The following is a 57,671-nucleotide window of genomic DNA, read 5'->3' on the forward strand; positions in this document are numbered from 1 at the left end:
ACCAAGCAATAAAACACAAGCCATAACAAACGCCGGACCGTCCTGGAAACGGCAGGCCCGGCACGATTCACTTACCCGTGGAGGCAACACCATGAATCGCCGTCAACTGCTGCAACTCAGCTTGGCCGCCGCACCCGCCATCCTGCTGTCCCGTGTCGTCCGGGCTGCCGACGCCGAACTGATCGTCGGCTCCAACGTCGGCGCGCCGCCGTTCGTGTTCAAGCAGGGCGACACCTATAGCGGCTTCGACGTCGAAGTCTGGAGCGAGATAGCAAAGGGCATGAACCGCAAATGGCGGCTGCAACCGATGGAGTTCGGCGCGCTGATCCCGGCACTTCAGACCCGCAATATCGACGTCATCGTGTCGCAACTCTTCATCAAGCCAGAGCGCCAGCAGGTGATCGATTTTTCCGATCCGTACTATAAAAGCGGTCTGATCGCACTGACCCGCGCCGACAACACCACCATCCACACACCGGCCGATCTTGCCGGCAAACACATCGGCACCGAAACAGGCACGCTCGCGGTCGGATATATCAAGGACCACGTCAAGGACGCCACCGTCGAGCAGTTGCCCAGCATCAACAACGCGCTGCTGGCGCTGGAAGCCGGCCGTACCGACGCGGTCGTCTACGACAAGCCCCAAATGCTTTACTACGCCAACAACGCCGGCAAGAACAAGGTCAGGGTCGTGCAGCCGGCGCTGGAGGGCCTTGACGTAGGCATCGGCTTCCAGAAGGGCAGCCCGCTGGTCGCCGCGGTCAACGTTCAACTCGCCGCCATGAAGGCCGATGGGCGGCTCCAGGCACTCGGTCGCAAATGGTTCGGCGAGGCATCGTCATGACTTTTGACTGGGCGGCAGTCATTGCCGCGCTGCCGGACCTGCTGCAAGGCCTTCAGCTTTCCCTCCTGATCGCACTGGCGGGTCTCGCCGGAGGCATCGTGCTCGGCATCCTCGCGGGCGTGGCGCTGACCTACGGCGGCCGGCTCACCGTCTTGCCGGCCCAGCTCTATGTTGCGTTGATCCGCGGCACGCCGATCGTGGTTCAGGTGATGTTCGTCTACTTCGCATTGCCGATCATGATGGATATCCGTATCAGCGGGATCAGCGCCGCCATCATCACCCTGGTGGTCAACTCAGGCGCCTATAACGCGGAGATCATCCGCGGCGCGCTCGACGGCGTGCCGTTCGGACTGCGCGAGGCGGGCCTGGCGATGGGGCTGCCTTTTCGCACCGTGCTGCTTCATGTCATCACACCTATCGCCTTTCGGCGCGCGCTGCCGGCAATGGGAAACCAGTTCGTCAACCTGGTGAAGGACACCTCGATCTTTCTGGTTATCGGCGTGGGCGAACTGACTCGGCGGGGCCAGGAAATCATGGCCGCGAACTTTCGGGCGGTGGAGATCTGGACTGCGGTGGCGATCATCTACCTGCTCGTGATCAGCCTGCTCGCGCTGGGTCTGCGAGTGCTTGAACGGAGAGTACGCCTGCCATGAGCATGATCGAATTTCAGCAAACCTCGAAGCATTTCGGCGCCAACGTCGTTCTGCATCCGCTCGACCTCGCGATCGAACGCGGAGAAGTCGCGGTGATCGTTGGTCCATCCGGGTCCGGCAAGTCGACGATGCTCCGTTGCATCAACGGGCTCGAAAAAATCAGCGGTGGCGACCTGCGCGTCGACAACATCAGCGTGCTGGGTTCCGCGCGCGACGTCAGGCGCATCAGGCTCGAAGCCGGCATGGTGTTCCAGCAGTTCAATCTTTTTCCGAACCTCACGGCAATGCAGAACGTCATGTTCGGGCCGATCCGGGCGCGCCGCCAAACGCGCGCGGAAGCGCGCGAGATCGCCACCGCGCTTCTGCATAAGGTGGGTCTGTCCGAGCGGATGCATCACTATCCGTCGCAGCTTTCCGGCGGTCAGCAGCAACGCGTCGCCATCGCGCGGGCGCTGGCGGTCCAGCCGAAGCTGATGCTGTTTGACGAGCCTACTTCGGCGCTCGATCCGGAACTGCGCCAGGAAGTCCTCAAGGTGATGCAGACGCTTGCGAGCGAGGGCATGACGATGGTCGTGGTCACTCACGAAATGGGCTTCGCGCAACGCGTGGGTTCGCGCCTCCTCTTCATGGAAGCCGGCCGCATGGTGCACGACGGCAAGCCCGTCGAGATGCTGTCGACACCGCCAGGAGAACGCTTTCGCGACTTCCTGCAGCACGTTAATTGATGCCCTCGCTTTTTCACGACCGCACGCAACAGGAGTCTGCAGGCAAGATGATCTCTTCACATTTCGAAAGCGACTACGGCTTTCGCCGGGACACTGTCCGGCATGACAACTGGCGTGAAGCGCCCTGGAATATCTGGGCCTTTCGCCATGTCCACGAGCTGATCCCAACAGCGCGAATCCCGGCCGCGTCCGGTCTCGCCGAAGAACCCAAGGTCGATGCCACCGCGCTGACCGAACACGAATTCGTGCTCGACGGCGAACGCCGCACGGTCGCGGCCATTCTGCGGCAGACTTCGACCGATGCAGTCACGGTGATGCGAGCCGGGCGTTTTATCGCTGATTTTCACGCACCGAACTTTACCCTGCAGACTCGCCACATCCTGTTTTCGGCCAGTAAGTCAGTCGCTGGCCTGCTCGCCGGCATACTCGTCGGCGATGGTCTTCTCGACCCTGAAGCGCCGGTCGCGCACTACGTGGCAGAGCTCGCGCAATCGGCCTTTGGCGACGCCCAGGTCAGGCACGTGCTGGATATGCGCACGAGCCTCGCGTTCAACGAAGACTATCTCGATCCGAACGGCGTCTATGCCCGCTACCGCCGGGCCGGCCTGTGGGACCCGCGGCTGGTCGGTGAGGAACCGGAAACGGTGATTGGCTTCCTTGCTTCGCTGCCCAAAGGCGCAGGGGAGCACGGCGGTCCTTTCCATTACTGCTCACCCAACTCCGACGTGCTTGGGCTCGTGATCGAGCGTGCTTCCGGCACGCGCTACGCGGACTTCGCGGCCACGCGTCTATGGCAACCGCTGGGGTTGCGACAGGACGGCTGCGTGACGGTGGACCTCGCCGGCACCGCGCGCTCAGGCGGCGGCCTCTGCATGACGGTGCGTGACCTGGCGAGGATCGGCGAGCTGGTGCGCCTCGGTGGCGTAGTGGATGGGCGCAGATTGATCAACGAGGAGTGGATGAAAGATACGCTCTCGGGCGGAAGCGCGCAGGCATGGCGACACGGGTCTTTCTCATCCTGGTTGCCGAACGGCAAGTACCGCAACAAGTGGTATCAGCTCGGCAATGCCAGCAGAGCCTGCTTCGCAATTGGCATCCATGGGCAGTGGCTATACGTCGACCCGTCACGCGAGACCGTAATCGCCAAGTTCTCGTCGCAACCTGAACCGACCAATAACAATCTCAAGCGCCTGAATCTCGCATTGCTCGAAGCGATCGCGTCGATGACGTGAGGATGGATGTCTTTCGGGATTGGCGAGCATGCATGCGTCGCCCGGCCCGAGGTGGCCCGAACGAGGCTTTGTCGGCATCGGGAAAATCGGCCCGATTGATGGATAGTAACAATAGGGATACCAAAGACAGGCCGGTCGAATCGACCGGCCTTCATTCAGCAAGCGGTCAAATCAGGAAACCCTGCGCCGTCCCAATCCATCGGTCACTACCGCGTCATCGCGCGCCGATCCGCCGCCTTCTTCAAATGGCGGTTGATGGCGAAAACCCGCGCTGCCGGACACCACTGCAATGATGGCGCCCACCACCAGCGCCGCAAACGAATACCACGTCGCGCGAGCGATGCCCCGCGCCGCCGTCTGCGCCGACTGCATCGCGTCCTGCTGCGCGTCGGCGCTGGTCACTGCCGACGCTCCCGCATCCAGCGCGGCTTGCGCCTGCTGCCTGGCGGAATCGGCGGACGACCCAGGTTGATTACTCGCCGACGCGCCAACGTTCGCCGTCGCCGCCGCGACATTGCCCGCCACGCTGACCGCCCCGCCGATAAACGATGTCATGCCATAGAGCAGCAGCAACGTCATCACAGCCCAGGCAAGCAAACCGTGCAGCCATCCAAGTACCGGCGCGCAACGCCCGGCGAAGTACGAACCGACAAATACGGCTAGAACAGTTGTAACAATCACCCACACGCCCGAGCCAAATCCAAAGACGCGTCCGGGATTTGGCTGAGACATGGGCGCGAGAAGCGACGCGCCAATCGCGGTCCCCAGCACGCTCATGATCAGGTAAACAATCAACGACAAAATCACGCCGGCTATGACTGCGCCCCACGAGATACGGGGTAAGCCATCTTGAGTAGTCAGGAGTCGCATAGGTGTCCCCTCGGAACGGGCAAGCGATTATTGAACGAATTGCCGGCGCTGCTGCGCCGTGCACCCGCTCAGTGCAATTGCCGTTCCCACACTGTGGGGGACGATCAAAGCTGGCATCTTCGTTGCGAGGTATTTAAAACGAACGCGCCGATCTCGTTCGGTTCATCTGCTTCCAAAGCAGCAACATCCGCTTAATACCGAGGGAATCGTGCACATCCTGTTTATCGATGACCATAAAGATTCAGCCGACGCGTTTGGCGAAATAGCGTCTGGCCTGGGGCACAAAGTGCAAGTTGCGTACGACGGCCGCTCGGCAATAGAGTTGACCCAGGCACAGAGTTTCGATGTCGTTTTCTTCGATATCGAGTTACCCGACGCCGATGGCCGGGAGCTTTGCCGTCAGGTACGCAACGAAGGTGCATCTCGCGACGCGTGCGTGATAGCAGTGACCGGAAGGACCGATCTCAAGGACAAGGACCTGGAACCGTTCGACGGTTTTCTTCACAAGCCGATCAGCCCGGCCACTTTGGAGCACGCACTGAAATTCTCGGAAGGCTGACCTACCGCATGGCGTTCTTGCGACCCTCGGCGTTCGTCGCAACGGCGATCGCATCGAGATTCTGCGGGTACGGGAAGTTCAAGCCAAGCAACTGCCGCATGGTCGGGCTGGCGTTCTTGACGAACGCTTCGCCGACCATTGCGCGCAAGTCTTCCATTGGCTTGACGAATTTCGGCAGGGATTGAATCAGCACCGCGCTGCGATCCTGCGTGCTGTGGTTTGGCATGGCGCAATGCCAGGTCGCGCCGACGAAAACGATCGCGTCGCCGGGCTCCGCTTCCATGCGCTCGCAACGCTCGAAGAACGCATCGCCCTCGCCGGGATAACGCAATTCATGCTGCGTGTGCGGCACAAAAGCCGTCGCACCGGTCTGCGCCGTGAACGGATCCAGCGGAATGGTCACTTGCGCGTTGAGCGGAAAACTCGTGTTGATACCGACGGGAAATGTCGTCGGTGAGTGAAAGTCCCAGTACGGGTAATCGATATGCGGCTCTTGTCCAGGACCGTCCGGCAAAATCCGGTTAGCCGCGATCGACCCCATGACGAAGTCGTCGCCGAGAAAGAGCCGCATGGCCGCGACAATCGCGGGCTGCTCAGCCATCTCCGAAAACACGTCGCCTTTGGCAAGCAGATTCCACACGCGTCGCTGCAAATGCAACCGCTGATCTTCGGCCGCCTGTCCCTGGAAATGCGTGACCGTCTGCGCGCGGTCCTGCGAATGCTCCATCACCACGCGACGCGCTTGTGCCACCTGCGCCGCGCTGAACACGCCGCGAATACGCACTGCGCCCGGCCCGCGCAGCAGCGCTTCAACCACTCCTTCAGGCGTCACCGCGCCAACTTCAATGCTGTTCACAGCAGTCTCCTGGGATGAGTCCACGCAACACTCCGGCTGCTAGTGCACACAAGCATAGAAGACCACTTGCACCAATGCAAAGAAAATTTCACACACCCATTCGATGGAATTTAATTTCTATTTTATAGAACCATAGCCGATGCGGCCTGCAGCCGCGCTTGATGGAAATCCATCATTTTTTCGAGTGAGCAGCGAGCCGCGGTCATCTATCGTTCTCTCAACAAGAAGGCCACCCGGCGGTTGAAGCTGACGGGAAGCGCTCAAACATCGCTTAGACATTGCTTGAAACACTATTAAGCAGGAGACAACCCATGTCCTCGACTCCCGACGCCAGCGGCGCCGATGCGGCCAAGCCTGGCCTCACCGACCCGACTCTCGACGAGCGTATCGGCCAGCAGTGGTATCAGCCGCGCATTCCGCGCGCCGTTCTGAAAGAACTGATGAAACGCAGCGACGCCGAAGGCCTCCGCAACTTCGTGCCATGGCTGTTGCTGCTGGTCGCGTCGGGCGGGGTAGCTGCGTTCTGCTGGGGAACGTGGTGGGCGGTGCCGGCCTTCCTGGTCTACGGCACGATCTATTCGTCCAGCGACGCCCGTTGGCACGAACTCGCCCATGGCGCGCCGTTCAAGACCCGCTGGCTCAATGACGCCTTCTACCACCTGTCTTCGTTCATGACGATCCGCGAAGGCTACTGGTGGCGCTGGAGCCACGCTCGCCATCACACACACACGTACTTCCAGGACCGTGATCCGGAGATCCAGGTCGCACGACCGACGCAGGTTTGGCCGATCATCATCGATTTCTTCGGACTGCTGGGCAGCTCGCTTGAGATCCGCAAGATTGTCCGGCACGCGTTCGGCCGCGTAGATGCCACCACCGACGCATTCCTCCCCGCCACAGAAAAACCGAAGATGATCTGGTCTTGCCGAATCTATCTGCTCGTGGTCATCGGCACGATTGGACTTGCTATCGCACTCCACAGCTTCCTGCCGCTGATGTTCGTGTGGACGCCCCGTTTTTACGGCGGCTGGCTGCATCAGTTGCTCGGCCTCACGCAGCATGCGGGCCTCGCGGTCAACGTGAAAGATCATCGGCTGAACACACGCACGGTGTACATCAATCCGGTCTTCCGCTTTCTGTACCTGAACATGAACTACCACCTCGAACACCATCTCCTTCCGATGGTGCCGTTCCACGCGCTGCCGCGTTTGCATGAAGTCATCAAGGATCAGCTTCCTCCCGCTTATCCGAGCCTTTACGCGGTATATCGCGAGATGGTGCCCGCGCTATGGAAACAGCGTTCCGAACCGGCTCATGTGATCGAACGCGAGGTGCCGGCTGAAAGCGCCCCGCGCGGAACATTTGCGACCCAGTCGGGCATCTGAACCACTCCAACACCCCGGAGGCTTTTGTGGCCGTTGAAACGAATGACATCGAATGGGTCGTCGCCTGCGCTGCGAGTGAGATTGCCGAAGAAGACGTAATCCGCTTCGATCATGCAGGCGCGAGTTACGCGGTGTATCGGATCGCCGAAGGTTTTTTTGCGTCGGATGGCTGGTGCACGCACGAACGCGCGCATCTCGCCGATGGCTTCGTGCTCAATCGGGAGATCGAATGCCCTCTGCATCAGGGACGTTTCGATATCCCGACAGGCAAGCCTAAGAGCCCGCCCGTCTGCGTACATTTGAAGACCTATCCGGTGCGCATTGAACGCGGCGAAGTGCTGCTCGGCGTGCCGCCGCAAGCTAAGGCAACGTCATGAAAAACCGACCCGCGATGGTGATCATCGGCGCCGGGCAAAGCGGAGCGCGCGCCGCCCATGCGTTGCGCGACAACGGCTGGGACGGCGAGATCACACTGCTCGGCAACGAAGGGGTTGCGCCCTATGACCGGCCGCCGCTCTCCAAGGCCGTGCTGCTCGGTCATAAAACCACCGCGCAATGCGCGCTTTATGACGAGACGTTTTACTCCGAGCAACGCATCGACCTGCGTGTCGATGCGGGCGTGCAACAGATCGACCGCGCGGCGCGCAGGGTGGTTTTGAAGGACGGGCATACCGTCGCCTATCAGCGTCTGCTGATCGCCACGGGCGCGGCGCCGCGGCGTCTGAGTGTGCCCGGCGCAACGCTTGAGGGCGTGCATGTCCTGCGCACGGCAGCAGACGCGTCAAGCGTAGTCGGCGAGTTGTTGCCAGGACGGAAGATCGCGATCGTGGGTGCGGGGTTTATCGGGCTGGAGATCGCGGCAACAGCCATTGCAAGAGGTTGCGAAGTCGTCGTGATCGAAGCGGCAGCGCGTGCGCTCATGCGCGCCGTGCCGGAGATCGTCGCGGCGTATCTGGTGGAACGGCACAAGCAGATGGGCGTGGACGTGCGCTTCGCCGTGCAGGTCGACCGGGTCATCGGATCGACTATGAAGCGCGTCACGGGCGTGAAGCTCTCCGACGGCACGACCGTCGCGTGCGATTGCGTGATCGCCGGCATTGGCGTGAAGCCGCGCACCGAGTTGGCGGAAGCGGCCGGTATCGACGTAGCGGACGGCATTGCCGTGGACGACACGCTGCGCACCAACGACCCGCATATCTTTGCAGCCGGCGATGTCTGCTCGTTCCCTCACCGGCTGTTCCGCCGGCGCATGCGCCTTGAATGCTGGAAGAACGCGGAGGACCATGCGCGCATTGTCGCGCGCAACATGCTGGAGCGTGGAGAGACCTATTCCGAAGTGCCGTGGTTCTGGTCCGATCAATACGACATGACCATCCAGATTGCCGGCATGCCTGCGTTCGGCGTGACGACCGTCGTGCGCGAGACGAGCGCCGCGTCGCGAGTTTTCTTCGCGCTGGATCGCGATGGCGTGCTGGTCGGCGCAAGTGGTGTTGGACAGGCAAGCGAGATCGCACGTGACGTGCGCGTGGCGCAAGAGTTGATTGCGCGGCGGGCGTGCGTTGAACCTTCCTTGCTCTCGGATCGCAGCGTCAAGCTCAAGCCGTTGCTTGCCGTGGAGGCGCTATGACGCAGCGGCTCGACATCTATCAGTCGCTATGGGCAATGGAGCGCCGTCATACCGACGGTAATGAGCGCTCGCTTGAAGACAACATAACGATGATCGCGCAAGCGGGTTTCAACGGCGTCAGCGCTGGCTATGCGTCGCGCGACGACGTGCGCCGGCTTAGCGGCTTGCTAAAACCGCTCGGCCTACAAGCAGAAGGACAATGTTTTCCGCGTACGGTAGATGACCTGCAACCGATCCTTGAAATAGCCACCGAATTCGGCGTGCATCACATCGACTTGCAGCCGGACGTACGGCCGCGTCGCCTCGATGATGCACTCAAGTTGATCGATGGATGGACACGACTCGCCGAGCAGGTGGACTTTCCGGTGTATATCGAAACGCATCGGGACCGCATGACGACCGACCTGCATTTCACGCTCGATCTGCTTGATGCAAGACCGGACCTGAAACTGCTTGGCGACATTTCACACTATCTGGTCGGACGTGAATTCGCGCTGCCCGTGTCCGATGAAAACCACGCTGCGATGCATCAGATCCTCGACCACTCGTGGGCGTTTCACGGCCGCGTCGCGAGCCGTGAACAGGTGCAGGTAGAGATCTCATTCGAGCCGCACCGGATCTGGGTGGACCTGTTTCTTGACTGGTGGCGTTATGGCTTTGCGTCGTGGCAACGGCGCGCCGATCCTGACGACACGCTGGTCTTCACTTGCGAGCTGGGACCCAAGCCTTACGCAATCATCGGCCGCGATGGCAACGACACAACCGACCGCTGGGCGGAATCGCAGCTGATGCGCGACTGGATTCGCGAACTCTGGAACGGCCTGAGCCGCCAGGAAAAACCCGCGCCGTTAGCGCTTAGTCGCTGAGCGGAAGGTTTTCGCGCAACAACACCGTGACCGGAATCTGCTGCGGCAACGCCACGCCGGGATCGCGATGATAGTGCCGCAAGATGATTTCGATGGAACGCATGGCTTCGGCGGCCGGGTTCTGGTCGAGTACGGCGTCGAGCGTTCCTTCAATAAGCAAGCGTCGCGAAATGTCGTTGAGTTCGTGGCCGACGAACACCGTCGAACGAACGCGGTCGAGCGCTTGGAGTGCCGCGCCGACACCTTCGTCACCGACGGAAATGTTGTAGATCCCGCGCAGGTCGGGATAACGCCGGAAGGCGTCGCGAGTGAGGCTTTCGGTGACCGCCGATTGCTCGCGGCTCTCGACGGTCTCCACGATGTCGCAGTTAGGGAAACGCCGCCGCAACACTGAGCGGAAACCGCTTTCGCGTTCTTCATGGCCGAGGAAATCATGCATGCCCGTCATCACGAGCACCTTGCCTCCCGCATCGCCGAGAAAGCGGCCCATCAGCTCGCCCGCGACCCGTCCTGCCCCGCGATTATCAATACCCACGTAAGCCAGGCGTCCCGTTCCCGGCAGGTCGCTGGCAAGCGTGACGACCGGCATCGCGCGGCTGACCTGACGCAGCGCCGCCGTGATGTCGGGATGCTCGTACGCGACGATGATCAGCGCGTCGGCCTTCTGCGTCGCGCGGCTGATGGTCTCGACCACGCGCGCCGGTTCGAGGTTGTCGAAGTAGGTCACCGCGCAGATCACGCGCTGCGCTTCGAAGGCCTTCTGAGCGATTTCGAAACCCTGCTTGAGATAGACGTAGTAAGGCGCTACGGGTTGCTGCAACAGGATCGCGATGCGCAACCAGCGCACGGACACCGCGTCGAGCGCCCGATCGATCTTGAGCTTGCGCGCCCATTCGAGCACGCGCCGCTCCTTCTCGCGCGAGACGCCGCCGCGGCCGTTGAGCACGCGATCGACGGTTGCTTCGCTGACGTCGGCGGCCTTGGCGATATCGGCCATGCTCGTTTTACGGCGGTTGGTCAGGTCGGGCATGAGCCTTACACGTTTTAGGGAATGGACCACGGGACTGGCCTGATGATCGCATCAACTCATCGGCCCATCAAGCCGGCCTATCAAGCAAGTGCATGGAGTGAAGCCCTAATAAGTCACCGGCCACGAACGGCGACAGCAATACCCCGCACGCCGGCCTGACATTCGCACCGCGAATGCAGCCGCGCACGGGACATAACAGGAGACAGGAGATGGCCCGGAGATTCAGTACATTTCAAACGCGTTCTAAGTTCGCGATAGCGGCATGCATCACATCCACGCTTTTCGCGGCAAGCGTTGCTCGCAGCGCGGAGCCGCTGAACATTGTCATGCTGACACACGGCGCGGCGACGAACGCGTTCTGGCAGGCCGTGAAGAAAGGTTTCGACGATGCCTGCACGCGCGTTCAGGCGCATTGCCAGATGGTCTTTACTCAAACCGATGGCTCGATTGAACAGCAGAGCGCGAACTTCCAGGCCGCCGAGGCGCGCAAGCCCGACGCAATCCTGACGACCATCGTGGACGACAACGCGCTTACGCCCATGATCAACGACGCCCGCGCCAAGCACATCATCGTGATCGCTTATAACGTCGATCAAAGCGGCGGCGCGGCGGGTGCGGCGAAACGGCAGGCGTTTATCGGCCAGAACTTTGTCCCGGCAGGGCGCAGTCTCGCCCATCAACTCACCAGCCAGTTTCCAAAAGACGGACCGGTCCGCGTGCTGATTGGTGTCAGCGCGCCGGGGCAGAACTGGGCCGAACAACGGGCGAAAGGCGTGATGGAAGGTCTCGATGAATGGAAGCGCGCCAATCCGACTCGCACGGTCGTGATCGACCGGATCGACTCGGGCACGGATCTCTCGGTAACGGGCGAACGCGTCGGCGCGTATCTCACCGCCCACCCCGACACAACGGCTTACTTCGACATGGGTTTCTTCCATGCAGCAGTAGCGCGCACATTGAAGGATCGCAATGTGCCGCCAGGCAAGGTACTGCTTGCAGGCTTCGATATCGTGCCGCAAGTCCTGCAGATGATGAAGGCAGGCTACATCCAGGCCGAAGTCGATCAGCAACCGTATGCGCAGGGGTTCATGCCCGTGATGCAGGTGTATCTCGCGAAGTCCTTCGGCCTTGCACCCACCGATATCAACACCGGCAATTCGCTCGTCATGCCCGCCCAGGCGGACTCAGTCATCGCGCTCTCGCAACAAGGCTTGCGCTAGGAGATTCGCATGAAAAAGCTGCTCAAGATCTACCTGCAGAAGCCGGAGTTGGCGGGCATCGTATTGCTCGCCGTGTTGATCGGCTTGTTCCAGGTGCGCTCGCAAATGATATTTCTCAGCGCGGAAAATATCCGTGGCGTGCTCGGCGTGTTGCCTGAAGTGGGACTGGTGGCTATCGGCGTGACGCTACTGATGATCTGCGGTGAGTTCGATTTATCCGTAGGGTCGGTGTTTGCACTCACGCCCATGTCGATCACGCTGCTGATGAATGCGGGCGTACCGTTCTGGCTGGCATTTTTTATCGGGCTGGTGGTAGCCGCGTGTGTGGGCCTCGCTAACGGATTGATCACGCTGGTCTTCAACATACCGAGTTTCATCACCACGCTTGGCATGTTGTTCATTGTGCGATCACTGACCGTCGTTCTGTCCGGTGGTTTCCCGCCGAACCTGCCTATCGAACGGATGCCAGCACAACTGTTCGTAAGTTTCATAGGACCGGAGGGGTTGTTTCGCGCGTCGTTTCTTTGGTTCATCGCCATCGGGGCGGCTGCGGCATTCTTGCTGTCCGCGACCAATCTCGGCAACTGGATGAAAGCGACCGGCGGCTTTCTTGAAGCGTCCATATCGAGCGGTGTACCGGCTCGACGCGTGAAGCTGTTCTCCTTCGTGCTGTGCTCGGTGCTCGCGGGTTTCGCCGGCATGATACAGGTGCTGCGGCTTGGCGCGGCGCTTCCATCAATTGGCGATGGTCTCGAACTACAGGCGGTGGCCGCGGCCGTGATCGGCGGGACCGCGTTGTCTGGCGGGATCGGTAATGTGCTCGGTGCAGTGGTGGGCGCCCTGCTGATTCGCGTGATCGATAACGGCCTGGTGCTGACGCAAGTCGATGCCAACTGGTTCAAGTTCGCGGTCGGCAGCCTGACCATTTTCGCAGTGGTCGCCAACGCATGGATGCGCCGCACGGCGCGACATCTGAAGGTGCAACTATGAACACACTCTCCTCCCCGGCTCACGATACCGCCCTGCATTCGTATCAGGGTAACGACGGCGCCACCTCCGACGCGCTGAGCACATCGACCTCGCTGATGGCCGTGCGCAACTTGCACAAGTGGTACTCCGGCGTGCATGCGCTCAAAGGCGTGAGCCTGGACTTCAAACGCGGCGAAGTCGTGGGCCTGCTCGGCGACAACGGCGCGGGCAAGTCGACTCTCATCAAGATTCTCTCGGGCGTGCATCGGCCGGATGAAGGCGAGATCCTGTTCCAGGGCCGCCCTGTGCGCATCCCCACGCCCAAGGCGGCGATGCAGTTGGGTATCGAAACGATCCATCAGAACAACTCGCTCGTGCCCAATCTGTCGATCGCGCGCAATCTGTTTATCGGGCGCGAACCGTTGTTGTTTTCGCTGTTCGGCATTGGCCCCATGGACCATGCGCGCATGCGCACCGACGCCGTCAAGGCCATTGCCGATGTCGACCTGCATCTGCGTTCGGCGGAAGCGCTGCTGGGTGAACTGTCGGGTGGCCAACGCCAGGGCGTGGCGATTGCGCGCGCGATGCACTTCAAGTCGAAGCTGCTGATCCTCGATGAACCGACGAATCATTTATCGGTGAAGGAGACGGACAAGGTGATCGGGTTTGTGCGGGGCTTGTCGGCGCAGGGCATTACCGGCGTGTTCATCAGCCACAACCTGCAGCACGTGTTTCACTCGTGCGACCGGATTGTCGCAATGGCGCGTGGCGAAGTCGTGCTCGACCGGCCGGTGGCGCAGACGTCTATTGAAGAAGTGACGGAGATGCTTTGATCGACTACAGGGTGGAGAGATAAATCGATGGGACAGTTCGACGGCAAGGTGGCTGTGGTCACCGGTGGTACACAGGGGCTTGGAGCGGCGATCGCGGCGCTGCTCGTTGAGCGCGGGGCGAGGGGCGTCGTTATTTGCGGACGTTCGCGCGAAAAAGGCGAAGCGAAGGCGCGTGAGTTGAGCGAGACGAGCGGCGCAGACGTTCGTTACGTGCAGGCAGATCTCTCGCAGGTCGACGATTGCCGGTCGGTGATCGCGGCGGCAGACGCGCGGTTCGGGCGCATCGATGTGCTGGTCAATGCAGCAGCCATGACCGATCGCGGCACGATCCTCGATACGGACCCCACGCTCTTCGATCGCATGTTCGCGACGAACGTGCGCGCTCCGTTCTTCCTGATGCAGGAGACCATTCGTGTCATGCGGCGCGAGCGCATTGAAGGTTCGATCGTCAACATCTGCTCGATGTCTGCAATGGCGGGGCAACCGTTCATCGCGGCGTATTGTGCGTCGAAGGGAGCGCTGGCCACGTTGACGCAAAATACGGCTTACGCGCTTTTGCGTAACCGGATTCGGGTGAATGGCTTGAATCTCGGCTGGATGGCGTCCGATGGCGAGGACCGGATACAGCGGGAACATCACGGCGCGGCTGACGACTGGCTGACGCAGGCGAGTGCTGCGCAGCCATTTGGGCGATTGATCGACCCGGAGGAAGCGGCCCGCGCGGTGGCGTTTCTGGCGAGCGGAGAGTCGGGTCTGATGACGGGGTCGATGGTGAACTACGATCAATCGGTGTGGGGTGCGTTCGACGACGCGCCGCATCCAGGGGCTGCACTTTAGAGCGCCGGTCAAACCCGTGGACCATCTTGTGCGGGTCCACGGGCTTACGCGCACCCATCACCGGCACAGCAAGCCTTAGAGAGTCCTTCGGACTTCACCCCGCGCTGATATCCGACTTGACCCGTTTAACGCTGCACAAGCCGCCACATGATCGCCTCACCTGCCTCGAAGGTCATGGCACAAAGCCTCGTTGTGTTGGACGTGCCGTCATGAAACTTTCCCCCGTGTTAGCACAATGCTGGAATCCTGCGGGGAAAGTGCCGATCGTCGCAACCAAACTCGCTTTTCGCCAGTCCCCGGATCAACTCCGACGCGTCTTCGAAAACGTGATGGTCTCAAACAGTTCGTAAGTCGCGCTCGGCGTCTGGTCGGCGCCGGGCGCGTGGTAGTAGTTCATCGTAATGGTGGTCTTGCCACCCGGCTTCCCCGGATCATGATCGAACACGGCAATGCCATAACCGGTACCGGTATCGCGCTGCGCGGACCAGATGGCATCCTCCAGCGCATCGGCGGGCTGGCGCACGAACGTGTTCGCCGCGGTCCCGGGTACCGGCCGGTTGGGCTTGGTGAACACCTTTGCCTGCACATTGCCGGTCCCGGCGTCCAGCCCGTAGACATCCAACGGCGCACTCGTGCCGCCACCACCCAGGATCAGGTGGATCGTGCCCTGGCTGGTATCGAAGGCACCGTCGGCGGGGTTTGTCGTAATGACCGGTCGAGGCTGAAGCGTATCCACTGGTTCGCCCGTCACGGCATCCATGCCCGCATGGTGATTGCAGCCGCGTACGGGGAAGCTGCGCTCGTAATCATGGTCATGGCCGCACAGCACGAGATCGACGCCATAGCGGTCGAACAAGGGCAACCATGCCTCCCGGATACCCTTGTCGGAGCCGTTGCCAGTCTTCGAGGAAGTCAGTGCGTCCTGGTGCATCTGGACGACGATCCAGTCGATGCCCTTGTCCTCGGACGCTTTACGCAACGTCTCCCCTAGCCAGCGAGTCTGCTCGCCACCGCTATAGCCGCGAACGTAGAGTGAGGTCCCCGGGGCGATCAGCGGATTGCCTGTGCTTGCGGCCGGCACCAGCGGGCCCGGACCCGCGACGAAAGCAGCCGCGTCCTGATAGACCACGTCATCCGCATCGAGCGAGACGAACAGCACGGAACTCACACGAAAGCTATACCAGCGACCAGGAAAACGCGTGCCATTCTCCGGCAACGTATAGCGCGCCAGATACGAGTCAAGCCCCTGCTCGCCGTTGTTGAATTCCAGCTCATGATTACCCGGGCAAGGCATCCAGGGGCGATTGGCCGCCGAGGTCTGCGCATTGTTGCCGAAGTCGCGCCATACCTCGGGCTGATGTGCCGGGTTCAGGTTGGCATAACAGAGATCGCCGTTGAGCAAGTGAAAGAGCGGCTGGAACCGCTCCACCGCCTGCACGGCGAATCGGCTCTGCAGCGACGAGAGCACCCAGCCGGTATTCGGCGTGGCGAGGTCGCCATAGCTGGTCCAGCGAAACGGGGCTCGGCCGTGCGGGGCAGTCTGGAAACTCGCCGTGAAGGGATGGGCCGCATTGCTGTCGTTGTCGGCGGTGACTTCGTACTCGTAGTTGACCGCGGGTCGCAGTCCATGAAGCCGCGCGTGATACGTGCAGACAATCTCGCCGTTGAGTCCATCGGTATAAGTGCGCTGAACGCCGTGAACGGTCGTCTTCGTCTCGCCGGCACGGCCGAAGCGCACCCGCGGATTGAGCGCCGGGCTAAGCGAGGCCCACGAGATCACCACCTCGGCCCACGGCTCCTTGCCCCAGGTCAGGTGGATCTGCTCAGGCGTGCCGTCCGGGCCCGCCGCAGCGGCCCGGCTAGCTGAAGCCAGACCGCCTGCAGCCGTTGCCAGGCCGGAAGCACCGGCAAGCTTGAGAAAACCACGCCGCGAAACGGAAGCACCCTGCTCGACCGGCGCAAGATCGCCAATGTTCTTGTTCGACATATCTGGTGTTCCAGTCCTTGAAGGGATAAGCCAGCACAAGACGCCCACTGCAGCGCAGAGAGCAGACCAGCTCGAGCACTCCATTATTGCCAGACGTGTTTACCGGACCATGACAGAGACAGAGTCGCGGTAATTCGTTTTCGGCGTGAAATCTGTATTATCCCGCCAGTGATTGGCGCGGCATTTCCGCCGGGTGCGCACCACCGAACGTGGTGCCAGGACATCCCGCTCACACTAATCATTCGCTCGAACCGCGCTTTTTGCGCATTAAATAACAGGGATAAAAATGCCCGAGCATACTGCTGTCGACCAGCTTGGCTTTCGCCGCATAATTCGTCGCAACATCGCCTTGCCGATCGGTGCAGGCTTGGCCACCGCCGCGGTATTCGTGGCTCTTCTGTTCTATCTGCTGCAGGCCATGGACTGGCTCGACCATTCCGGGCGCGTGGTCGCAGACGGCAGCGACCTGATCAAGCTCGCGGTCGATCGCGAGTCCGGCATGCGGGGCTTCCTGATCACCGGCGACGACGCCTATCTCGCGCCGTATGAGCTCGGTCGAGCCAGTTTCACCGCGAAGCTGTCCACGCTGACCGAACTTGTCAGCGACAACCCGCCGCAAGTCGAACGCCTGAAGCGTATTGGCGCACTGGAGGCGCAGTGGGACGCAATTGCCGGACAGCTCATTACCCTGCGTCGCGCGAATCAGGATTACCAGGGCGTCATGCGCACCAGCAAGGGGAAGCTCGAGTTTGATGAAATGCGCCGAGAGTTCGACGCCTTCATGGATGTCGAGTTGAACCTGCGCTGGGAACGGACGGCAACGGTCAGGCGCGTCACCATTACCGCAGTGGCGCTCTTCCTCGGCATCAGCCTTTCGCTCAGCTTGCTGCTCGCCGTGCTGGGCCGGCGCGAGTTGACGAATCTGTCGACCACCTACGATCGCGCATTGCGGGCGCAGACCGAACACACTGAAACCCTGCAACAACAAGCATGGCTGCGTACCGGGCAGAGCCAGCTGGCGGAAAGCGCTGCGGGACAACAAGCGCTGCCGCAGCTCAGCCGTGCAATGCTCGAATTTCTCGCCCAGTACCTCGGCGTGGTCGTAGCCGCGCTTTATGTCCGCGATGCAACCGGCACGCTACGCCGCGAAGCGGCCTACGGTTTCAGCCGTGAAAACGAAGCGCGCTCACAATCCTTCGCAGGAACAGAGACGCTGGTCGGCCAGGCTGCCACGGATGGCCGGCTGATCGAAGTCGACAACATCCCTGACGACTATCTCAAGGTCACATCGGGACTGGGAACCAGCGCACCGAAGAGCGTAGTCATGGCACCGATCGAGAACGGCGGTACCGTCAATGGCGTCGTGGAACTCGGGTTCATGAAGCCGGTATCTGCGCGGGACATCGAGTTCCTGAAGCTGATAGCAGGAAACATGGGGGCGTCGGTTGAGGCGGCGCTGTATCGCGAACGGCTGCAGGACACGCTCGAGCAAACGCAGCGCCTCAACGAGGAAATGCAGCTTCAGCAAGAAGAACTGCGCACCGCGAACGAGGAACTGGAAGAGCAAACCGCCGCGCTCGAAGAGTCGCAAGCGGATCTGGGCAATCAGAAAACAGAACTTGAATCGATCAACGAACAGCTCACTTTCCAGGCCCTCGCGCTCGATCAAAAGAACGAGGAACTCGGCCATGCTCAAGCAGAACTGGAACAGCGCGCCGACGACCTCCAGCGTGCCAGCCAGTACAAGTCAGAATTCCTGGCGAACATGTCGCATGAGTTGCGCACGCCGCTCAACAGTTCGCTGATCCTCGCCAAACTGCTGTCGGAAAACCAGGGCGGGAATTTAAGCGCCGAGCAGGTCAAGTTCGCCAATACGATCTATTCAGCCGGCAACGATCTGCTCAACCTGATCAACGACATCCTCGACATCTCCAAGGTCGAGGCAGGCAAGCTCGAACTCGCGCCGGAAGATGTATCGATGCGCCGCCTGATTGAGTCGTTGAAGCGCACCTTCGAGCCGCTTGCCGACCAAAAGCAATTGAAATTCGTCGTCGATGTAACGGCGGATATGCCGCCATCGATATTCACCGACTCGCGGCGGCTGGAACAGATTCTCAAGAACCTGCTGTCGAATGCAGTGAAGTTCACCGACGCGGGGACCATCTCGCTCGCCTTGGGTCTGGACACCGGCAATCGGGTGCGCTTCGCCGTAACAGACTCGGGTATCGGCATTGCGCCGGAACACCACCAAACGATTTTCGAAGCGTTCCGTCAAGCCGATGGAACCACCAGCCGGCGCTATGGGGGCACCGGCCTGGGTCTGTCGATCTCGCGCGATCTGGCAACGCTGCTCGGCGGCGCGATCCGCGTGAACAGCACGCTCGGCGCAGGAAGCACGTTCGAGCTGACGCTGCCCACGCACTGGACGGGCGCCAGCGAGCCGACGGAAATCGTCCGCGCACTGCCCACACCGTTGCGCGCACCATTGCCAACTCCGGCTGTCGCCGCGCCGACTCAGCCGCCGGCCACCTGGGCACAAGACGTACCGGCGTATAACGACGATCGCGCGAACTGGACGCCTGGCCGCCGGTCAGTGCTGGTGATTGAAGACGACCTGTCATTTGCAGGCATTCTGTTCGAGCTTGCCCATGAGATGCAGTACGGCTGCCTGGTCGCGCAGACTGCCGTCGAAGCGCTGCAACTCGCCGCGCAGTACTTGCCCGATGCCATTCTTCTCGACATCGGCTTGCCTGACCGGTCGGGTCTCGCGCTGCTGCAGCAGTTGAAAGACGGTCCGCTCACGCGTCACATTCCTGTGCATGTAGTGTCGGCTGCTGATAGCAGCGGGGCTGCGCTGCATCTTGGCGCCATCGGCTACGCCATCAAGCCGACCACGCGCGAGCAACTGAAGGACATCTTCCACAAGCTGGAGGAAAAATTCACGCAGAAGGTCAAGCGCGTGCTGCTGGTGGAAGACGACGCACGCCAGCGCGAAAGCATCGTGCAACTCATCGCGGACGGCGATATCGACATCACCGCTGTCGAGCTTGGCGAACAGGCGCTGGCGCTGCTGCGAACAACTATCTTCGACTGCATGATCATCGACCTGAAGCTGCCCGACATGCAGGGTGGCGAGTTGCTGCGGAAGATGTCGAGCGAAAGCGTGTGCTCTTTCCCGCCGGTGATCGTCTATACCGGACGCAACCTGACGCATGCGGAGGAAGCCGAGCTGCTGAAATATTCACGCTCGATCATCATCAAGGGCGCGCGCTCGCCAGAACGGTTGCTGGATGAAGTCACCCTGTTCCTGCACAAGGTCGAGGCGGACCTGTCGTATGAACGACAAACCATGCTGAAGGCAGTGCGTAGCCGGGATCGCGCCTTCGAGGGGAGGCGCATCCTGCTGGTCGACGACGATATCCGCAACATCTTCTCGTTGAGCAGTGCGCTCGAACATAAGGGCATGACCGTGGAGATCGCACGCAACGGGTTCGAAGCGATCACCCAGTTGAACAAAACACCGGACATCGACCTTGTGCTGATGGACGTGATGATGCCCGGCATGGACGGACTCGAGGCCACGCGCCGGATTCGTACCGACCCTCGCTTCGCCAGCCTGCCGATCATCGCGATCACAGCAAAAGCGATGAAGGACGATCAGGAACAGACTCGTGTAGCAGGGATGACGGACTATCTCGCCAAGCCGATCGATCTGGACCGGCTCTATTCGCTGCTGCGCGTGTGGCTGCCGAGCCTCGAACGGATGCGTGGCTGAGGTGCGCCTGTAAGGGTCCGTCCTGCGGGTTGGACCCTCCGTTGCATCCACGGCCGCGAGCGCGACGTATATCGCTTCATGCCAGCGCAATCTAGCGCGGCTCAATGAGGAGATAGTCATGAACAAGGCAATACTGAGCGTTCTTATCGCAGGGCTGTCTGTCGCTGCATCCAACGCTTTTGCCGATGCCGACACGGTGATGGTCGGCGGCCAGGCAATGTATCCGAGCAAGGATATTGTCGATAACGCGGTCAACTCCGCAGACCACACCACGCTCGTCGCAGCGGTGAAGGCGGCAGGCCTGGTCGACACGCTGAAGAGCAAGGGCCCGTTCACGGTTTTCGCTCCGACGAACGAGGCGTTTGCAGCCCTTCCGGCCGGCACGGTCGACAACCTGGTCAAGCCTGAAAACAAGGCGACCCTGACAAGCATATTGACGTACCACGTCATTCCCGGACGTTACGACTTCAGGAAGCTCGATGCTGCCATCAAGCAAGGCGGCGGGAAGGCCGACATCAAGACCGTGAATGGCGAGACGCTGTCGTTCTCTGAGAACGGTCCGCATAACATTGTTGTCGCCGATGAATCGGGCAACACCGCCGCTATCTCGACCTACGATGTGTACCAGAGCAACGGCGTGATCATGGTGGTGGATAAGGTCCTGCTGCCGAAGTAAGCGATGCGCTTGTTTCTGCCGCGGGGCCCGTACACGGACCGCGCAGAAACACCATAGGGCGGCACTGCGACTTGCCATGCGGGTCCTTGTCTTCACCATCACTATCCGGCGTGGCGCGCTCTGTTCAAGCGTCACAGGAACATCTGCATCACTTCTCAAGCCAGCGTCGAACCTGGCTAGCACCGCTTCATGATCCAAATTTATCGTCGACTAATACTAGCGTTGCTTACCATCCTGCTTTCGTCACAGACGATCGCCGAGCCGATCCGACTTCAGGATTACCTTGCCATTGCAGGTCCCCCTCCTGACTCGCGTATTGCATATGGCCCGGCACAATCGCAATTTGTCGAGTTGTTCCGGCCGACCGGCGCGGGACCCTACCCTGTGGTCGTATTACTTCACGGCGGATGCTGGGCGCACAAATATGGTGGTCTGACCCAGGTCGCCGCAATGGGACGCACGTTGGCGAACGAAGGGATCGCAGTGTGGAGCATCGAATACAGAGGCGTGGATGAGGACGGCGGTGGTTTTCCCGGTACCTATGAGGACATCGCGTCCGCGTTGGACACGCTAAGGGATCAGTCGTCCGCGCTTGATATCGACTTGACTCGCCTTGTGGCTGTCGGTCATTCGGCAGGCGCACAACTCGCGCAATGGGCGGCGGCACGGGAGCGTATCAGTCCGGCGAGCCCTCTTTACGCAGCAACACCCTTGCCCATTCCGGCCGTCATAGGCCTGGGCACGCTACCCGATTTGCACGATGCCTGGTCTATCGAACGCGCTTGCAGGCTCGACCCCCTTACGCTAACCGGTACGCCGCAACCCGGCAGGCAAGACGTGCTGGCCGACACTTCCCCCACCGCGATGCTGCCATCTGGTGCACACACCGTGTTGATCAACGGTGAACTGGACACGGTCGCGCCGCCTGATCTCGCGGCGCGCTACGCGCTCGTGGCACGTCGCGCGGGCAACGACGTGAAGACAATCGTTGTTCCCGATGCTAGCCATTACGACGAAGTGTTGACGAGCTCGCCGGTGTGGCCCGTGCTGCAGGCGCAAATACGCAAGGCACTTGACATCAGATAGCTGTCAACCGATGCCCGCGGAAACAGCTCCATGCTTCATTGCGCAAAAAGCGGGCTGTCACGCTTTTGCGTGCGCGGAGAAAGCGCTTCGCGCCCTCGCCAGCAATCGTTCTCGGCCAAGATCCGAAGCCTGGATCCGGGAAAATACTTGTTCCGCATATCCGAGCTCACGAAGGCGCTTTAAAAGGGCCGGAGGCACCGCAGCATCACCGTTTATTGCCAGTTCAAGAAGCCAGTCAAGCTCGAACTCAGTGAGGTCGTTGCGCATCGCTTACTCCCTAGCCAGGCAAAACTTGGCGAAGCACGGCCCATCCGCATTCGCGAGCGGATCTATCGAGAAGTCAGTGTTTAATTCACACGCCTCGAACGCCAGATCACGTTAGACGAGATACGTAAGACGGAAACGTTCGGATGCAGTGCGGTTGCTTATTTATTGGTGCCGCACGCCCTTTTGCTTAACCGCCTCGGCATGCGCATGCTCGTACGGTTCAGCCGGGATAAACGCGCGTTCCAGGCCACCGTCGCTTAGCCAAGCACGCGTTTTCCCAGCTGCACGCTCAATCAGTCGATCGCACTGAATGTAGCCGTAAGGCGATACATCGAGTGGACACAAGGGCGGTACGACAAAGATCTCTGCACGCGACGAATAAAACGCCAGATCGCGCACGAGTTGCCGCGCGCTGATCAGCGTCATTGCGTGAATAGCCTGCGCGATCGCGTTGGCCGGCGGTTTGTGCAGCGCACAGGCGAAACCGGCCGGCAGCACGATGATGCGTTTCGCGCCGAGCCCGACGGCTACCGAGATCGGCGTATTGTTGGCCACGCCGATCTCGACCAGATCGATACCGTCAATGGGCACCGGCGGAAACACCCCGGGAATCGCGGCGCTTGCAACGACGGCATCCACCACAGGGCGCGACCGGATACGATGTTCATGAATCGCCGACGTGCAACCCGGCCAGTCCGCACCGCCCCGGCGTTGGGGTTACCGAAATCGCCTCGTGCCGGAACACCAGCGTTGTGCCCGAAACAGCCTCGGTAAATCATCGCCGGACAGGGCTAGTGGCCCTTGAACAACTCCAGTAACTGGTTCTGCATCTGCATCATTTCGTGCTCGTGCTTCATCTCCATTTGAGCCATGGCTTCCTTGTGGTCCATCTCCATCTGCATCATCTTTTGCTGAATGGTGATGGCCTGGGTCCGTTGTTCAGGCGTCAGCTTGTCCATCATCATTTGATAGTCCTGCGGCATCAGATACATGCCGGCATGTCCAATTCCCTGAGCATGCGCGAGACCGGTTGCGAGCGACAGCGGAAGCATTGCGCACAGGATGATTTTTCGAATCGATTTCATCAGATCTCCAGTTTCATGTTTAGCGTAAAAATATAAGGATGACTACGCAATCAGCTTGTATTCATCCAGTTGAAAACAGTGTCATTCATGCCGCCAGCCCAGTCCTCTGATCTCCCGCCAGTCTTGCCGTGGCCGACTTGTTGAACCCGGACGCCCGGTGCCTGTTGCCGCTCCCTTCCCGTTGTTTAATGCCGGGCGAAATTCGGCGTACCGCCTGGTCCATACGGATCGGGGTTACCGAAACGTGAGATGGTGCCGTCCATGCGAGCGTGAGCCAATTCGGCACGCACTTGCTCGCGTGTTTTCGGGCCTTGGTTCGACGCTACCGCCATCGCGTTCCCGTCCACAGGCTGCACGGATTGCGCGTTCGCCAGTGTCGACACACCAAGGGCCGCCACGGTCATGATCATCATTAACTTGTTCAGTTTCATCACTACTCTCCAAAAAGGTCACTATCGACCGTTGACCTGCCGACGCGCCTGGCGGTCCAAGGGACGCTTGAGTACAGGCGCTTCATAGGGTATTTCGCCTGATTGCGGGCAACGGTTACAGGGAGCCCAAAAGATGTGTGGACGGTGATGGCAGGCAACTGAAAGCTGCCCGCGAGGTGATCCGGACGGTTGCAGCGTGCGTTGTAACTGAACTGAAGAATGACCGCGAAGACCCATGACAAGAATTCACAGTGTCGCGGTTCGTGTGGTGATATTGTCACTGACGATGGCGGTTGGACGCCCGTCATCAGCGTAAGCCATGCCCCTCGTTGTCGTGCACTCCAAATGGGCGTATTCGTCGACGAGGCTGAGAGTGGAAGAAGTGTCGCCGGTGGAAGATGCCGCTGAAGATTCCAACCGCGACGTCCTTTGAAATGCGTGAACGTGAAACAGTGCGCGTTCACGTTCAAACTATACGGTGATTAATATGGGCTTTCTGGATGAGGTAGGAAAGGTCGCGGGTGCAATCGCGGCAGTGGAAGCGACGGACAAGGTCGATCCGGACGCTTCAATTCTGACGAAAGGGATTGCGGCCGTCGCCGGCTTTAAAGGCGCAGGCGCTCTGGAGTCGCTGGTAGAAAAGAAAGAGGACGATGCCAGTCCGGACGACGCGGACAGTGCCGGAACACAGGCCTGATTTGCGGTCGCGCCAGGCCAGCCGCTGTCCAAGGGGCTGGCCTGGCGCATAGGGTTCGCTCGTCGCGCTACATCACGCGGCGCTCACCGTCTGCCAGCATATTCTCCGTCCACACTGACCGCTTCCTGCTGAAATAGTCCTGTCACATTCAGCCGCAATCCAGGCACACCACGCACACCCCTTAAAGCCGAAACACCTCGACGGCCTCGCTTAACGTTCTCGCCTGACTCTGCAGGGACTGTGCTGCGGCGGCGGCTTCCTCGACGAGCGCTGCGTTTTGCTGCGTGCTCTGGTCCATAGTTGCAACCGCCAGATTGACCTGCTCGATTCCCTTGCTTTGTTCGCCCGCCGCAGCGGATATCTCCGTCACGATCTGACAGACACGTTCGACCGCGCTCACCACGCTGCCAATGGTCGTCCCCGCGCTTTCCACCAGCGTCGACCCGGCGTCGATATGCGCGCTCGAATCCTGAATGAGCATCTTGATCTCCTGAGCCGCCGACGCGCTGCGCTGTGCGAGACTGCGCACTTCACCGGCCACGACCGCAAAACCTCGACCCTGTTCGCCGGCACGTGCCGCTTCGACTGCCGCGTTGAGCGCCAGGATGTTCGTCTGGAAAGCGATGCCGTCAATCACACTCGTGATCTCCGAAATTTTCTTCGAATGAGCGGCGATGCCCTGCATCGTGGTGACTACATTGCTGACGACTACGCCTCCCTTCACCGCCATTTCCGATGCTGTTGTCGCCATCTCTCTCGCTTGCCGGGCGCTCTCGAAACTCGCTTTCGCCGTCGCCGTTATCTGCTCCATGCTGCTTGCCGTGGTTTCCAGCGACGCCGCCTGTTGCTCCGTTCGAATGGAAAGGTCGTTGTTGCCGCTAGCGATTTCCGTCGCGCCAACGTTGATCGATTCGGTGCTGGCGCGCACGGTCGTCACCGTCTCAACCAGCGATTGCTGCATCTGCTCGAGCGCACGCAATAGCGCGCCCATCTCGTTGTCGCGGCCGGTATCGACGGGATTGGTCAGGTCGCCCGCAGCAATGCGCTGAAACTGGCGAATCGCTTGCCCGACCGGTTTGACGATTGCGTTAAGCAATGCCTGACGCGCGAATGTACCAACGACCACCGACGCTGACGCCGCTGCAGCCAGGAGCCAGAGCATCATGTGGAAGCGCTCTTGTGCGCTCGTATAGCGTGCTTTCTGGCGCTCGGTCAGAACACCTTCCAGCGCAGCCACTTGCGCGCCGAAGTTGTTGGCCAGCGCTTCCGTTTCAGCGCCTTGCAGGGATTTGTAGGCCGAGAAATCGCTTTTACCCAGCGCTTCGAACGACGCTTCCAGACCGTCGTGCAAGTACTTCTGACGCGCAGCGACAAAGCGCGTGCGCAGCGCCGTTTCGGTATCGTCCGCCGATGCAGTCGCGAGGTACGCCCGCACTTCCTCGTCGGATTGACGCAGATCGCCATGTGCGCCCTCGAGCAACGCCGGCTGAACATCGCCTAGTCCATAAAGCGCCGCAAAGCTGCCCAGCGCAAGACGTGCATGCATCACGTGTTCATAGCTGCTTTTGATTTGAAGAAGTGAGCGCGTGTCTTCCGTGTACATCTTTTCAATCGCGGCGTTACTGGTTTGAAGCGCGACGCCGGCCAATGCGCTAACCGCAATCAACAGCGCGGCAAAAACCGTCAACACGAGCGTAATGCTGGTACGTAAGCTGATGTGACCAAATAGACTTGTATATCCCGAAAAATGGGATACAGGAGGCGCTTTTGATATGTTCATCCGATTGTCTCCGACTCGTCGTGTACGTTGTATCGAAGGTATATCGGCGGCCCGGAGACAGGACTGGAGGGTCTTTGATGAATAAAGCAAAGCAGCCCAATTAGCGGGATTTAAGTTGGTTATAAGCGGTTAAACGAGGTTATTCTTCGATACACCCCCTGCCCCGGAGCGTCCCATGCAGACAGTTCGCCGTTTCGCATTCCTCGCGTTGACATGCAGTGTCATTGGTTTGTCGCCTTCGTCGAACGCATCGGCCGACTCCGCCGATGCGCAACGGAGCATCAAGCAGGTCGTCTCGTTCGGGGACAGTCTTTCTGACGTTGGCACCTATGCGTATGCCCGGAAATTCGGCGGCGGCACCTACACCACCAATCCGGGCGCGATCTCCGTAGAGGTTATCGCGGAACATTATGGGTCGGGCCTCACACCAGCGTTGACGGGAGGCTTCGGGCAACCCAGCGTCGTTCATCCCGAAGGATTTGGCTACGCCCAAGGCGGCGCCCGAGTCGCGGGGCCACCGAACCCCGGCGATGCAACAGGCGACACCGGCGAGTTACAGACTCCACTGACCTCACAGGTGGCGGCCTATCTTCAGTTGCATACACGCTTCACCGCACAGCAACTCGTACTGATGCAAGGCGGAGCCAACGACGTTCAGGATGCCTATGGCGCATGGGCGGGAATGGTTGCCAACGGCGGCGACCCGGCCGCGTCCTTGCAGGCGGTGCTGCCGCCGCTGCGACAGGCAGCGCAACAATTTGCGGGGCTGGTGCACAACGTGCAACAACACGGCGCCACTCATATCGTTGTACAAAACGTACCGGACATCAGCAAGGCGCCGATCGCAAACCTTGTTGAGCAGCAACTGCCTGGCTCCGCGAAAGTGCTTCGGCGGCTGTCGCAAGTGTTCAACACCGCGCTGGATGAAGCGCTCCCTTCATCGCCGGCCGTGTTGCGGATCGATGCATTCACGTTCATCGATGAAGCGTCAGAGAACTATCGCCAACTTGGCTTTCGCTTCGACGGCAGCGTCGGCACCCACGTAGCATGCGCCCCGGCAAACTTGCCACCGGCGTTTCAAGCCGATGACGCCAGCGCGCTCTTCTGCTCACGCGCGACATACGTCTCCCCTCATGCTGACGCCATTTATATGTTCGCTGACGCATATCATCCGACGACTCATCTGCAACAACTCATAGCGGACTACGTCGTGATCCTGATCGACAACTGGCTTCACGAATAGGCCATTGCCCTAGCCCTTCGTTGCCCCGAACGTCAGTCCGGCAACGAAGTGCCGCTGCATCGCGAAGAACATCATGACCGACGGCAACGCAGCCAGTATCGATCCCGCAGAGACAAGGTTCCACGACGTCACCCACTGACCCTTGAGCGCGGCCACACCCACGGTAATGGGCGCCGCCTCGTCTCCCGTGGTGAGGCACAGTGCCCAGAAGTAGTCGTTCCACACGAACGTGAAGACCAGGATTGCCAGCGCGGCGAGCGCCGGGCGAATCAACGGCAACACGATGCGAAAGAACACCGTCCACTCATTCGCGCCTTCAATGCGCGCGGCTTCGACCAACTCGAACGGCAACTGCTTGATGAAATTGCGCAGGAACAGCGCGCAAAACCCGGTCTGAAACGCGATGTGAAACAGGATCAGCGCGCCGACAGTATTGAAGATACCCATCTGCAAGGACAGGTCCCGCACCGGGATCATCAGGATCTGGATAGGTACGAAGTTCCCCGCGACAAACGTTGCGAATAACGTGGTGTTGCCCCGAAACGAATAGATCGCCAACGCAAAACCGGCCATGGAAGCCAGCACGATCGAGCCGACGACTGCCGGCACCGTTATGAGCACGCTGTTCCACATATAGTGGAGCATCGGGGACGTCGTCAGCGCATCGCTGTAGTTGGCAATCAGTGAGAAGTGCCGTGGCCAGCCCCAGTAATTGCCTTCGACCAGTTCATCGGAGGAGCGAATGGACGTCACCATCACCGCTATCAACGGCAGTAACCAGATCACCAGCGCGACCGGTAACGACAACTTGTAAAGCGCCCGATTCACGGGCTTCCACTTGGCGACGGGCATTGGAAACATGGCGCGCTCCTGGCTTATTGCTCGGTGCGCAACATTCTGCGCAAGTGATAAACGATGTACACCATCATGATCGCGAACAGCACCACGGCGATCGCGGCGGAATAGCCGATACGGTAGTACTTGATCGCCTGGTCGTACATGTAATAGGCCAGCACGGTGGAGCTTTCGAACGGACCACCGCCGCTCATGACGGAAATCAGGTCGAAGCTGCGCAACGCCCCGATGATGGTCACCACGATCGCCATGAAGGTCGTTGGACGCAGCTGCGGCAAGATGACGTGCCACAGCATGGTCCAGCCCTTCGCGCCTTCCATGCGGGCGGCTTCTATCTGCTCGGAATTGAGCGATGTCAGTCCAGTCAGGTACAAGATCATGCAATAGGCGGTCTGCGGCCAAAGCGCGGCAAAGATGATCCCGAAGGTCACGTAACGCGGATCGCCGAGCACCGGCACGCCATGTCCGAGGATCAGCTTCAGCAAGCCGAAAGTCGGGTCGTAGAACCAGCTGAACATCAAGCCGACCACCACGCCTGACAACACGAACGGTGCGAAGAACAGCGACTTCACCATGCGAATGCCTCTGACCGCCTGGTTCAGGTACAACGCGACGGCGAGACCCATCGGTGGCGCCAGCAGGAACAGGATCAGCCACAAGACGTTGTTCTTCAGCGCGGTATAGAACGTGGGCGCGTGGAACAGTTCGACATAGTTATCGAAGCCGACAAAGGTCTTCTCCGTCATCCCGTCCCAATTGTAAAAGCTGAGCCTGAGGCTGGAGAAGATCGGCCAGATCACGTAGATCGCGACCATGATGCAGGCCGGCGCGAGGAACAGGAACGCGGCCAACCGCTGCTGTCGCGCAGTCGCCGACATCCTTTTGCGGCGCTTTGACTTGATCGCCGGAACGCTGAGGGTTTCGGACATGTGGTGCTCTCCTGATCCTGATGCTGATCGCCAGGGCGGCTCGCGTTAGTGGCGAGCCGCCGTCTTACGCTACTTCTTGTAGATACGCTTGCGAGTGGCTTCGAGCTGCGCCAGGATCGCGTCAAGTTGCGTCGGGTCAGACACGAACTGCTGCATGCCCTTCATGCCTTCGTCGGCCATCTCCTTGGTCATGTCGCGGTCGTAGAACTGAGCAATGCCACCCTTCGTCTGCGAGAGGATCTGGAAGCCGATCTTCGAGATGGGATCGTCCGGTTCCGGCGCCTTGCTATTGGCCGGCAACGATCCCAACCCCTTCGCCAGTTGTGCGCTGATGTCCGGCGTTTCCGCGAATGCCAGGAACGTGTGTGCGTCCGCCTTGTTCTTCGCCTTCGACGGAATATGCAGCGACTCCACGGGACCATCTTCAGCAGTCGGCACGTTGCTGTCGATGATCGGGAACTGGAAGAAGCCCATCTGCGGCTTGATGTTCTCCGGGAAGCCACCTGTAATGAACGTACCCATCAGCATCATGGCCGCCTTGCCCTGGAACAGGAACGGCTGCACCGCATCGAGGTCGTAGGACAGCGAGTTGTCGATGAACACCTTGTTATCAATCAAGTCCTTCCACGCCGTATAGACCTTCTTCACGCGCGGGTCCGTGTAGGCGATGTCGCCTGCCATCAGCTTCTGATGAAACGCGTTGCCGTTGATGCGCAGGTCAAGGTAATCGAACCAGCCGGCGAGTGTCCATGCGTCTCGCCCAGCCACCGCGACCGGTGCAATGCCCGCCGCTTTCAGCTTCTTGCAGTCGTCGAGGAATTCCTGCCACGTCTTCGGCTCCGCGGTAATGCCCACCTTCTGGAACAGGTCTTTGCGGTAGAACATGCCCCAGGCGTAGTACACGGTCGGCGCCGAATATTGCTTGCCGTTGTACGTGGACGATTCCTTGGTCGACGCGTACATTGCGTTCCAGCCGTTCTTGTTCCAGTCCGGCGTCAGGTCTTCGAACAAGCCGCGCTTCGCGTAATACGCCATGCGTTCGCCGTTGTGCCAGTTGACAATATCGGGCGAAACGGTTGTGAGCCAGCCGGGCAATTGCACCTTGTAGGCTTCTTCATCGACGAAGGTCACCTTCACGTCAATATCCGGATGCGCTTTCTTGAAGGCATCGAAGGTCTGTTGCCAGACCGCGCGCTGGCTAGCCCCTTTGAACGCGATGTTCGCGGTCAAGGTCCCCGCCTGCGCAATGCTGGTTGTGGCTATGGCTATGGATACGGCCAGCGCCGCGCCGGTCAGTCCGTGGCGAATCAAGGTTTTCATGCGTGTCTCCTCATCGATGAGTGTTGTGTGCCTGGCTATGCTCTGTAAATCGCGACGCCCTGCGGTTCTACTTCGTCCTGCCCCACTATGAAGCTCACGGCGGCCGGAATCCTGTACGGCGTCGCGTTGTAGTTAAAGACATAGGTCAAGCCACCACGCCGGCTGATCCGGATGCCTTCGGGCAACGGTGCGGCATTTAGGCCGGCTGCTTTCGCCACGTTCAGAAAGATCTCCTGCGTGAGGGTTTCATCGAAGAGACTGGCGAGGTAGCGCACGGAACCGCTACGTACGATGGCGGGATGCCCGTCCGCGAACGATGCCTCAACCTGCACGCCATTGCTTGCTTCGATGAAGTCGCGCCAGTGACGCGCCTCACCGCGTTGGTCCACCTTTTCGGTTACGTTCGGGCGCATCGATTCAACGCGCCACACGCGGATGGGAATAAGCTTCGCGATGCCCTCGCCCGGCGGCAGCGCAGCGGGAATCGTCAGATCGACCGTCTTGGATCCCGTGCGCGGCCCGAGCACCACCTGTGCGCCGCTTGCCGCGAGCCTGCCGGCAAAATCAGCGGGCACCACCGGCAGCGGCGGCACGACGATCATCTTGTAGCCATCCAGCGGGGCATCGACCGGAATCACATCGACATCGAGCCCCAGGCTGCGCAATGCGCTGTAGTACTCGAATGCAAAACGCGGATAGTGGAAGTCAGCACCTTGGGGATGAATTTCGAATAGCCACTTTGCTTCGTAATCCCAAACAAGTGCAACTTTGGTGGATACCGTCGATTCACCGTCTGCTTCCAGCACCTGCTCGATTTCCTTCGCCACCACCGACGCTTCCACGCCGCCCATATCGAGCCGGTTATCGGGTGTGTTCAACCCCGCGTGCATCTGCTCTTGCGCGAACGGCGCTTGCCGCCAGCGGAAATACGATACGCACCCCGCGCCGTGCGCGAACGCTTCCCAACTCCAGAGACGCACCATGCCCGGCAGCGGCGCGGGATTCCAATGCGCCCAGTTCACCGGCCCCGGTTGCTGCTCCATCACCCAGAACGGCAACTTCGACATGCCGCGATACACATCGTGATTAAACGATGCGAAGTCGGGATGGCCCGTGCGCAGCCACTTCGACTTGATCGACGGATCGAACCACTGCTCCTCGAGCGCGCCGAGCGGATAGCTGTCCCATGTCGCAATATCCAGGTCCGCCGCCACCTTGTAGTGATCGAACTCGGTGAAGAGTTGCATGAAGTTGTGCGCGACCGGCCGCTGCGGCGAATGCGCGCGAATGATGTCGACCTGCATGCGGTTGTAACGTACGACTTCGTCCGAGGCGAAACGCCGGTAATCGAGCCGATGCGTCGGATGCGCTTCCGTCACGGTGCCAACCGGCAGATCGATTTCGTCGAAGCTGCGGAACTCCATGCTCCAGAAGACCGTGCCCCATGCGGTGTTGAGCGCGTCGATGGTGCCATAGCGATGCTTCAGCCATTCTCTAAAACGCTGCAACGCGGCCGGTGAATAGCTGACTACGGTGTTGTGGCAGCCGAACTCATTGTCTGTTTGCCAGAACGCCACCGCGGGATGCTTGCCGTAACGCTCTGCCACGGCCGTACAAATTTTCTGCGAGGCCTCGAAGTACGAAGGCGACGAGAAATCGTAATGCCGGCGCGAACCGAACGCACGCGGACGGCCATCGGCGCCAATGGGCAAGATATCCGGATGACGATCGATCAGCCACTTCGGCGGCGTGGCGGTCGGCGTGCACATGACGACCTTCAGGCCCGCGTTGGCGAGCACGTCGATTGCGCGGTCCAGCCAAGCCCAGTTGTATTCACCTGGTGAAGGTTCGATCCGGCTCCACGCAAACTCCGCAATCCGGACGCGGTCGATACCCAGCGCTTTCATGCGAGCCGCGTCGTCTTTCCACATCGATTCGGGCCAGTGTTCCGGGTAATAGCAGACTCCAAGACGCATATGGTGCGCTCCTACGCAAATTGTTTAATGGCATCCGATGTGACGGCAAAGCCGTCCTCGGTGAAGAGATGACACGACGCGGGCGGCACGTTGAACACCACGCGCTCGCCCTGCCGTGGCGTCTTGTCGCCGGGTGCCTTGGCGATCAGCACCGCGCCGCCCGGTTGATCGAGATGCAGATAGCTGTGCTCGCCGAGTTGTTCGACCAGCGACACCGTGCGGCTGATCTGTTGAGTCGAGCCTTCGCTGGCGGCCGGTTCAAGATGCTCGGGACGAATGCCTAGCGTGACGGCCTGATCCGGCCGCAAGGCCTCACCGCTGGCGTGAACCTGCAGTCGCTCGTTCGTTTCATCGAGGACAATCGACACGCTTTCCGCGCTGCCCGATACCACTCGCGCTGGCAGGAAGTTCATTCGCGGCGAACCAATGAACCCGGCAACAAAGCGGCTTCTCGGCCGGTGATATAACTCGAGCGGCGCACCCACTTGGGCAATGCTGCCGTACTTCGCCGTGTCAGCGCCTGCATGCAGCAGGACGATCTTGTCGGCGAGCGTCATGGCTTCTATCTGATCGTGAGTGACGTAGACAACGCTGGCGGTATTGAACTGCTTGTGCAGGCGTGCGATCTCGACCCGCGTTTGGCCGCGCAATGTTGCGTCGAGATTGGAGAGCGGTTCATCGAAGAGAAATACGCTCGGACTCCGAACGATAGCCCGGCCGATCGCCACACGTTGCCGTTGCCCGCCCGACAGCTCCTTCGGCCTGCGTTCAAGCAACGCTTCGAGTTGCAGCACGCGCGCGGCTTCCTTCACTTTCTGGTCGATCACGTCCTTCGGTGTCTTCGCGAGCGTCAGGCCGAACGCCATGTTCTGGTAGACGGTCATGTGCGGAAAGAGCGCGTAGCTCTGGAACACCATCGCGACGCCACGCTGTGCTGCAGGCACTTCGTTGACGAGTTTGCCGTCGATATACAGGTCGCCGTCCGTGATGTCTTCCAGACCCGCGATCATGCGCAGCAAGGTGGATTTGCCACATCCTGAAGGGCCGAGGAATACGCAGAATTCGTGCTCGCCGATCTCCAGATCGACATCGCGAATCACGAGTGCGTGATCGCCGTACGCTTTTTGAACTGATCGTAACGAGATGCTCGCCATGCCGACGTCTCCGTGTTTTACCGGGGAGACAACGGAAGGTTAAGCGCTTAACCTCCTGCCTGAGAAAAAACGATCCGTGTTTGGGATCGCTTTGACCGGCTGTCTCCGTCCTATGTTTTTAACTACCTTGGTCTCAAATTTAGCGGCGTCGGCGGTTTTATACAAATGCCGGGAAGCCATCCCAAAATGTGGACAATGAAAGGGGTATTTGGACGAAGCGGCCAAACCGGCGACAGTTCATCGACATCGGCCGATGTTGTGCCGCGTTAACCCTTGTCTTGAGATTCGATGACTACTTTGGCCGAAGTCGCTGTACGCGCCGGCGTCACGCCGGCAACCGTCTCCAATGTGCTGCGCAAGCGCGGCAAGGTGGGCGCCGCGACGCGTCAGCGCGTGCTCGATGCGGTGGAGGCGCTGGGCTACCGCCCGCACCTGACCGCGCGGGCGCTGGCTGAAGGGAGCGCGCCTACTCTTGCGTTGATGGTGACCAGTATTGCGAACCCGTTTTATCCGGAGTTCGCGTTGGCGGCAGAGCGGGCAGCGCGCAAGAATGGGCGTTTTCTGATCGTATGTAATACGAACGAAGATCCGGTGATCAGCCGCGCGTACCTGGACCAGATTGCGGGGACCTTGTCGGAAGGCGTGCTGGTGATGAACTCCCGAATCGCGTTCGACGATCTTCATACCACGCGCGCACGCGGCACACCGGTCGTGCTGTGCATGTGGGAACGCCCGGAGGTATCGCCTGGACTGCCTTGTATCGCCGTCGATTTTTTCGCTGCCGGCGCGCTGGCCGCGCAACATCTGCTGGACCTCGGGCACACGCGGATTGGAGCGATCATCGGGAGTCAGCCGGACGGTGTTCAGGCGGCACGATACGCCGGCTTTTGTCACACCCTGAAGGTTGCGGGCGTGCCGCATCCTGAGCAGGAAGCGCGTTTTACTCGCGACGCTGTCCAGGGCGGCTACGAAGCTGCGTGTGAATTGCTGACGGAGCACCACGACTTGACCGCAATCTTCGCGACCAACGACTTGCCTGCGCTGGGCGCGATGCACGCCGCCGCGGATCGCGGCATGCGCATTCCCGATGACCTGTCAGTGATCGGGATTACCGATATTCAACTGGCGCGTGAATCACGGCCGGGGTTATCGACCGTTGCCGTTCCTACCGATGCCGCCGCTGCGATGGCCGTGGAGTTGCTGGAAGCGTTGATCGAAAGCGGTGGCCACTGCGAGACGCCCATGCGTGTAGCACCCCCGCCCGTGCTCGTTCAAAGAGCATCGACGGGACGGGTGCGTAGCTGAAGCATGAGTATTGAAGCCCTTTTTGAAGCGCTATTACGCGCTCTCAGGGATCTTCGCGAACAGCATGTTCAAGCCTTCCGCGATGGTCGGATGCGAGAGGATCGCGTCACGAACGGCGGTGTACGGAAGATTGCCGAGCATGGCCATCTGCACCGTCGCGACCACTTCTCCCGCGTTCGAACCGAGCATCGTGAAGCCGAGGATGCGATCCGATTGCGTATCCACGATCGCTTTCATGAAGCCGTGCGTGTCACCGGTCGTACGGGCGCGGGGAATAGACGCCATCGGGAGTTTCGCCACACGCACGGCGATGCCTTGCCGTTGCGCGTCACTTTCGTTGATACCCACACGTGCAAGTTCCGGTTCGATGAACATTGCGTACGGAATGACGCGATCACGCGTGGTCAGATTGCCGCCGGCGAGTTGCGATTTGAGCACGCGATAGTCATCGAATGAAGCATGCGTGAACATGGGTGTTCCCGCTACCTCACCAATTGCCCATGTGTTCGGTGCAGACGTCGCCAGACGCTCATCGACTTTGATAAATCCGCGTTCATCGAGCGCCACGCCAGCCAGGTCCAGTCCGATGCCTGCCGTGCGCGGCACCCTGCCCGTCGCCACGAGCAAATGCGTGCCCGTTATGTGGCTGCCGTCGTTGAGCTCGACAGTCACGGATTGTCCCGAGCGGCCGCTGACCTGCGAGGGCTTGACCGACACCCTCACGTCGATTCCTTCGTTGGCAAGGACCGACTCAATCGCATCCGTGACGTCGGTGTCCTCGCGCATGGCAACACGCGGCGCCTCTTGCACGACGGTTACGTTGCTGCCCAGGCGCCGGAACGCCTGCGCCATTTCCAGGCCGATATACCCACCGCCAATCACGATCAGATGTTCCGGCAGCGACTCGAGTTCGAGTGCTTCAACATGCGTCATGGGTGCGGCGTCGCGCAGGCCGGGAATATCGGGAATCGCGGCGTACGTCCCTGTGTTGATGAACACATGCTCACCCTCGACCACGCGTTCCCGCCCGTCGTTCATCGTGACCTGAATCCGGCGCGGGCCCACGAAATGTCCGGTGCCAAGGATCAGGTCGAACCCCGATGCCTCGAACGCCTTTGCGTTGATATCGACCATACCGTCCACGACTTCACGCACGCGCCGGTGAACCTGCGTCATATCGACCTTGGCTTCGTGAGCCTTGCCCTTCAATATGTCTGCGGATTGCACGGCGTGCATGATGCGCGCAGTTTGAATCAGCGCCTTGCTTGGAATACACGCCACGTTGATACACGAGCCGCCGATCATTCCCTCTTCGACAACCGCCACGCGCTTGCCTGATTTGGCGAGTTCCATCGCCAGCGTCTTGCCGCCCTTTCCGCCGCCCAGAAACACATATTCGAATTGCTCGATCGTCGACATTTTCAGCTCCCTTTCAAAGGTTTGCGCATGGCTGAACCGAGCCGGTATGGGAGGATTCGCACTACGCCGAGAGAGCGGGTTATTTTCTATACAACCCTGCCCCCGCCATGACGTAAATGTAGACTTCGGAGCGCTGAATCTCCATGCCGGACCGGCTCGAATGGATGCTCGTTCGTCTCATTGCCCGAGTTTCATTGCAGACGAATTACGTGAGGTTGGCGGCGTTCGCGCAGGTTGCGCCCGATAATCGCGGGTTTTGTTCTCCGGTAAGATCGCTAAGCCGCCGTTAATGCCTTGCTACTTGCGCCTCTGCGCTCAACCATGGACGCACTCGACCGACTGATCCAGTTATCCCGCCTGCAAGGCGCGCTCGACCTGCGCTGCCTTCTGAGCGGGCAGTGGGAACTGGATCATCCGCCCGCTCCGCCGAGCGAAGCGGTCTATCACGTGGTGCTCGCGGGAAGCTGTTTCCTCAAATTCCGCGGAAAAGCGGACGTGCGGCTGGAAACCGGCGATATTGTGATGTTGCCGCGCGGCGATGCCCACGTGCTGCAGGGACTGGAATCGGCTAACGACAGCGAACACGGTGGGATGGAGAGCCGCTATAACGGCGTGGTGACGGTGCGCTCGAATGGCGGGCCGAATGCCGCGAGCCTTGATCTGTTATGCGGTCGCTTCAACTACGCGGCGAATGCATTACTCATCGACGTGCTGCCGGATATCGTGAAAATGTCCTTTGCCCGCGCCGATGTCCCCGACCTCACGCGCCTGGTTGGGATGATGCGCAAGGAGGCGAGCAACGCAGGGCCCGGCGCGTACTCCATTGTGTCGGCGCTCTCCACTGCGCTTTTTACCCTGTTGCTGCGGGCGCACCTTGAACAGCAACCATCCACCACCGATGTCCTCGCACTGCTCGCGCATCCGCGGCTTGGAACGTCGGTGATTGCCATGCTGGAAAGGCCGGCTGAACGATGGACGATCGACATGCTGGCGCGCCAATCTGCGATGTCACGCGCCACCTACATGCGCACGTTCAGCGCACTCACCGAAGACTCGCCGATGACCCTGCTCACGCGCATTCGCATGCAGCTCGCGGGAACCTTGCTGACGCGGACATCGAAGAGCATTGCCGAGATTGCGGACAATGTTGGTTATCAGTCGGAATCGGCGTTCAGCAAGAAGTTTAAAGACACATATGGGGTCGGGCCGGGTGGATTCAGGCACGCGCGGGGTTCTTGAGACGGGAGGAGCGGCTTACGCTTTAGTCACGCCATGAAGTTGTCGAGCACCAGCTCGTGCGAGTGGCCGATCCACACCGCCGCGTCGCGATGGTCTCGCAACGGATCGCCGGTATTGGGATGGAGGAAAACGTCCAGCGCACCGTGGTTCAGCGTCAGCCACTCGACGATATCGGCAAACTGCGCACGCTCGAATGCGAGCTGGTACGACCATTTCGGATGCGGGCCGACAGGCTTCTCGTGAAACCGGCCGAGTTGCAGCGTATCGCCGAAGCGGGTCGCGATTTGCTCGCGGAATTGCCAGGCGACATCGCGGGTGGCAGCGTCGAAGTAGATGTGGGCATGCCAGGTTTGAATGGGCGAGGTGTCGGGATGGGTCATGGAGGGTTGGGTTTGCTCGCGCCGGTGAGGGTTAGGAAATCTGCCGCCGGGCGCATTGGTCGGCCTGGTTCGGACATTCTATTACCTCGATGCCTATCCTGCTCGCGTTAGCTTTCAATGCCGTACCTACGTACTTCGCTTCTTCTGCGCGATGCCCACTAGAGGCCTGCTACCGGTCGATATCCTCACGCGTTGTGAGCCTGGCTTGTCCGTCGGGCGTGAAATACGTGCCGTAGCGCACCAGTCCCCCTTGTTGCAGCTCACACGTCATCGTGAAACTGAGCAGCATGCCGTCTTCCGGATCGGCGGAAGCTATATCGATCTTTTTCAAACGCGGCTCATACTTGAGCAACGTGCCTTCAATCTCGCGCCGCAGCGTATGTGCCGAGGCCGGCATGTGCCGATAAATCTTCGACAGATCACCCAGACCGTAGTCAGGCAGGTGTAAAAAGCTATTGCGACGGCTGTTCAGAATCCGCTGGATATTGTCCCGCACCGACAGGAACGTTTGAGTGTTCCTGTCGTGCAAGCCAATAGGATCGCCATTCGCAAAATGGCCCGTCACGACTTCAAAGAGCCCAGGACCGCCGCGCGTCATGCGGTGGTTCCAGTGGCGCTCGCGGTGGCTTCATCGAAATCGACCTCGATTCCGGTTTCGTCCGAATAAGACAACCTGAGCGCATGGAGGGCCTGCGCTTGCGCAACGCGCACCAGCAACTCCCGCGAAAGCACCGGAAGAATCTGCTGGTCGAGCAGGCTATCAATATTGCGCGCCCCCGAATCCGGTAACTGGCACGCACGCACCAGTTCGCTGATCAGTGCGTCGTCGCAGATCAGCGGCACGTTGAACTTGCGCTCGATACGCTGCGCCACCTTCGCGAGCTTCATGCGCACGATCGTAATCATGGCGTCTGAAGAAAGCGGCCGGTACACAACCGTCTGAAAGCGGGCGAGCAGCGCGGGTTGGAAGTGTTCGATCAGCGTCGGCCTGATCGCCTCCATCAGCATGCCTGTGGTGACGTCACCGCCGGCTTCGACCACTGCTTCCTGCGCGGCCATGATCTGGTCGCTGCCCAGATTCGATGTCATCACGATCACCGTATTGCGAAAGTCGATCACGCGTCCTTCACCGTCTCGCATGAAACCTCGATCGAATACTTGATAGAAGACGTTCAAGACATCGCGGTGCGCTTTCTCCACTTCATCGAGCAGGATCACGCTGTAGGGACGCCTGCGCACGGCTTCGGTCAGCACGCCACCTTGTCCATAACCTACGTAGCCCGGGGGTGAACCCTTCAACTGAGACACCGTGTGGGCCTCCTGATACTCTGAAAGATTGATCGTCAGAAGTGCCCGCTCACGGCCGAACATCAGGTCGGCAAGCGCTCGCGCTGTTTCCGTTTTGCCCACGCCTGATGGTCCGACGAGCAGGAATACACCAAGCGGCGCCTCGTCAGACTTGAGCCCCGCTTTGGCCGCACGGAGGCTCTTGCCGAGTGCCTGCAACGCATCGTCCTGACCGACCACCACCTGTCCCAGCCGCGTTTCCAGTTCCAGCAGCGTCGCGAGCTCGTCGGAAAGCAAACTGCCAACAGGCACGCCCGTCCAGTCGGCAATCACGCGGGCAATCGCGGCTTCATCGACTTCTGCGTAGATCAACGCGTCATTGCCATGTTGGGCAAGTTGATCGTGCGCCTGTTTGATCGACGGCTGCAAGTCGCGACGTTGGGTTTCGTCGGTTGTGGCATGCCACCGGGCGCGTAACGCGAACAACGTCTCGATCGCGTCCTTTTGTTGCGCAAATTCAACTTGCTGTTGCACGAGTTCGCGCGTGAGCGTTTCCAGCCGCGTATCGATGGAAGCAAGACGCTCCGCATATTCCACCGACGTGGCGCCTTCATCGTGCAGCAACGCCGCGCGTTCTACTTCGAGTGCTGCGTGTTCTGCACGCCGAGTGGAGATGGCGATGGGGGTTGCGTCGAGACTCATGCGCACGCGCGCTGCCGCGGTGTCCAGCAGATCGACGGCCTTGTCCGGCAACTGACGACCAGTGAGGTAACGACGAGATAAACGAACCGCCGCGCTCACAGCGGCATCAGTGATATGCACGCCATGATGTTGCGCGTAGCGCTCCTTCAGGCCACGCAGCATCAGGCACGCATTTTCGTCGTCGGGTTCATCGACTTTGACCATCTGGAAACGCCGTTCGAGCGCGGCGTCACGTTCGAAGTATTGTTTGTATTCAGACCAGGTGGTGGCAGCAATCGTACGCAACTCGCCTCGGGCAAGTGCTGGTTTCAGCAAGTTTGCGGCGTCCGCGCCGCCGGCCGTGTTGCCTGCGCCAATCAACGTATGTGCTTCATCGATGAACAATAAAATAGGCGAGGATGATTGTTGAACGGCTTCGATCACGTTCTTCAGCCGCTGCTCGAACTCGCCTTTCACACCCGCGCCTGCTTGCAAAAGACCAAGATCAAGCGTCAGCACGCTGACATTTCGGATGGCCGCCGGCACATCGCCTTCGATAATTTTCAGCGCCAGTCCCTCTACCAGCGCGGTCTTGCCTACCCCCGGCTCACCCACGAGGATCGGATTATTCTTGCGGCGTCGCGCAAGGATATCGACCATTTGGCGGATTTCGACTTCGCGACCAAACACCGGATCGATCTTGCCATCGCGTGCCTTTTGCGTGATGTCGTTGGTGAAGCGCTGCAGCGCGTCGGAGCCTGCGTGGTTGGGTACGGCCGACGGCCGTTCGGCGTTCGCGGGCTTGACGTCGGAGGCCGTCGCGTTGTCCGTTGCCGCGTCTGTCTGTCCTTCAATTGAAACCTGATTCAACTCCGGCATCAACCGTTCGATCTGGACAGCCGACACGCTCAACAATTGCCACGCGTCCGGTGCACGCAATAGATGTGGGGAGTCAGCGAGCACCGCCAGCAAGTGAGCAGAGCGAATATCAGGCCGATTGCCTTCAAACGAAGCACGCAACCAAGCGGCTTCCAATATCTGCCCAAGCCGATGCGACAACCCCGGCTTGCCCCGCAATTCACGCGGCAACCGGTCGATGCTTTTCAGCAAGCCGTTCCATATGCCGTCCATATCCAACTCATAGCGCCGCGCGATCGCCACCAGATCGCCGTCGCCGAGTTCTAATAATTTGACCAACCAGTGCTCGATTTCGATCTCCCTATGCGCGCGGGTTTCGCACAGGCTCGCTGCATCGGCAAGTGCGCGAGCGCAGTGGTCGTTCAGGCGGCGCAGAAATGGAGAGAGGTCGCGAGTGGTCATTGAAAGGTCATCGAAGATAAGATCAAACGCACGAACCTGCGAGAGAGGCTCGTGCGAACGAAACGGTTCAGGACGACAATGGCTGCCGTCCGTCACCGGCTAACGAAACACGCTTACGAGCGTTCGTTCCAGCTATCGGCGTGGATGATGTTGCCGTCCTTGTACGCCCACGTGATCTTTTCGTAGCGAAGCTCAACGTTTTCCAGATGGTTATGCTTCTCGTACGATGGGTCCTTGATGTCGTGCATCTTGGGCTTCACGCTCACCACTTTCACGTTATCGAGCTTCGTGTTGAAGTACTCTTTTTCCTTACCGGCGTCATCGATCTTGTACCACTTGATCTCGATCGACTTGAGCGTCTGACCGCTCGTCACAGCTTTGTAAAGGTACGGCGTCGACGCGTCCGTTTCCTTCGTGAACGTGACGGCGCTGTGCACACGCGTGCCGGTCAGCTTGCCGGTGTTGCCATCGGTCGGAATGTGGATACCGTGATCGAACGCAACCACTTCAACGCTGCCTTCACGGCCAGTAACGGTAACGGAACCCTTGACGTCCGCGCCGCCATCGTCCTTGATCCACATGTATGACGGAATTGCCATTTTCTTGTTTCCTCTTCTAATTAAATGAGCAGGCCACATTGCCTTCATGGCCCTCGGGAGATGTCCCGTTCTTACGATCGTCACGACAGTCCGGAACGAGCGTAATTTCGACGCGACGGTTCGCAGCGCGCCCCGCCTCTGTTTCGTTGCTGGCTTTAGGGCGGGTGTCGCCATAGCCTTGGATAGCGAATCGTGTGGGTGAGATACCGGATGCGTCGGCGAGCCAGTCACGCACCGAGCCAGCTCGCGCTTCGGAGAGGGACCGGTTGCTTCGCGGGTCGCCCACGGAGTCCGTATGACCGGCAATCAACACGCGCTTCGCCGGATGCGCTTTGATCAATTCGAGCGCGCCGACCAGCGCGCGGTTCGAGCCGGGATTGAGCACGGCGCTGCCGCTTTTGAAGAGAGACAGGCTGTTGAGTTCGATCATCGATGCCGGTGACTCTGGCGGCTGATAACCGGCAATCAACGTATTGGCTACAGGCAGCAACGGTGCCGCACGATAGAAGCCCAGGCCGAGCCTTGGAGGAACGCCATTGCTTGCATACGTGCTCAATTGCTCGCGATCTCGCTTGACGAGGTTGAGCGCATCGACACGCGCGGCGTCCATCGACGGTGCGATCGCCCGATACCGTTCCATGTCGTTGCTCACGCGCTCGACCAGGTTCTGGTTCTGCCACGCAGAAGCCGCAGCAGCCGCGCAAAACAGCGCGACGAGCGCAACAAATCCGTGGGCGAGTGCGCGGGGCAACGCGCGATGCGCTTGCTGGGTCGCAATGCCCCGGATAAGCGGTTCGGGCAGCGGGTGACCGGCGCTCGCGTCGGCTCTCCCGTTCGCGATCCCGTTCGCGATCCCGTTCGCGATCCCGTTCGTATTGGCAGGCAACGCGAGCCCGGTTCGATCGAAGCCGTATTGTGCGAGGAGCGAATCTGCAGCCGGTTGACCCTCGACTGCGATCACCCCAAACGCGTGAACCTGCACAGCACGCGTTGATCGTTGATCGTCAGAAAGCGCGGGCAAAATGGCCGCCACGGCCCAACACGTCACGATATCCAGCCGGGCGGCCCGATGAGCGCGAGCTTCGCGCTCATCGGGAATCGCCATGCCTGCGTAGTGAGCAAGGCGTGTCGCGATCAGGTCCGGCAGCGCCATTGCCTCAACGCTACTTGTGCCTGACATTCCGAACCACGGACACTCGTCGGCGGTAGGACGCAGTTCATTCGCATACACCGCGACGCAAACCGGCAACGGATAACCGACCGCGCGGCCGGCTTCATCGATTGCAGAGCGCCAGCGCCGAAGGCCGCCAATCAACGTGGCCTGATCATTTGCAGCGTCTGCATCGACCAGATACGCAACCGCATCAGGTCCCTGACCGTCGCGCCAGCGTTTGAGCGAATCAGCAAAGTGCGCGAGGCGGCTCGGATCACCCACGCGTACCCAGATCGCCGTCCCGGTGACGCGGATGGCTTCCTGACCTGACTCCCTATCGAAGGCGCTGGCGACAAGCGTGCTGGTTGTCCCGACCACCAGCACAAGCGGCGTATTGCGCTTGATATCCGCGGGCAGACCACTTAGCGCACCGTCGATCTTGCGCAAAACTTGCTGCGTTGCACCCACGCGTGCAATCACGCGCCGCGTCGCGACGACGATCGCTGCCGTGGCACTCAGCACAATGAGTACGCCCGCGAATACATTCCAGCCGATCGACCATGGCGAACACAGCACCAGCCACACGAGGGCGAGCGTCGCTACCCATGCAAAGATTGATCGATACGGATATCCGGTAGGCGAATGGATCACCGAATGGGTCACGGGATGCGTCACGGGATGCGTCACGATAGGTCCCGTCAAACCGGAATACGCGCAATCGACGCGGTGAGCCACGCCCCAAGCGCCAGATACACCAGTCCCGCGACGATAAGCGCGCCCATCACCCAGCCAAGCGGCGACACGTTCACGTTCCAGCGGCGGGAAGATTTCTGCGTGAGCAGCACCGTACCCGACGTATCCACGCCAACCGATTGACCGATGCGCTGGTCGAGCGCGCGCATGAGTTCCAGGCGCACATCCGCGCCGCTCATGGCGAACTTGCCCTTGAAGCCGAGTGCTAGCACGGTATTAAACATGTGCAACAGCGCAAGCTTAGGTCGTGGTTCCGCAAGCCGCTGCTGGATCTTGTCGATGAGTTCGTAACCAGCGTCGTTGCTTTTGAATTCCTGTACTTGAAGCGGTTCGCGTTCCCATTGGTCGCGCTCAGCTCCCTTTAAATGGGCAAGCGCCGTTTCGTCCAGCAACGCGCATTGAGCGTAGGTTGCATCTCGCACCACATCGGGAAGATGACCTGCTGCTCTGAGTTCGCGTGCCAATGCGTCGACCTGCGCGACGCACTGTTCGCGAAACGACACGAAGGCAATTGGTGTCGCGTCATCAGCCAGGTTCGCGACGGAAAAAGCCGTATCGCGAAAGGCGTTGGGTAACAACGCGGTGTACTTCGCGGGAGAAGCGCTTGTGTCGGTCACGGTGTTCATGTCGGCAGGACCGCGTAGAGTTCAAGGACGACATCGGGGATAGACGACGGCACATAGAACTGGCACGCATGGGCCGCGATCATCCGCTTGAACGCGGGGTGAGCGCTGTCGAGCGCAAAATACTGGCTTTCGATACGAACCGGAATCGCGGCCGGCAAGCGCGACATCGTGCGCAACGGGATGCCAGGCATCGCGGAGTTAACGATCTGCTCGACCTCATCGGGCGCACCCGCCTTGCACAATCGCGGCAACTGTTCGAGCAACGCGTGCGCCGGCAGCGACGACTGGACGGACAGGTAATAGTCTGCGCCAACGGTCAAGCGTTCGTCGTTGATCTTGCCCGCCCACATCGTGTGTTTCGGACGTTCCAGCGTGATGGGCACGACACGGGACGGAATGACGGTATCGAGCAGCACGCGGATGAGCGATTCCAGTTCCGCGAACATCGGTTCGGGCGCAAGGTGATCGTAGGCTGGAATGGCTTGCAGTGTCTCGGTGGTGGAGAACGTCAGCAGAGAGCCTGCGAGACGCGCCAGCACACCATAGAGCCGCTCTGGATGCTGTTGCGGTGCGGCGCACAGCCTCGCGAGGTCCGGCCAGGTGCTGTTCACGCTGTGAAGCAGCCAGAAAAGCGAGACGTCGGACACCGCATAGTCGGCGATCTGATCCGAACGTTCTCGACGGCGCACCGCGAGACTCGCGCTTTTCGCGCTGAGGATCTCGGACAAACGCTTCATGCGCTCCATTAACCGCTCGTTCGCCGACAGAAACAAACACGGCGGCACGAAGGCTGGATCAAACTCAAACACTCCCTGCGTGTTGCGCAGCAGACGCCCGATCGGGCACGTGACATAACTGTCCGGCGCTTCGAAGTCAAAGAGCAATGCGAGTGCGTGTCGCTCCACGCTCAGTTCTTCATGACCTTCGCCGTTGATATCGGCGACGTTCAAATACTCGCGCACGAATCGGCGCGGCCGCGCGTGACGCTCGCCTTCCTCGATGCAATTGCCGCCTTGTGCATCGATCAGGGGTAGCGCGATCGACACGACGAAGCCGTCGACCGTGGTCGATATATCGCCCAGTTGTCGCGGAACCGGCAAGCGATCCGCCGTCTCCGAATCGATAAACGTACCATCCGGTAACCGCACATCGATTGCGTTGAGTTGCAGCCGGTTGACGCCCAGCGCCTGCTGGTCGAATACGACGCGGCTTAAGCCCCATGGATCGGCGCTGATCATTCTCGCCGTGCGTTCGTCGGCGAATTGATTCCACATCGCCTGTTGCTGGAAATGCTGGGGCGTCATGAACACACCCTTGGCCCACAGCGGTCTGGTTATTTTCATTCGTTCTTTTTGTGCGCGCAGAAATACGCTGCACGACGATTGCCGTGCAGCGTGACTTACTTTGATGATGGTGTTGTTTTCTTTCTAAACCGTGAGCAAACGCTCAACAATTCAGCTTTTCGCCTTGGGCATCTGCGAGACCAGCGACAGATTCAGATCCATGCCTTCAATCTGGAAGTGCGGAACGATGAAGAGCTTCACGCGGAAGAAACCCGGATTGTCTTCAATGTCCTCGACCGTCACCTTCGCCTCGCGCAGCGGATGCGACGCTTGCAGCGAATCGCCTGGATCGGTCATTTCGGTGACGAGCGTCTTGATCCAGGTATTCAGTTCGAGTTCGAGCACGCGCCGGTCTTTGGTCGTGCCAATGTTCTCGCGCTGGATCAGCTTCAGGTAGTGCGCAATGCGCGAGAGCAGGAAAATGTACGGCAGGCGTGCATTCACGCGGCTATTCGCGGTCGCATCCTTCGTGTCATAGATCGCCGGCTTTTGTGCCGAGTGCGCCGAGAAGAAACACGCGTGATCGTGGTTCTTGTAATACGACAGCGGAATAAAACCGAGATTGGCGAACTCGAATTCGCGCGTTTCCGGAATCAACACTTCTGTCGGGATCTTCGCCTGATTGCCCGTTCCGAGGTCATACAAGTGAATCGGCAAATCAGCAACCAGACCACCTGCTTGCGGACCGCGAATCTGGACGCACCAGCCGTTCTTGATGAAGCTATCCACCATGTTTGCGGCGAACGCGAACGAAGCGTTCGCCCAAAGATAACGGTTGTGATCTGGTCCCTTGACCGCTTCCGTGTAATTGAATGCGCGCACCGGCACCGTGTGCGGACCGTAGGGCAACCGCACGAGGAAACGCGGCAATGTCAGGCCGATATAGCGGGCGTCATCCGATTCCCGGAAGCTCTTCCACTTCAGATATTCAGCGCGATCAAAGTAATTGCCGATGTCACGAATGCTTGCGACTTCTTCCATCGACTCCTTGCCGAAGAACTTCGGCGCGACCGAGCCGATAAACGGCATGTGAGCTGCAGCCGAGACCTTTGAAATGTTACGGAGCAATGCGATGTCCTGCGGGCTACGGTCGAACTCATAGTTCGAAATCACGGAGCCGATTGGCTCGCCGCCCGGGGGGTCGTATTCCTGGATGTAAGTGTGAAGATACAGGCCGCTTTGGATGATTTCCGGCGTGTCTTCGAAGTCCTCACGCAACGCGTCTTTCGATACATCCAGCACTTCGATCTTGACGTTCTTACGGAAGTCCGTGCCATCGACGAGGAACTTGAGACCACGCCATGCCGACTCGATCTGCTGGAACGTCTCGTTGTGCATGATCGCGTCGAGCTGTTTGCTGATCTTGTGATCGATGCTCGCCATATGCTGGTCGATCAGACTCTTGTCCAGACGGTCCACGTGTTGGGACGATTCGGCGATCATATCGAGGAACACGCGCAGCGCTTGCGTCACGCGTTCGTCAGCCGACGACTCGGAAAGGGAATCGGGGTTGTGAAAGGACGCAACCGAGCGAGCGGACGCAACCGTATTCAAATTGATCTTGTTAAAGAGATTCGCGTATACGTTCTCTTCAACGATTGCCGTAGTGGCGGTGGGTTTATCCAGGACGAGCGTTTCCGCCGCAGCCTCGTGGATGCGGGATTCGTTTTTTGCCATGATGTGTCTTCTCGATAAAACGGGTTATTAGACTGACGACGCAGCGGACGACTAGGCCGATGGCGCGGATTCAGCGATGCCTTGAAGCTCAGTGCGCAAGCTGGCAGACATTGTCGGGTCTAACAATATTTTTTCGAGTTCACGGCGGAACGTGGCGTTATCCAGAAGATTTGATTTGAGGTCGCGCAAGAGATTGCGCGCTGACATCAACGTGCGAAGTTCGGGTACGCGAGCGGCAACCTGCTCTGGGCGAAAGTCGTCCATTGATTTGAAATCCAGATCGACGGGAAGCTCACTGCCGTCGTCGGCCAATGTGTTTTCAACCGAGATTTTTGCTTTCGGGTTCAGGTCGGCTAAAACCGAATTGAAGTTATTTTTATTGACCGACACCTTCTTCCGCTCGCCGAGCGCCAGGGTGTTCTGGCCGTTGCTGTAATCGCCCATCACCAGCAACTTCAGAGGCAGTTCAACCTTCTTCGATGCCCCACCTGTGTGAAGGTCCAGCTTGATATTGACGCGTGCTTTAGGCACTTCATTTTGAAAACTTTCGGCCATCTTGCTTCTCCATTTTTCGGTCTTCTCGTGGTCGGCACAACCAATCTCGCGAAAACGGTATCGCGTCCCAAAAAAACTCGGAATAGGATAATTCCGAATCAACGGCTTCTTCATCATTAACGCATCGTGCCATTTGCAAATATTTGGCCATCGGCTATTGTGCTCGGTTAAGAAACATTTAGTACGACCATGCACAAGACTTCGCACAATGAGCGAAGTTCCGAGAGACGATTGAGGGCCAATGTTGATGCAGGACGATTTTCAGAAAGCTGGAGGGCAACGCCTGCCCGCCAAACTTGTCACGGGGCGACAAGCCTGTCGGCTGACTGTGCCAGGCACCGCCAGCGCCGAGGGTCTATCCGTCGAGACGTTCAGGGCGCGTGTGGCAATCTGCGAGCCTTACCTCGTTCGCGTTACGCTGACCCACCCCGACGCCCTTGATCGCGCCGATTACGTCGGCCGCGATGCTACATTCACCATCGACTACGGTGACGGCCTTGCTACGCGTAATTTCTGCGGGTACATCCTGCACTTCAGCAAGCTCAAGACAACTGACGACTTCAGCAGCTACAAGATTACAGTCGTGCCGCACATCCGGCGATTGGACGACGGACCGTCCACGCGCATCTTCCAACGCAAAAGCACCCCTGAAATCATCGAAGCGATGATGCGTGCGCGCGGCTTTCTTGGGCATCAGTTCGATTTCAGGCTGCGCCGCGAATATCCCCAGCATGACTTTCGTTTCCAGTACGGCCAGTCCGACTTGCAGTACATCCGAATGCTCATGGAGAAGGCCGGGATCTACTCCTACATCATCGAGGGCGAGTTCGGCGACGTGGTGGTGTTCGCTGATGACATCGATCACTACATCTATGAGCCGGAACTCAAGGTGTTGTATCGCGAGATGTCGGGGATGACCAGCGATGAGTTGGCGGTGTCGGAACTCAAGACGCATGTGTCGGTTGTGCCGCAGTCGTTTCTGGTCGCCGATTACAACCCGGACAAGGCGTGGGAGAGATATAAAGCCGAATCCAATATTTCTGAAAAAGACACCACGACCAGCGGGCAGCCCTACATCTATGGCACGCATCACCTGGATCAGGAAGGCGCGCGGTGGGAAGCGCAGTTGCGCCATGAAGCGGCGATTGCGTGGCAGGTGGTCTACGAAGGCAAAAGCAACATTTTGGAGCTGACGCCGGGCCGCATCTTACGCATGGACGAAGTGTTACCTGATGCGCCGAATGGGCAGGTCATCAGTGAAGTCACGCACAGCGGCGGACGGCAACGTTCGTATTACAACCGCTACAAAGCGATTCCATCGGAGCGACGCTTGCGCTTGCAGCTTCGCGAGAACACATGGCCCAAAATTGCCGGCACGCTGACGGCGCGTATTACCTCACCGGGCAAGTATAAATACGCTTATATGACGTCTGAAGGCCGCTATTCCGCGCGCTTCGATTGCGACTTCGCGACATGGAATCCGGGCGGCGAAAGCGTGCCCTTGCGGCTCGCCAAACCGTTCGCGGGCGCATTGCAAACGGGCTTTCACTTCCCGCTGATCGATGGGACGGAGGTGGGAATTGCATTTATTGATGGGAACCCTGATAAACCGTACATAGCGCACGCCCATCACCATAGCCAGGCGACCGATCTCATCACGAATCAGGATCGCTGGCTTTCGCGCAACGTCATCCGCACTCAGTCGAACAACAAGGTTCGGATGGAGGATTGGGAGGGCGAAGAGCACATCAAAATCAGTACCGAGCATTCTGGCAAGAGCCAGCTGACGCTCGGTCATATGGTCAATAACAAACGGCAGAAGCGTGGTGCTGGATTCGAGTTACGGACTTCGGCCCATGGAGCGATTCGGTCAGGAAAGGGACTTTATATTTCCGCTTACGATCAGCCTAAAGCCTCCGGGCAACAGCTTGAGATGCAGCAGGCCGAAGCAGTGCTTGAAAGTGCGCTGACGCAGATGAAAGTGCTGGCGGAAATGGTGAGGACCGCACAGGCGCAACTCGCCGATATCAAGGCGCAGGAGACGCTAAAGGACGCAACGTTTAAGGAATTGCGAGCCTCCGCAGTGTTGATCGCGGCGCCCGCTGGAATCGCTCTGGCCACGCCGGAGTCTGTGCAGCACAGTGCGGGAAAAAACGTGACGTTGACTGCAGGCGGCAGTATCGACGCCGGCGCGATCGAGAATGTCACCATCGCTGCGGGTCAGGTCGTGTCGCTGTTCGCCAATGAAGGCGGCATGAAGCTGATCGCCGCACAGGGTAACAACGAGATCCAGGCGCAGCACGGAAACATCGAATGCACCGCAGCTGAAAACATCAGGGTGAGCGCGTCGAACGGTAACGTTGAAGTTAGTGCGAAGGACAGTTTGACGCTGCGCTGCGGTGGCGCGGAAATTAAGCTCCAAGGCGGAAATATCGAGCTATCTTGCCCCGGCGACGTAAAGCTTAACTGCATAACACTGCAAAAAGTTGGGCCAGGCAGTGTGGCTGGCTTATCCGCGTCGTTCGACTTGCTTTCCTGCATGTCGGCTTTGAAGCGCGTTGCGAGCACCGGAGGCGCGTTTGCCTGACGACCTCTTGTCCGCGCGCTTTCCCGACGACAAGTTCGCCCTGATGGATCGGGAGCTTCAGAAACTAACATCCGATGATGCGCTGAGTCATGTCATTTTTGTCGACCCCGCGCTGGGCGATCCTTTCCACGACCTGCGCCGGAGCCTGGCGAAGCAGACATTTGTTCTGAGTGTTCCGGAAGACAAGGTGCCAGTCGATGCAAGGCCCTATCTGCTGAGGATGTCTTCCGGTCCAATGTGTGTAGAGTTGCGCGAAAGATCGCTTGAGGTTGCCCATGCCGAAGCTTTGGGACGGACACAAGTGGACGGAGCAAGGAGCATTTGCGCCTGGCTGTCGTTCACCGGAGAGCCGGAACCGCTCGCGAACGCATTAACCCAAAAGGCGACGTTGATACTGAGCGAAACGCAGAGACTGCTCTTTCGTTATTACGATCCACGTGTCGTGTCGCATCTGCGCCGGCTGTTGCGATCGGCGCAATTTTTCAATGGCCTTCCGGTTCTCCGTTCATGGGCCTATGTTAATCCGAGCATCGACCTGGACATATTTGCGCCCGATTGCGAAATGGAAACGCCGGCGCCGGTCTGGTTCATGACGCAGCAGCAGCGCGATGGCGTGGCGCGCATAGAAGCAGTGAATCGTGTGCTATCGGAATCAGAAATTGATCCTACGCACACTGCCACAATCGACGCGGTCCTCGCTCGTGCCCAACAACTGCATGGGTGGACCGATACGCCTGACATGGTTGCGTTCGGGTTGGTGTCGGTGCGCTGTCATACAGCTTTCGATACGCACCCCGAAATCGCTGCCCGCTTATCCGCGCTAAAGCGCAACGCCGAGTCGTTCGCCGGTTGGGCAAGTGCTGTCGAGGGATCAATGTGGGACCGCATTGCTACGGACATGGAAAAGACAACGCTTGGGAAAGTCAAATGAGTTGTCCGAACTGCATGAAAGAAGGATTAGCAATACTGCCCGTGCGTTACGCAGTGGCGGATGTTGATCCGGCCAACGCTGGTGCATTGCCTTCATCGTTGGGCGAGCACGTGACCGACAAGACGTTGAGCGGCTCGAAGTACATCCTGCGTCAGCTTGACCGGGGGTTTGTGTACGTCCTTTATCCGACCAAGGGAGTGCGCCCTAGCCGGTGGGTGGTCTACGAAGTCGGCCCCGATGCGTGCATGAACATTTACGACAATCCTGCCCAAGTACCGCAGACGCCCACCGTCAAGCCACTTGACGCGACCTGCAAATTGAAAAAGGAGGATGTGGCCGCTCAAACCATCGCAATTCCGTCGCCCAAGTATGTGCCGCACGTGTGGATGGCGTTTAGTCGATATAGGTGGAGTGCAAGCGTGTTGAAGGCGTTTGAAAGTACACCCGAGCCGCGCATGCAGAAGGTGGACGTGAGCGCAGCACTGGCAGGCAAAGCCGTCAAGCATGCTTTGCCTGCGACCCAGGCGAATATTAGCGCGCAGGTCGCGGATTTCTACCCTGCGGATCGGTGGACCAAAACAACGGCCAACCTTCGCACGCCGCTCAACGCGCGGCAGGATCAGGCAAGCGCAATGCAAGCTCGAATGACCGATATCGCACAGAAAGCGAACGGACACGGCATTGTGCTGGCGCTGTTTGATCCGCTGGGTATCACCGCCGATCTGAACGCGCTACGCAACTTCACAACAGGACAACTGGTTCAGTACCAGAAGAAGCACGCGCGCGAGCGCTTTGTCGGCGACGCAATTCTAGGGTTCCAGAAAGCGTTCGATAAAGCCGGCCAAACCGCGCTATGGAACAGCAAGCACAAGCCGCTTTATGACTGGGACAAACTGGACAAAGACCAGAAGGCCTACAAGAAAGAAACGGACACGCAAGACGCACGGATCAATGTGTTGTCGGAGGATGTTGCGAAATGGAATGCAGCGTGGGAGTCGGACTATCGCTGGCATGACTTTGATTCGAAGGATGCACAGTCAGCACGTGAGCGTCAGGAAGCGCTTGCCGCCTGCGTGCACGGCATGGGCAAGACGGAGAGCGAACTGGATTTATGGGACAGGTGGTTTGCTGCGAGCCCTGCTGATCCACATACGCCACTGTGGGCGGCGCTGGTCGGTTCAGCTCCGAAGTTGGGTGACTACCTGCTCGGTCAGAAGTTGCCCGACATTGGTCGTGTCGACAAGATGAACGATACGGTCAGGGGATTGATGGCGGCGCACGAAGAGTTCAAGAAGTGGCGTGAGAAAAACCCGCCAACGGCAGCGATGGGAGTGGTGTCAGTGGCTGCATCCTCGCAGCTTGCCCGTCTGGCGAAAGTCAAGCCGGAGGTGTTCAAGTCGGCCGGAACGTATTTGCTGGTCATTGTGACGGCGACTACGAACACCGTCATCACCGGCAACAGGATGATCGTGACACGCACGCAGGATGTGATGGCGAAGGCGTATGAAGCTGTATTCGGGCCACCCAAAGCGAGTGCGCTCAGAGTGGTTCAGGCGGAGGCGAAGACGGGGCGCACGGTGTATGTGGCAAGTGCCGACGGCGTCGCGCAGGTCATGAGCGAACAGACAAGCGTGAAGAAGACAGTGTTGGGTCTGTGGCTGCCGGCGGCCGAGCAAGAGAAATTGCCTGCGGGACATCTGGCCCTTGCTGCGCCGGCGCTGACGGAAACGGCCAATCCGTTTGCTACGTTGGTCAAGGCGGCAAAGACGGGGTTGCCGTGGGTGGGGTTCGTGCTGGCATGCGCGAGTTTGACTAATGTGGTTAGCGGCATGACACAACCGGGGTCGGCTGTTACGCCCGACGCGTATGCGGGGTTGATGTCGGGCGTGCTGGCAGTGTCGGGGGCAATCAGCGAACTGACCGCGATGGGGATGGAGAAGGGGCTGCTTACGCTTGGGAAGATATCGTTTGCGACAGTGGCGTTCTTTGGCGGGCTGTTTGCCGCGTTTTCGACGATCGCAGAAGGCATTCAGATGCTTATGAAATATCGCGAACGGATTTCAGTCGGAAACAAAGAGGCTGCATATTCATACATGTTCTCCGCCATCGGATTTTTCATGGCTGCGGGGTTTTCACTGGGCGGTGCTCTCGCCGCCGGCTCCGCTGCGGGAGCGTTTACTGGTTGGTTAGCCGGACTCGCCTCAATTGGCGTCGCCGCTGCGGAGTTTCTGCCGGTCTGGGGTTGGATCTTGGCAGGAGTCATCTTTATAGGAATTGGCATCCGACTGGCGTGGGTCGCATTGAAAGCAACGCACTCGGCGTTGCAAACCTGGCTGATCCGAGGCTATTACGGCACTGCCACGCAAGTGCGTTACAACGCCACGGACGAAATGAAGGCGCTTAAAGACGTCATGTACGCGTATCAACTGGAAACGAACTGGGCCAGTGTGCCGCTGTCGATGGCTGGTTCGGTAGGCATGGCAGGGTTTGACACGATCACTTTCAAGCTGACATTGCCAGGCGCGTCTGCGTCGAGCGTTATCAAATGTGCTATTTCGATCGCTGGAGACACAGTCAGTAAAAAGATATTCGACGAAGAAGTGCGGCCACGTCCCAATACCATTTCCGGCCTGATAGATCCTCATGTGCAGGAGTTCCGGGCCGCGTCCTCCGCTCCCCGGACGAAACTGGATTTCTACTGGGAACAGGTGCCGCGACTCACGGGAAACTCGACAGACGGATTCGTGTACAGCGGTATTTTGCGCGTCGATGGATGGGTTTATTCAACCGCGACAATAGACCTGCGCTATTACCCGGATCAGACGAGCCGACCTGATTTTGTTATTCCCGAGAGCAACGCAGCGACGCAAGTTAAGCGAGGCTTCGTGCCAGAAGTTTCTCTGATACTTGGGTTTTAAGGCCGCTATGAATACCACGGAAGTAAAAAGAATGAACTGGTGGGCGCGTCGCATACGCAAGGCCGGTGCGTATGGTCGGCTAGACCGTGCGGTCAGGCAGTGGCGTGGTCTGGGATCGGTACGCACGAGCACGGGGACAGCGCCCAATGGAGATGCACTCGTCTACCGGATGAACGCGACAACGTTGGAGATTGGGCAAGGTGCGAACACATTCAAGGGAATGATTGGGCTGGCGGGCCTTGGTGGGACTCTTGCCATGTTTTTTGCTCTGTTAGTCATGTCTCCTGAATCCGTAATGTTCGCAATTCCAGAGCGTTATTGGGGCCTTTTAATCTTCACACTCGCTGCTGATGTCATCGTATTCCTACCGTTAGGCCTGCTATTTCTCACTATTTTCCTAACCGACTTCTTCGGCTACACGGATGCACTGCTTCGTTTCGACCGTGTTCGCCGTAAGGTATGGATGTTTGTCGGCACGCGTTCGCCGATCGAGCTTGACTGGGATCGCTTGACGCCTGTGTCTCAAGGCATCACGCCTGCCAACAGCAACATTAATACGTTCCGCTCGGTATTGCTTGTTGATCTCGATGCAGAAGGCGACGTCAAGTTCGACGGCAAATACCCGCGCATTGCGAGCCTTGGACAAACATCGCTGAATGAACAGCAGGCGATTAGCCAGTACGAATACGTGCGCCAGTTCATGGAGCTCGGCCCCGCGCATCTTCCATCGTGCGCAACCTATCTCGAACACCGAACGGTGTTTCGAGACATCGTGCGCTTCTTCGGTTTTCTCGATCTCGCTCGCAACATCGATTGGCGCCGACCGGGGGAAACCGGTGGTTACGGCCTTGTGTTCGCGAGTCTTTTTTGCATGCTGCTCGGCTGGGGAATCCTGCCGTTTAACTTGGCGAGCTACGTCGCGTACCGGTGCAACCGGATACCGAAATGGCCCAAGGGCATTGATGATTATGCGAAGGACGGTGGCGAGATGCGTCCACCGGAGGGGGCGGCGTCGGAGCGCTTGCGGATCGTGCTCAAGGAAGTGCCCTTCATTTTGCTGTGGGTGGGATGTGCGTTCGCCGTGTACGCGTGGTTTGCCTCTTGGTTCATCAAATGACGGCCCGCAAAAAGAGCAAGGTCGTGCGCGTCGATGCGTGGGTTTATTCGACTGCCACAATCGACCTGCGCTATTCATCGGATCAGGCGAGCAGGCCCGATTTCGTCATCCCCGAGAGCAGCGCAGCGACGAAAGTCAAGAGAGGCTTCGTGCCGGAAGTTTCGCTGATGCCAGGGTTTTGAGTTCGCCATGAATGTCACGAAAGTAAAAAAAATTGGCTGGTGGGCGCGGCATATACGGAAGGCCAGTGCTTACGGCCCCCTTGACCGTGCGGTTAGGCAGTGGCGTGGTCTTGGTTCTGTACGTACTAGCACGGGGACAGCGCCCAATGGCGATGCACTCGTCTACGGGATGAACGCGACGACACTGGAGATCGGTCAAGGGGCGCACACGTTCAAGGGGATGATCGGGCTAGCTGGCCTTGGAGGGGCTCTCGCGGCGTTCTTTGCTTTATTCATCATGTCGCCAGACTTCATCAGCTTTGCTACTTCTGAACGGTCATGGGGACTTCTTACTTGGACAATCTTCCTTGATGTCGTCATATTTTTCCCGATGGGCCTACTCTTCCTCACCATCTTCCTGACGGATTTCTTCGGCTACACGGACGCGCTGCTTCGCTTCGACCGCGTTCGCCGTAAGGTATGGATGTTTGTTGGCACGCGTTCACCGATCGAACTTGACTGGGATCGCTTGACGCCAGTCTCTCAGGGCATCACGCCTGCCAACAGCAACGTCAATACGTTCCGCTCGGTATTGCTAGTCGATCTCGATGCGGAGGGCGACGTCAAGTTCGACGGCAAGTACCCCCGCATTGCGAGCATCGGACAAACATCGTTGAATGAACAGCAAGCGATTAGCCAATACGAGTACGTGCGTCAGTTCATGGAGCTTGGCCCCACGCATCTTCCTTCGTGCGAGACCTACCTGGAACACCGAACGGTGTTTCGGGACATCGTGCGCTTCTTTGGTTTTCTCGATCTCGCTCGCAACATCGATTGGCGCCGCCCGGGCGAGACCGGAGGCGGCCTTCTCGTGCTGGCAAGCATTCTTTGCATGCTGCTTGGCTGGGCGTTCCTGCCGTTCGATCTTGCTACCTACATAGCGTATCGATGTAATCGCGTGCCGAAGTGGCCCGCGAAGATCGAAGCATATGCCAAAGACGGCGGTGAAATGACCACGCCCGTGGGCGCGGCGTCCGGGCGTATGCGGATCGTACTCAAGGAAGTGCCGTTCATTCTACTGTGGGTGGGATGTGCCTTTGCGGTGTACGCGTGGGTCGCCTCATGGTTTATCAAATGACGCCCCGCAAAAAGAGCAATACCTTGCGCGTCGATGGATGGGTTTATTCAACCGCCACAATCGAGCTGCGCTATTACCCAGATCAGGCGTGCCGGCCGGATTTCGTCATCCCCGAACGCAACGCGGCGACGCAGGTTAAGCGAGGCTTCGTGCCGGAAGTTTCCCTAATGCCGGGGTTTTAAGCTCGCCATGAATACAACGGAAGTAAAAAAATTGGGTTGGTGGGCGCGGCATATACGAAAGGCCAGTGCTTACGGGCCGCTTGACCGTGCAGTTAGGCAGTGGCGCGGTCTTGGATCGGTACGCGCTGGCACCGGAACTGTGCCGAATGGCGATGCACTCGTCTACCGGATGAATGCGACAACATTGGAGATCGGGCAAGGTGCGAACACGTTCAAGGGAATGATGGGCTTAGCTGGTCTTGGCGGGACCCTTATGGTTATGTTTGCGTTATTTATCATGACACCAGAAGTCATCGCTTTTGCGGTTCCACGTCGTTACTGGGGTTCCTTAGTTTGGATGATTTTCCTTGATGTCATCGTATTCTTACCATTAGGACTGCTATTCCTCACCATCTTCCTAACCGACTTCTTCGGCTACACGGACGCGCTGCTTCGCTTCGACCGTGTTCGCCGTAAGGTATGGATGTTTGTCGGCACGCGTTCGCCGATCGAACTTGACTGGGATCGCTTGACGCCAGTCGCGCAAGGAATCA

The 57,671-nt window shown here is 59.3% G+C and carries 51 protein-coding genes and 1 pseudogene (1 of these 52 running past the window's edge); 28 read left to right on the top strand and 24 right to left on the bottom strand.

Going from position 1 to position 57,671, the window contains the following annotated elements; genetic code table 11:
- From BSU04_RS12120 to BSU04_RS12135, 4 genes are all read left to right on the top strand, one after another.
- A partial coding sequence (locus tag BSU04_RS12120) for a transporter substrate-binding domain-containing protein (RefSeq protein ID WP_306427188.1) occupies window positions 1-844 on the top strand: 844 nt, incomplete at its 5' end.
- On the top strand, window positions 841-1,497 hold the full coding sequence (glnP, locus tag BSU04_RS12125) for a glutamine ABC transporter permease GlnP (protein ID WP_089160833.1): 657 nt from the start codon (window positions 841-843) through the stop codon (window positions 1,495-1,497). The genes BSU04_RS12120 and glnP, both read left to right, overlap by 4 nt.
- Window positions 1,494-2,222: a glutamine ABC transporter ATP-binding protein GlnQ gene (glnQ, locus tag BSU04_RS12130; RefSeq protein WP_089160834.1), complete on the top strand. Its 729-nt coding sequence runs from the start codon at window positions 1,494-1,496 to the stop codon at window positions 2,220-2,222. The genes glnP and glnQ overlap by 4 nt, the downstream gene beginning before the upstream one ends.
- Window positions 2,223-2,269: 47 nt before the next feature.
- On the top strand, window positions 2,270-3,454 hold the full coding sequence (locus BSU04_RS12135) for a serine hydrolase domain-containing protein (RefSeq protein ID WP_089160885.1): 1,185 nt from the start codon (window positions 2,270-2,272) through the stop codon (window positions 3,452-3,454).
- Window positions 3,455-3,625: 171 nt separating this feature from the next.
- Here BSU04_RS12135 and BSU04_RS12140 read toward each other — a convergent pair whose 3' ends face one another.
- Window positions 3,626-4,324 (bottom strand): YrzE family protein, encoded by a 699-nt coding sequence (locus tag BSU04_RS12140; protein ID WP_089160835.1) that lies wholly within the window; start codon window positions 4,322-4,324, stop codon window positions 3,626-3,628.
- 208 nt (window positions 4,325-4,532) lie between these two features.
- Here BSU04_RS12140 and BSU04_RS12145 point away from each other — a divergent pair, with 208 nt between their 5' ends.
- Complete coding sequence (locus BSU04_RS12145) at window positions 4,533-4,883, top strand: response regulator (protein WP_089160836.1); 351 nt, start codon at window positions 4,533-4,535, stop codon at window positions 4,881-4,883.
- 1 nt (window position 4,884) lies between these two features.
- Here BSU04_RS12145 and BSU04_RS12150 read toward each other — a convergent pair whose 3' ends face one another.
- Window positions 4,885-5,739, bottom strand: a complete 855-nt coding sequence (locus BSU04_RS12150; RefSeq protein WP_089160837.1) for a phytanoyl-CoA dioxygenase family protein — start codon at window positions 5,737-5,739, stop codon at window positions 4,885-4,887.
- 311 nt (window positions 5,740-6,050) lie between these two features.
- On the opposite strand from BSU04_RS12150, the gene BSU04_RS12155 reads away from it, so the two are divergent.
- Genes BSU04_RS12155 through BSU04_RS12170 form a run of 4 tightly spaced genes read left to right on the top strand, consistent with a single transcriptional unit; the run spans window position 6,051 to window position 9,617 of the window.
- Window positions 6,051-7,124: a fatty acid desaturase gene (locus BSU04_RS12155; RefSeq protein WP_089160838.1), complete on the top strand. Its 1,074-nt coding sequence runs from the start codon at window positions 6,051-6,053 to the stop codon at window positions 7,122-7,124.
- A 26-nt stretch (window positions 7,125-7,150) separates the two neighbouring features.
- On the top strand, window positions 7,151-7,501 hold the full coding sequence (locus tag BSU04_RS12160; protein ID WP_089160839.1) for a non-heme iron oxygenase ferredoxin subunit: 351 nt from the start codon (window positions 7,151-7,153) through the stop codon (window positions 7,499-7,501).
- On the top strand, window positions 7,498-8,751 hold the full coding sequence (locus tag BSU04_RS12165; protein ID WP_089160840.1) for an NAD(P)/FAD-dependent oxidoreductase: 1,254 nt from the start codon (window positions 7,498-7,500) through the stop codon (window positions 8,749-8,751). Before BSU04_RS12160 ends, BSU04_RS12165 begins: the two co-directional genes overlap by 4 nt.
- Window positions 8,748-9,617 carry a sugar phosphate isomerase/epimerase family protein gene (locus BSU04_RS12170; RefSeq protein ID WP_089160841.1) on the top strand — a complete coding sequence of 290 codons (870 nt, stop codon included), beginning with the start codon at window positions 8,748-8,750 and terminating at the stop codon, window positions 9,615-9,617. The genes BSU04_RS12165 and BSU04_RS12170 overlap by 4 nt, the downstream gene beginning before the upstream one ends.
- Here BSU04_RS12170 and BSU04_RS12175 read toward each other — a convergent pair.
- Window positions 9,607-10,647 (bottom strand): LacI family DNA-binding transcriptional regulator, encoded by a 1,041-nt coding sequence (locus tag BSU04_RS12175; RefSeq protein ID WP_089160842.1) that lies wholly within the window; start codon window positions 10,645-10,647, stop codon window positions 9,607-9,609. The two genes, BSU04_RS12170 and BSU04_RS12175, sit on opposite strands and share 11 nt — an antisense overlap.
- A 209-nt stretch (window positions 10,648-10,856) precedes the next feature.
- Here BSU04_RS12175 and BSU04_RS12180 point away from each other — a divergent pair, with 209 nt between their 5' ends.
- Genes BSU04_RS12180 through BSU04_RS12195 form a run of 4 tightly spaced genes read left to right on the top strand, consistent with a single transcriptional unit; the run spans window position 10,857 to window position 14,506 of the window.
- A complete protein-coding gene (locus tag BSU04_RS12180; protein WP_089160843.1) occupies window positions 10,857-11,867 on the top strand; it encodes a sugar ABC transporter substrate-binding protein in 1,011 nt (336 codons plus the stop codon).
- Window positions 11,868-11,876: 9 nt separating this feature from the next.
- Window positions 11,877-12,857 carry an ABC transporter permease gene (locus BSU04_RS12185; RefSeq protein ID WP_089160844.1) on the top strand — a complete coding sequence of 327 codons (981 nt, stop codon included), beginning with the start codon at window positions 11,877-11,879 and terminating at the stop codon, window positions 12,855-12,857.
- Window positions 12,854-13,669, top strand: coding sequence for an ATP-binding cassette domain-containing protein (locus tag BSU04_RS12190; protein ID WP_089160845.1), 816 nt, complete (start codon window positions 12,854-12,856; stop codon window positions 13,667-13,669). Before BSU04_RS12185 ends, BSU04_RS12190 begins: the two co-directional genes overlap by 4 nt.
- A 27-nt stretch (window positions 13,670-13,696) precedes the next feature.
- Window positions 13,697-14,506, top strand: coding sequence for an SDR family oxidoreductase (locus tag BSU04_RS12195; RefSeq protein WP_089160846.1), 810 nt, complete (start codon window positions 13,697-13,699; stop codon window positions 14,504-14,506).
- A gap of 301 nt (window positions 14,507-14,807) precedes the next feature.
- Here the strand turns inward: BSU04_RS12195 and BSU04_RS12200 are convergent, their stop codons facing one another.
- Window positions 14,808-16,493: a fibronectin type III domain-containing protein gene (locus BSU04_RS12200; RefSeq protein WP_089160847.1), complete on the bottom strand. Its 1,686-nt coding sequence runs from the start codon at window positions 16,491-16,493 to the stop codon at window positions 14,808-14,810.
- A 286-nt stretch (window positions 16,494-16,779) separates the two neighbouring features.
- Between BSU04_RS12200 and BSU04_RS12205 the strand changes: the two genes are divergently transcribed.
- The 3 genes from BSU04_RS12205 to BSU04_RS12215 all read left to right on the top strand — a co-directional run bounded on the left by BSU04_RS12205 (window position 16,780) and on the right by BSU04_RS12215 (window position 22,030).
- Entirely contained in the window at window positions 16,780-20,268 is a 3,489-nt protein-coding gene (locus BSU04_RS12205) for a response regulator (RefSeq protein WP_089160848.1), read from the top strand.
- A 118-nt stretch (window positions 20,269-20,386) separates the two neighbouring features.
- Window positions 20,387-20,944 carry a fasciclin domain-containing protein gene (locus BSU04_RS12210; protein ID WP_089160849.1) on the top strand — a complete coding sequence of 186 codons (558 nt, stop codon included), beginning with the start codon at window positions 20,387-20,389 and terminating at the stop codon, window positions 20,942-20,944.
- Between the two features lie 189 nt (window positions 20,945-21,133).
- A complete protein-coding gene (locus BSU04_RS12215) occupies window positions 21,134-22,030 on the top strand; it encodes an alpha/beta hydrolase family protein (protein WP_089160850.1) in 897 nt (298 codons plus the stop codon).
- A gap of 57 nt (window positions 22,031-22,087) precedes the next feature.
- Here the strand turns inward: BSU04_RS12215 and BSU04_RS12220 are convergent, their stop codons facing one another.
- From BSU04_RS12220 to BSU04_RS12235, 4 genes and pseudogenes are all read right to left on the bottom strand, one after another.
- On the bottom strand, window positions 22,088-22,297 hold the full coding sequence (locus BSU04_RS12220; RefSeq protein WP_089160851.1) for a hypothetical protein: 210 nt from the start codon (window positions 22,295-22,297) through the stop codon (window positions 22,088-22,090).
- Between the two features lie 162 nt (window positions 22,298-22,459).
- Window positions 22,460-22,954: pseudogene (locus BSU04_RS12225) on the bottom strand (patatin-like phospholipase family protein); the annotation flags it as partial.
- 134 nt (window positions 22,955-23,088) lie between these two features.
- The gene (locus BSU04_RS12230) at window positions 23,089-23,382 is read right to left on the bottom strand and encodes a hypothetical protein (protein WP_089160852.1); all 294 of its coding nucleotides are present in this window, start codon (window positions 23,380-23,382) and stop codon (window positions 23,089-23,091) included.
- A 185-nt stretch (window positions 23,383-23,567) separates the two neighbouring features.
- A complete protein-coding gene (locus tag BSU04_RS12235; protein ID WP_089160853.1) occupies window positions 23,568-23,813 on the bottom strand; it encodes a DUF4148 domain-containing protein in 246 nt (81 codons plus the stop codon).
- Window positions 23,814-24,300: 487 nt separating this feature from the next.
- On the opposite strand from BSU04_RS12235, the gene BSU04_RS12240 reads away from it, so the two are divergent.
- Window positions 24,301-24,510 carry a hypothetical protein gene (locus tag BSU04_RS12240; protein ID WP_089160854.1) on the top strand — a complete coding sequence of 70 codons (210 nt, stop codon included), beginning with the start codon at window positions 24,301-24,303 and terminating at the stop codon, window positions 24,508-24,510.
- 181 nt (window positions 24,511-24,691) lie between these two features.
- On the opposite strand, the gene BSU04_RS48510 is transcribed toward BSU04_RS12240, so the two are convergent.
- Window positions 24,692-26,290 carry a methyl-accepting chemotaxis protein gene (locus BSU04_RS48510; protein WP_089160855.1) on the bottom strand — a complete coding sequence of 533 codons (1,599 nt, stop codon included), beginning with the start codon at window positions 26,288-26,290 and terminating at the stop codon, window positions 24,692-24,694.
- 175 nt (window positions 26,291-26,465) lie between these two features.
- On the opposite strand from BSU04_RS48510, the gene BSU04_RS12250 reads away from it, so the two are divergent.
- On the top strand, window positions 26,466-27,533 hold the full coding sequence (locus BSU04_RS12250; RefSeq protein WP_089160856.1) for an SGNH/GDSL hydrolase family protein: 1,068 nt from the start codon (window positions 26,466-26,468) through the stop codon (window positions 27,531-27,533).
- Window positions 27,534-27,542: 9 nt separating this feature from the next.
- Here the strand turns inward: BSU04_RS12250 and BSU04_RS12255 are convergent, their stop codons facing one another.
- The 5 genes from BSU04_RS12255 to BSU04_RS12275 form a co-directional block, all read right to left on the bottom strand.
- Window positions 27,543-28,394 (bottom strand): carbohydrate ABC transporter permease, encoded by an 852-nt coding sequence (locus BSU04_RS12255; RefSeq protein WP_089160857.1) that lies wholly within the window; start codon window positions 28,392-28,394, stop codon window positions 27,543-27,545.
- Between the two features lie 14 nt (window positions 28,395-28,408).
- Window positions 28,409-29,317 (bottom strand): carbohydrate ABC transporter permease, encoded by a 909-nt coding sequence (locus BSU04_RS12260; RefSeq protein ID WP_089160858.1) that lies wholly within the window; start codon window positions 29,315-29,317, stop codon window positions 28,409-28,411.
- Between the two features lie 69 nt (window positions 29,318-29,386).
- Window positions 29,387-30,637, bottom strand: a complete 1,251-nt coding sequence (locus BSU04_RS12265) for an ABC transporter substrate-binding protein (RefSeq protein ID WP_089160859.1) — start codon at window positions 30,635-30,637, stop codon at window positions 29,387-29,389.
- Window positions 30,638-30,672: 35 nt separating this feature from the next.
- Entirely contained in the window at window positions 30,673-32,613 is a 1,941-nt protein-coding gene (locus BSU04_RS12270; protein WP_089160860.1) for a beta-galactosidase, read from the bottom strand.
- Window positions 32,614-32,624: 11 nt separating this feature from the next.
- Window positions 32,625-33,767: an ABC transporter ATP-binding protein gene (locus BSU04_RS12275; protein ID WP_089160861.1), complete on the bottom strand. Its 1,143-nt coding sequence runs from the start codon at window positions 33,765-33,767 to the stop codon at window positions 32,625-32,627.
- A 288-nt stretch (window positions 33,768-34,055) separates the two neighbouring features.
- Between BSU04_RS12275 and BSU04_RS12280 the strand changes: the two genes are divergently transcribed.
- On the top strand, window positions 34,056-35,072 hold the full coding sequence (locus BSU04_RS12280; protein ID WP_089160862.1) for a LacI family DNA-binding transcriptional regulator: 1,017 nt from the start codon (window positions 34,056-34,058) through the stop codon (window positions 35,070-35,072).
- Between the two features lie 33 nt (window positions 35,073-35,105).
- On the opposite strand, the gene BSU04_RS12285 is transcribed toward BSU04_RS12280, so the two are convergent.
- The gene (locus BSU04_RS12285) at window positions 35,106-36,491 is read right to left on the bottom strand and encodes a dihydrolipoyl dehydrogenase family protein (RefSeq protein WP_089160863.1); all 1,386 of its coding nucleotides are present in this window, start codon (window positions 36,489-36,491) and stop codon (window positions 35,106-35,108) included.
- A gap of 321 nt (window positions 36,492-36,812) precedes the next feature.
- Between BSU04_RS12285 and BSU04_RS12290 the strand changes: the two genes are divergently transcribed.
- Entirely contained in the window at window positions 36,813-37,730 is a 918-nt protein-coding gene (locus tag BSU04_RS12290; protein WP_089160864.1) for an AraC family transcriptional regulator, read from the top strand.
- Between the two features lie 26 nt (window positions 37,731-37,756).
- Here the strand turns inward: BSU04_RS12290 and BSU04_RS12295 are convergent, their stop codons facing one another.
- The 9 genes from BSU04_RS12295 to tssB all read right to left on the bottom strand — a co-directional run bounded on the left by BSU04_RS12295 (window position 37,757) and on the right by tssB (window position 48,104).
- Window positions 37,757-38,110, bottom strand: a complete 354-nt coding sequence (locus BSU04_RS12295) for a DOPA 4,5-dioxygenase family protein (RefSeq protein ID WP_089160865.1) — start codon at window positions 38,108-38,110, stop codon at window positions 37,757-37,759.
- 169 nt (window positions 38,111-38,279) lie between these two features.
- Window positions 38,280-38,708 (bottom strand): type VI secretion system baseplate subunit TssE, encoded by a 429-nt coding sequence (gene tssE / locus BSU04_RS12300; RefSeq protein ID WP_089160866.1) that lies wholly within the window; start codon window positions 38,706-38,708, stop codon window positions 38,280-38,282.
- Entirely contained in the window at window positions 38,705-41,398 is a 2,694-nt protein-coding gene (tssH, locus tag BSU04_RS12305; RefSeq protein WP_089160886.1) for a type VI secretion system ATPase TssH, read from the bottom strand. The genes tssE and tssH overlap by 4 nt, the downstream gene beginning before the upstream one ends.
- A gap of 113 nt (window positions 41,399-41,511) precedes the next feature.
- Window positions 41,512-41,997, bottom strand: coding sequence for an Hcp family type VI secretion system effector (locus BSU04_RS12310; RefSeq protein WP_031360009.1), 486 nt, complete (start codon window positions 41,995-41,997; stop codon window positions 41,512-41,514).
- Between the two features lie 16 nt (window positions 41,998-42,013).
- Window positions 42,014-43,837 (bottom strand): OmpA family protein, encoded by a 1,824-nt coding sequence (locus tag BSU04_RS12315; RefSeq protein ID WP_256982584.1) that lies wholly within the window; start codon window positions 43,835-43,837, stop codon window positions 42,014-42,016.
- A gap of 11 nt (window positions 43,838-43,848) precedes the next feature.
- Entirely contained in the window at window positions 43,849-44,529 is a 681-nt protein-coding gene (locus BSU04_RS12320) for a DotU family type IV/VI secretion system protein (RefSeq protein WP_089160867.1), read from the bottom strand.
- The gene (gene tssK / locus BSU04_RS12325; RefSeq protein WP_089160868.1) at window positions 44,526-45,872 is read right to left on the bottom strand and encodes a type VI secretion system baseplate subunit TssK; all 1,347 of its coding nucleotides are present in this window, start codon (window positions 45,870-45,872) and stop codon (window positions 44,526-44,528) included. The genes BSU04_RS12320 and tssK overlap by 4 nt, the downstream gene beginning before the upstream one ends.
- A gap of 111 nt (window positions 45,873-45,983) precedes the next feature.
- Window positions 45,984-47,549: a type VI secretion system contractile sheath large subunit gene (tssC, locus tag BSU04_RS12330; RefSeq protein WP_089160869.1), complete on the bottom strand. Its 1,566-nt coding sequence runs from the start codon at window positions 47,547-47,549 to the stop codon at window positions 45,984-45,986.
- A 51-nt stretch (window positions 47,550-47,600) separates the two neighbouring features.
- Window positions 47,601-48,104 (bottom strand): type VI secretion system contractile sheath small subunit, encoded by a 504-nt coding sequence (gene tssB, locus BSU04_RS12335; RefSeq protein ID WP_089160888.1) that lies wholly within the window; start codon window positions 48,102-48,104, stop codon window positions 47,601-47,603.
- 241 nt (window positions 48,105-48,345) lie between these two features.
- Between tssB and BSU04_RS12340 the strand changes: the two genes are divergently transcribed.
- From BSU04_RS12340 to BSU04_RS12375, 8 genes are all read left to right on the top strand, one after another.
- Window positions 48,346-50,691 (top strand): type VI secretion system Vgr family protein, encoded by a 2,346-nt coding sequence (locus BSU04_RS12340; protein ID WP_089160870.1) that lies wholly within the window; start codon window positions 48,346-48,348, stop codon window positions 50,689-50,691.
- Window positions 50,684-51,622, top strand: a complete 939-nt coding sequence (locus tag BSU04_RS12345; RefSeq protein ID WP_089160871.1) for a DUF4123 domain-containing protein — start codon at window positions 50,684-50,686, stop codon at window positions 51,620-51,622. The genes BSU04_RS12340 and BSU04_RS12345 overlap by 8 nt, the downstream gene beginning before the upstream one ends.
- Window positions 51,619-54,540 (top strand): T6SS effector BTH_I2691 family protein, encoded by a 2,922-nt coding sequence (locus tag BSU04_RS12350; RefSeq protein WP_306427189.1) that lies wholly within the window; start codon window positions 51,619-51,621, stop codon window positions 54,538-54,540. The genes BSU04_RS12345 and BSU04_RS12350 overlap by 4 nt, the downstream gene beginning before the upstream one ends.
- Before the next feature lie 295 nt (window positions 54,541-54,835).
- Window positions 54,836-55,657, top strand: a complete 822-nt coding sequence (locus BSU04_RS12355) for a DUF6708 domain-containing protein (RefSeq protein ID WP_144021205.1) — start codon at window positions 54,836-54,838, stop codon at window positions 55,655-55,657.
- Window positions 55,654-55,839, top strand: coding sequence for a hypothetical protein (locus BSU04_RS12360; protein ID WP_089160874.1), 186 nt, complete (start codon window positions 55,654-55,656; stop codon window positions 55,837-55,839). Before BSU04_RS12355 ends, BSU04_RS12360 begins: the two co-directional genes overlap by 4 nt.
- 7 nt (window positions 55,840-55,846) lie before the next feature.
- The gene (locus BSU04_RS12365; RefSeq protein WP_144021206.1) at window positions 55,847-56,956 is read left to right on the top strand and encodes a DUF6708 domain-containing protein; all 1,110 of its coding nucleotides are present in this window, start codon (window positions 55,847-55,849) and stop codon (window positions 56,954-56,956) included.
- On the top strand, window positions 56,953-57,138 hold the full coding sequence (locus tag BSU04_RS12370; RefSeq protein WP_089160876.1) for a hypothetical protein: 186 nt from the start codon (window positions 56,953-56,955) through the stop codon (window positions 57,136-57,138). The genes BSU04_RS12365 and BSU04_RS12370 overlap by 4 nt, the downstream gene beginning before the upstream one ends.
- Window positions 57,139-57,475: 337 nt before the next feature.
- On the top strand, window positions 57,476-57,671 hold the 5' end (the start) of the coding sequence (locus BSU04_RS12375) for a DUF6708 domain-containing protein (RefSeq protein WP_144021207.1). 584 nt of this gene lie beyond the right edge of the window; only the first 196 of its 780 coding nucleotides appear in the window; its start codon is at window positions 57,476-57,478; its stop codon lies off the right edge, out of view.

Source organism: Caballeronia sordidicola (assembly GCF_002220365.1).
Classification (GTDB): Bacteria; Pseudomonadota; Gammaproteobacteria; order Burkholderiales; family Burkholderiaceae; genus Caballeronia; species Caballeronia sordidicola_C.

Excerpts from the sequence above, each read along its gene's own strand:
- glnP (WP_089160833.1), top strand. The coding sequence starts at position 841 with ATGACTTTTGACTGGGCGGCAGTCATTGCCGCGCTGCCGGACCTGCTG.
- glnQ (WP_089160834.1), top strand. The coding sequence starts at position 1,494 with ATGAGCATGATCGAATTTCAGCAAACCTCGAAGCATTTCGGCGCCAAC.
- BSU04_RS12135 (WP_089160885.1), top strand. The coding sequence starts at position 2,270 with ATGATCTCTTCACATTTCGAAAGCGACTACGGCTTTCGCCGGGACACT.
- BSU04_RS12140 (WP_089160835.1), bottom strand. The coding sequence starts at position 4,324 with ATGCGACTCCTGACTACTCAAGATGGCTTACCCCGTATCTCGTGGGGC.
- BSU04_RS12155 (WP_089160838.1), top strand. The coding sequence starts at position 6,051 with ATGTCCTCGACTCCCGACGCCAGCGGCGCCGATGCGGCCAAGCCTGGC.
- BSU04_RS12165 (WP_089160840.1), top strand. The coding sequence starts at position 7,498 with ATGAAAAACCGACCCGCGATGGTGATCATCGGCGCCGGGCAAAGCGGA.
- BSU04_RS12170 (WP_089160841.1), top strand. The coding sequence starts at position 8,748 with ATGACGCAGCGGCTCGACATCTATCAGTCGCTATGGGCAATGGAGCGC.
- BSU04_RS12175 (WP_089160842.1), bottom strand. The coding sequence starts at position 10,647 with ATGCCCGACCTGACCAACCGCCGTAAAACGAGCATGGCCGATATCGCC.
- BSU04_RS12180 (WP_089160843.1), top strand. The coding sequence starts at position 10,857 with ATGGCCCGGAGATTCAGTACATTTCAAACGCGTTCTAAGTTCGCGATA.
- BSU04_RS12185 (WP_089160844.1), top strand. The coding sequence starts at position 11,877 with ATGAAAAAGCTGCTCAAGATCTACCTGCAGAAGCCGGAGTTGGCGGGC.
- BSU04_RS12190 (WP_089160845.1), top strand. The coding sequence starts at position 12,854 with ATGAACACACTCTCCTCCCCGGCTCACGATACCGCCCTGCATTCGTAT.
- BSU04_RS12195 (WP_089160846.1), top strand. The coding sequence starts at position 13,697 with ATGGGACAGTTCGACGGCAAGGTGGCTGTGGTCACCGGTGGTACACAG.
- BSU04_RS12200 (WP_089160847.1), bottom strand. The coding sequence starts at position 16,493 with ATGTCGAACAAGAACATTGGCGATCTTGCGCCGGTCGAGCAGGGTGCT.
- BSU04_RS12205 (WP_089160848.1), top strand. The coding sequence starts at position 16,780 with ATGCCCGAGCATACTGCTGTCGACCAGCTTGGCTTTCGCCGCATAATT.
- BSU04_RS12210 (WP_089160849.1), top strand. The coding sequence starts at position 20,387 with ATGAACAAGGCAATACTGAGCGTTCTTATCGCAGGGCTGTCTGTCGCT.
- BSU04_RS12215 (WP_089160850.1), top strand. The coding sequence starts at position 21,134 with ATGATCCAAATTTATCGTCGACTAATACTAGCGTTGCTTACCATCCTG.
- BSU04_RS12220 (WP_089160851.1), bottom strand. The coding sequence starts at position 22,297 with ATGCGCAACGACCTCACTGAGTTCGAGCTTGACTGGCTTCTTGAACTG.
- BSU04_RS12230 (WP_089160852.1), bottom strand. The coding sequence starts at position 23,382 with ATGAAATCGATTCGAAAAATCATCCTGTGCGCAATGCTTCCGCTGTCG.
- BSU04_RS12235 (WP_089160853.1), bottom strand. The coding sequence starts at position 23,813 with ATGAAACTGAACAAGTTAATGATGATCATGACCGTGGCGGCCCTTGGT.
- BSU04_RS12240 (WP_089160854.1), top strand. The coding sequence starts at position 24,301 with ATGGGCTTTCTGGATGAGGTAGGAAAGGTCGCGGGTGCAATCGCGGCA.
- BSU04_RS48510 (WP_089160855.1), bottom strand. The coding sequence starts at position 26,290 with ATGAACATATCAAAAGCGCCTCCTGTATCCCATTTTTCGGGATATACA.
- BSU04_RS12250 (WP_089160856.1), top strand. The coding sequence starts at position 26,466 with ATGCAGACAGTTCGCCGTTTCGCATTCCTCGCGTTGACATGCAGTGTC.
- BSU04_RS12255 (WP_089160857.1), bottom strand. The coding sequence starts at position 28,394 with ATGTTTCCAATGCCCGTCGCCAAGTGGAAGCCCGTGAATCGGGCGCTT.
- BSU04_RS12260 (WP_089160858.1), bottom strand. The coding sequence starts at position 29,317 with ATGTCCGAAACCCTCAGCGTTCCGGCGATCAAGTCAAAGCGCCGCAAA.
- BSU04_RS12265 (WP_089160859.1), bottom strand. The coding sequence starts at position 30,637 with ATGAAAACCTTGATTCGCCACGGACTGACCGGCGCGGCGCTGGCCGTA.
- BSU04_RS12270 (WP_089160860.1), bottom strand. The coding sequence starts at position 32,613 with ATGCGTCTTGGAGTCTGCTATTACCCGGAACACTGGCCCGAATCGATG.
- BSU04_RS12275 (WP_089160861.1), bottom strand. The coding sequence starts at position 33,767 with ATGGCGAGCATCTCGTTACGATCAGTTCAAAAAGCGTACGGCGATCAC.
- BSU04_RS12280 (WP_089160862.1), top strand. The coding sequence starts at position 34,056 with ATGACTACTTTGGCCGAAGTCGCTGTACGCGCCGGCGTCACGCCGGCA.
- BSU04_RS12285 (WP_089160863.1), bottom strand. The coding sequence starts at position 36,491 with ATGTCGACGATCGAGCAATTCGAATATGTGTTTCTGGGCGGCGGAAAG.
- BSU04_RS12290 (WP_089160864.1), top strand. The coding sequence starts at position 36,813 with ATGGACGCACTCGACCGACTGATCCAGTTATCCCGCCTGCAAGGCGCG.
- BSU04_RS12295 (WP_089160865.1), bottom strand. The coding sequence starts at position 38,110 with ATGACCCATCCCGACACCTCGCCCATTCAAACCTGGCATGCCCACATC.
- tssE (WP_089160866.1), bottom strand. The coding sequence starts at position 38,708 with ATGACGCGCGGCGGTCCTGGGCTCTTTGAAGTCGTGACGGGCCATTTT.
- tssH (WP_089160886.1), bottom strand. The coding sequence starts at position 41,398 with ATGACCACTCGCGACCTCTCTCCATTTCTGCGCCGCCTGAACGACCAC.
- BSU04_RS12310 (WP_031360009.1), bottom strand. The coding sequence starts at position 41,997 with ATGGCAATTCCGTCATACATGTGGATCAAGGACGATGGCGGCGCGGAC.
- BSU04_RS12320 (WP_089160867.1), bottom strand. The coding sequence starts at position 44,529 with ATGAACACCGTGACCGACACAAGCGCTTCTCCCGCGAAGTACACCGCG.
- tssK (WP_089160868.1), bottom strand. The coding sequence starts at position 45,872 with ATGAAAATAACCAGACCGCTGTGGGCCAAGGGTGTGTTCATGACGCCC.
- tssC (WP_089160869.1), bottom strand. The coding sequence starts at position 47,549 with ATGGCAAAAAACGAATCCCGCATCCACGAGGCTGCGGCGGAAACGCTC.
- tssB (WP_089160888.1), bottom strand. The coding sequence starts at position 48,104 with ATGGCCGAAAGTTTTCAAAATGAAGTGCCTAAAGCACGCGTCAATATC.
- BSU04_RS12340 (WP_089160870.1), top strand. The coding sequence starts at position 48,346 with ATGTTGATGCAGGACGATTTTCAGAAAGCTGGAGGGCAACGCCTGCCC.
- BSU04_RS12350 (WP_306427189.1), top strand. The coding sequence starts at position 51,619 with ATGAGTTGTCCGAACTGCATGAAAGAAGGATTAGCAATACTGCCCGTG.
- BSU04_RS12355 (WP_144021205.1), top strand. The coding sequence starts at position 54,836 with ATGTTCGCAATTCCAGAGCGTTATTGGGGCCTTTTAATCTTCACACTC.
- BSU04_RS12360 (WP_089160874.1), top strand. The coding sequence starts at position 55,654 with ATGACGGCCCGCAAAAAGAGCAAGGTCGTGCGCGTCGATGCGTGGGTT.
- BSU04_RS12365 (WP_144021206.1), top strand. The coding sequence starts at position 55,847 with ATGAATGTCACGAAAGTAAAAAAAATTGGCTGGTGGGCGCGGCATATA.
- BSU04_RS12370 (WP_089160876.1), top strand. The coding sequence starts at position 56,953 with ATGACGCCCCGCAAAAAGAGCAATACCTTGCGCGTCGATGGATGGGTT.